Here is a 53,219-nt window from a genome sequence, read left to right as displayed (position 1 = left end):
CAAACTAGTGCAGGGTCTTGATGATCGCGCTGAAGTCGAGGTCGCCGTGCTGTTCGGCGAACGACTTGTAGATCTGCGCGGCGTGGGTGCCGAGTGGGGCACGGGAACCGGTGCTGCCGATGGCGTCGAGCGCCAGGCCGAGGTCCTTGTTCATCAGCGCCGTGGCAAAGCCCGGCTTGTAGTCGTTGTTGGCCGGTGAGGTCGGCACGGGTCCCGGCACCGGGCAATTGGTCTGCACGGCCCAGCAGTTGCCGGTGGCGCCCGTGATGACGTCGTAGAGCGCCTGATCGGACAGACCCAGCTTCTCCGCGAGCACGAAGGCCTCGCCAACGGCGATCTGCTGCACCGCCAACACCATGTTGTTGCAGACCTTCGCGGCCTGTCCGGCCCCGGCAGCACCACAGTGGATCACTTTGCCCGCCATCGGTTCCAGGGTGGGCCGCGCCGCGGCGAAGGCGTCGTCTTCGCCGCCGACCATGAAGGCCAGCGTGCCCGCGGTCGCACCTTTGACGCCTCCTGAGACCGGGGCGTCGAGCTGGGCGAAGCCGTGCTCGGCGGCCTGCTCATGGATGGCCCGGGCGTCGTCGACGGAGATGGTGGAGCTGTCGATGAACAGCGCACCGGTCTGGGTGGCGGGCAGGATCTCGGCATAGAGACTCTTCACGATGGCGCCGCTGGGCAGCATGGTGATCACCACCTGAGCTGCGGCCACAGCTTCCACGGCGGTCGGGAACGTCTCGACTCCGTTGCCCTGCGCCGTCTTCACCGCCTCGGGCACCGGATCGAAGCCGTGCACGGTGTGTCCGGCCTGTACGAGGTTGGCGGCCATCGGGCCGCCCATGTTGCCGAGCCCGAGGAAGGCGATCGTCGTCATTGTCGAATCTCCCAGTCTTGTGCGTTCACCCAGTGGTCTGCAGTTCAGTTGTCCCGATATCGGGTGGCGATCGATCGGCCGACCACCACACGCATGATCTCGTTGGTGCCTTCCAGTATCCGATGCACCCGTAGATCGCGGACGATCTTCTCGAGACCGTATTCATTGAGGTATCCGTAGCCGCCATGAAGTTGCAGCGCCTGGTCGGCCACGGTGAAACAGTTGTCGGTGACGAAGCGCTTGGCCATCGCACACTTCTCCACCTTGTCCGGCGCGTCGTTGTCGAGCGCCGAGGCGGCCTGCCACAGCATCAACCTCGACGCCTCCAGCGACGTCGCCATGTCGGCGAGGGTGAACCGGATGGTCGGTTCGTCGATCAGCGCGCCACCGAACGCCTTGCGCGAGGCCACATAGCTTGCCGCACGATCGAAGGCGGCTTGGGCCCCGCCCAACGACGACGCGGCGATGTTCAACCGTCCCCCGTTGAGTCCGTTCATGGCGATACCGAAACCGATCCCCTCCTGCCCGCCGAGCAGGTTGGCGGCCGGCACCCGCACCTCGTCGAGGATGACCTGCGCGGTGGGCTGGGCATGCCAACCCATCTTTCGCTCCTGGGCGCCGAAACTCAGTCCGGGCGTGTCTTTTTCGACGATGAACGTGGAGATGCCCCGGGGGCCGCTGTCGCCGGTGCGAGCCATCAGGACGTACACGTCGCTGGCACCGGCGCCGGAGATGAACTGTTTGACGCCGGTGAGCACGTAGTCGTCACCGGAGCGCACCGCCCGCGTCGCCAACGCGGCGGCATCCGATCCGGCGCCCGGCTCGGTGAGGCAGTAGCTCGCCACGGCCTCCATCGATGCCATGCGCGGCACCCACTGCGCCCGTTGCTCATCGGTGCCGTACTTGTCCACCATCCATGTGCACATGTTGTGGATGGACAGGAACGCCGCGACCGCGGGATCGGCGTAGGCGAGCTGCTCGAAGATGCGCACGCCGTCGAGACGGCGCAGACCGCTGCCGCCGACGTCCTCGGAACAGTAGATGGCGGCCATGCCGAGTTCGGCGGCCTCGCGGAGTTCGTCGACCGGAAAATGATGACCCTCATCCCATTCCAGGGCGAAGGGCGCCAACTTCTTGGCCGCGAACCCGGCGGCGGTCTCGACGATGACGCGCTCGTCGGCGTCGAGACCGCTGTCGGTGATGATCGTCATGCGAAGGATGCTCTCTTACGTCGCGGGTACCGAGGACTTCAGTCCATCGTCGGGATGACGAACTCGGCGCCGTCCTTGATGCCCGAGGGCCACCGGGACGTGATGGTCTTGGTCTTGGTGTAGAACTGGATCGACGCCGGGCCATGCTGGTTCAGGTCGCCGAAACCGGAGCGCTTCCAACCGCCGAAGGTGTAGTAGGCCACCGGAACCGGGATCGGGACGTTCACGCCGACCATGCCGACGTTGACCCGCGCGGTGAAGTCGCGGGCGGCGTCACCATCCTGAGTGAAGATCGCGACACCGTTGCCGTACTGGTGATCCGACGCCAGCGCGAGCGCCTCTTCGTAGTCACCGGCACGCACGATCTGCAGCACCGGTCCGAAGATCTCGTCGGTGTAGGACGTCATGTCCTTGGTGACGTGGTCGAATAGGGTCGGTCCGATGAAGAAGCCGTTCGAGATGTCCTCGTCGCCGTAGGACTGGTCGTCGCTGGTGCGTTCCCGACCGTCGATGACCAGTTCGGCGCCCTCCTCGACGCCCTTGGCGATGTAGCCCTTGACCCGCTCGAGCGCGGCGGCCGTCACGAGCGGCCCATAGTCGGCCTTCGGGTCGAGGCTGTGGCCCACCCGCAATGCGTTGACCTTGTCAACGAGCTTGGCGCGGAGTCGTTCTGCGGTCTGCTCGCCCACCGGGACCGCGACACTGATGGCCATGCAGCGCTCGCCGGCGCTGCCGTAGCCGGCGCCGATCAGCGCGTCCGCGACCTGGTCGAGGTTGGCGTCGGGCATGATGATCATGTGGTTCTTCGCACCACCGAAGCACTGCGAACGCTTACCGTTGGCAGCGGCGGTCGAATAGATGTACTGCGCGATGTCGGAGCTGCCGACGAATCCGAATGCCTGCACGTCGGGGTTGTTCAGCAAGGCGTCGACGGATTCCTTGTCACCGTGCACGACCTGGAAGACACCGTCGGGCAGTCCCGCCTGGCTGAAGTACTCGGCGAGCTTCACCGGCACCGACGGATCCCGCTCGCTGGGCTTGAGGATGAAGGCGTTGCCGCAGGCCAACGCCGGACCGGCCTTCCACAGCGGAATCATCGCCGGGAAGTTGAACGGGGTGATACCGGCGACCACGCCGAGCGGCTGCCGAACCGAGTGGACGTCGATGCCCGCGCCGGCCCCCTCGGTGAATTCACCCTTGAGCAGGTGCGGGATCCCGATGGCGAACTCGATGACCTCGATGCCGCGCTGGATGTCACCCTTGGCGTCGGCGTGGGTCTTGCCGTGTTCCATCGACAGCAGGGTGGCGAGTTCATCGGCGTTCTGGTTGACGATGTCGACGAACCGCATCAGCACTCGCGCACGACGCTGTGGGTTCCAGGCGGCCCACTCGCGCTGCGCCTGCACGGCGGTGGCGACCGCGGCGTCGACCTCGGCGGTGGTGGCCAGCGGCACCTTGGCGGCGACCTGCCCCGTACTGGGATTGAACACGTCGGCGAAGCGGCCGTCGGTGGCCGGCACCGCGGCACCGTTGAGGTAATGCGGGATGGAACGGACGGCAGCGTCTGTAGTGGACACGAGGAGATCACCTGATTCGAGAGTCGGGGCAATGCCGGCAGGACCGGCTTCCGCATTAATAGTAGGACATCCAAGTATTTTCGCAACCCCCTCCCACCTGCGGGTTGTCCATTCCCAGATGGTTAGGGTAGCCTCACCTCGATAGTCTGGCTTGTGGAGTTGTGTCTCCCGAGAGCGCGACATCGAAAGGGGTACCAGCCATGTCCGTCGTCATCCTCTACGGCACCGAGACCGGCAACTGCGAATTGGTTGCCGACGCCATCGCCGATGTGCTCGCCGCCGAGCACGATCCGTCGATCTATGACATGAGCGAGTTCGCGGTCGAGGATCTCGACCCGGCCGATTTCCTGATCGCCGTCTGTTCCACCTATGGCGAAGGCGAGCTACCCACCGGCGCCGAGCCGTTCGCCGACGAGCTCGACGAGGTGAACCCCGACCTGACCGGCCTGCGATTCGCACTGTTCGGCCTCGGTGACACCGTCTACGGCGAGACCTTCAATCGCGGCGGTGAGATCATCGCCGGCATGCTCGTCTCCCGCGGCGCCACCCAGGTCGGCGAGCATGCGCGGCACGACAACTCGTCGGCGATCAAGCCGGCGAAACTTGCCGAGGAGTGGGCGCGGGGAATCAGCGGTCTGATCGACCCGGTGTCGGTCAGCTGAGGCTCGACCCGTCCGGCCGGTGAGCGCGGTGCGCGATCTCCTCCGCGCGCACCGCGGCGAGCTTTGTCAGTTCCAGGACCGCACGCACCATCACGGCGAGCACCGCGCCGAGGAACAAGGCCGTCGGCACCGAGACCTTGAGGTTCTCGCCGAGCAGCGCCACCCCGAGTGCCATGGACACCGCCAGTTCCATCACGGTCAGAGCGGGAAACGACGTCTGCAGCTCACCGGCGCCGAATGCGCGCTGCTGCATGAAGATCGCCGCTACTCCCACCACCGCGAACAGGTAGAGCTCGGGATACAGCAGGGCGCGGTTGAGGTCGTGGATCAGACGCACCGCGACCGCCTTCACCAGCAGCGCCGAGACGCCGAACAACGTACCCGCCGCGATCCCGTAACACAGCGACTTGTAGTGCCGGTTGGATCGCTCGGCCACGATGACACAACAGAGCACGCCCACGATGACCGCGCCGACGGTCACCACCACCAACAGCTCGTCGGGCCGTCGCGCCGACGGTTCGGGGCGCGAGATGGCCAGGAACACGGTCACGCAGGCGACCAGCACCGCACCCCACGCCCACTCGATCCGCAGCGGCCACCGATGGTCGGCCCAGGCCTCCATCGGCAGCGCGAACAGGATGGCGAGCACCACCAGCGGTTGCACCAGCAGGATGGACCCGAGTCCAAGCGCGGCGGCCTGCGCCCCGAATCCGGTCACTGCCACGACCGCACCCAACCACCAGCCGCGCGCTATCGCCCCGCTGGCATAGGAGGCCCGCTGACGCATCACGGTGCCACCTGCGATCAGAACGGCCGCCGTCACCGACAGCAGCGCGGGAACCCAGGTATGCACCCGGCCCACCTTAGCGATCGCGTCCCACGGTTCAACCATCCTGGAAGTACGCTGCTCACGGTGTGGATACCGCACCTTGTCGGCTCCGCGTCGTAAGTTGGGATCATGCGGTACCAGTCCGATCTCGAACGCCTGATGACCCTCGACGGCGACACCATCACCGTGGTGTGCGCGTCGCCCGATGCCGTGGTCGGCCTGATCGACGAGGCTGTCGACGAGTACATCGAATTCGACGAGCTTGCCGACGAGCACCTGGCGTCGGGCGCCGACGACGAGGCGGCCTACTGCCGCCAGGAGGCCGCCGCGTGGCGTGCCACGGTGACGCTGCTGCGCACCATCGCCCACGATGTCGGCGCCACCCGTGACGCCGCGATGCGCCGGCCCGACAGCGGTGCCGCATGAGTCGCACGCTGGTGCTGATGCGACACGGAAAGTCCGGATATCCGGCCGGCGTCGGTGACCATGACCGACCACTGGCCGACCGCGGCCGGCGTGAGGCGGCTCTGGCCGGACGCTGGATGACCGACGAGGGCCTGCGCATCGACGCAGTGATCTGCTCGACGGCCACCCGCACCCGGCAGACCCTGGACCGTACCGGCGTCGACGCGCCGGTGGTCTACGTCGACGACGTCTACGGCGGGTCGCCCGACGAAGTACTCGAGGCCGTTCGGGTGCACGCACCCGCCGATGCGTCCACCGTGCTGGTGGTGGGCCACGAGCCGGGAATGCCGGCCACGGCACTGACCCTCGATGCCGACGGCTCCATCGAGCGCTTCCCCACCTCCGCCTACGCCGTCGTCACCGTCGGCACCGACTGGGATCGTGTCGGCCTCGACGTCGACCCCGACGCCCGACTCGTCGGCGTGCGCATCCCGCGCGAGTGACATCGCGCGGTGTCGAGTCCGCGGTGGCCACTCGATCAGCACGTCCGCCTCAGGCGCCGGTGAAGGGGGGCACCGCCACGCACGGCACCGGCGGCGCGTGGGTGGGGTCCAGGGCGCCGAGTACCAGCGCCGCGCTGCGTCGGTTCGAGGTGATCGAGGCGTGGTCGGAACGATCGATCGGGCAGCCGTCCTGCACGACGACGTTCCTGACGTCGGTGCCGGGCGGGCCGTCGAGAATCCCGTTGCTGTACGGGGTCACGATCTCGTCGTCGCGGGTCACGATGTTGGTGTAGGTGACGCCAGGCAGATAGGGAGTCGGTTGCCGCACTGCCTGATTGAACGACGTGTCCGCGGGTGGTGCGACGCACTCGGGGCATGCCGGACGCGAGGGCCGCCCGATGCCGAGCGCCCGGCGGAACGTGTCGATCGCCTCGCCGCGACTGTCGTCGGAGTCGGGATCCTGTCGCCAGTACGGCGCCAACGACACATAGTGGGCGACCTTGTCGCGCCCCCCGAGATATTTCATCCAATACGTGGGGATCTCGGTGCCCTGCGAATGACCGACGATGTCCACCTGACGAGCATCGGTCGCCGCCATCACGTGGTCGGCGAACGCCTTGACCTGCCAGGCGCTGTCGACCTTCGGCCCCAGTCCGCCGAGTGCCGAGGCCGGCCACACCGTCGACAACGACCCGTAGGTGAGTGCGAACACGCAGTAGCCGGCGTTGTGCAGCACCGGCGCCAGCGTGGCCCAGTTGGTCTGCCGCCCACCGCCCGTGCCGTGCACCAGGATCACCGGACGCGGATGGCTCCGCGACGGCCGGCAGCCGAAGTCGTTGGTGCCCGGCAGCGACCCGCCCGGGTGGGAGAGCTCGGCACCGATACCGGCGGTGAAGTCGTAGACGACCGGCAACGGGCGTGGAGTCGCTGCGGCCGGGACGTGGGACACCGCAGCGATTCCCGCGGCCGCCATGACCGCCGTGCCGACGAGGACCATCACCGGCCACAGCCATACCCGCATCAGTCGTCCTCCTCCGGCATCACCAGATCGCACCGCACGCCGAGCAGCCGCACGGGGCGCTCGAGTTCGAAGTTGCCGAGCAGTTCGCCGACGACCGGCGCGATGTCGTCGTAGCCGGTGGTGGGCGCGGCGAGCTTGCGCGACTTGGTCCGCGTGTAGAAGGTCGTGGTCCGCACCGTGACGGCCACCCGGAACACCACGCGCTCCTCGGCGACGATCTCGGTCAACAGGTCGCGGGTCAGTTCCAGAGCTGCCGAGCGCATCTCGTCACGATCGGCGAGATCGGTGGGATAGGTGCGTGACTTGGAATGCGAGCGGGCGAGCCAGGGTTCCTCGGTGATCGTGGCGTCACCGCCGCCCCGGCACAGCACGTAGAGCCAGTTGCCCTGATGGGGACCGAAGATCTCGATCAGCTGCTCGCGCGGGGTGGCGATCAGTTGCTCGACGGTCTCCACCTCGTGTGAGCCGAGCTTGGCGGCGGTTTTGGGCCCCACGCTCCACAGGTCGCGACAGGGCCGGTTGCCCATCAGGGCCAGCCAGTTCTGTTCGTCGAGCAGGTAGACCTTGTCGATGTCGAACGCTGCGAGTGCCCTTGACGCCGGTTCCGGCTTCTTCGCGAAACCGGTGGCCATCTTGGCGCGTTGCTTGTTGTCGGAGATCCCGATAGAGCACTGCAGGCCGGTGCGTTCGAACACGTCGGCCCGGATGCGCCGGGCCAGTTCGCCGATCGAGCTGCGGTCGGCCACGGCTGGTCCGTCGATCGGCTCGACACCCAGATAGGCCTCGTCCCAGCCCCACACCTCGAGCGGATGGCCCGAGGCCCGCAGCACAGCCATGACGTCGGCGGAGGCCACATCGTAGGCGGGTACGTCGAGCGGCAGGTAGACCGCGTCCGGCATCTTGCGATGCGCTGCGCGCAAAGGCATCCCCGCTCGCACGCCGACCGCGCGCGCCTCGTAGGAGGCGCATGTGACGACCTTGCGTGCCTCGGTCGGGTCCCCGTTGCCGCCCACGATCACCGGCACGCCCACGAGCTCCGGACTGCGCAGTCGCTCGACAGAGACCTGGAACTGATCGAGGTCCACATGGATCAGCCATCGATGACGTCGTGCTGCATCGACCACCCGTTCAGCCTACTGCGCCACCTGGACTGCACACCCGGTTCGGCGACTGCGTCGGGTCGGGGCGACCGGTTGCCACGGCAGCACGATCGACCCGACCCGACCCCTCGAACGACGCCCTCCCCTGCGTCGACGTGTGCTGGTCGAGATCCGTCGGACGCGGCAGCACGCCCGTCCACCGAAATCGACCGATCCGCGGTCAGCAGAGCGCTCGACACACTGCGCAGCGACGCCCCGTCGGTGCGTCCATCGCACTCTGACGGGACAAATAAAACCCTCTGACATGCGCAGATGCCATCCTCAACCCACCTACCGGAAAGTAGCTTACCGCCGCGTAACCTACGCTAGGGTAAAGCCGCCTACTTGTAAAGTGGTTCGCGGCACACTGAGTGAACATTCGTGACCCGAACCACGATCACGAGAACATCGCAGGTCAGTTCGACGCTCGGCCCGAGAGGCGCAGCGCAGAGTGCGCCAGGCCGATCGCCCGGCAGCCCTCACCCAACGCATCCGGGTTGTAATCGAGCAGCGACGACGAGCGGGCGTCAGCGCACCGTCGGTCGAATGGCGCCGACCATCGGGTGTGGTCCGGATCGGCGAAAAAGGCACTCGCCTTGCTCAGATAGATCGGCAGCAATCCCGCGCACGATCCGTCGAGCACCGGCACCGCCGCGCTCAGCACTGCACGCAGCAGCGCGCGGTCGTCGTGGAGGGGTCGCGGACGCAGATGCAGTGCACGCGAGGCGGTGTGACAGTTGGTCGGATCGGTCAACGAATACACCGCGACAAACGCAAACGCGACGCGCACGATCCCGAGCCCCTGCGGATCCGCCGCCCAACGCGACTGCCCGGCGATGAGCTCGAGCGCCCGGACCGGAAGCGAAGCGGGGATCTCCCTCAGATCTTCTGCTCGACAATTCTTCTCGTCGATCTCGTCAGCGGCCATCTGCTTCAGGACGCCGATCCGATGAGCATGCTTGCGCAGCATCGCCGACAGCGCGATCGACGCGTCAAAGCTCAGCGCGAACTCCTGCGGAGCATCGAGCAACGCATCGAGGCCGGGAATGACGATGAGCTCTTCGACCTCGACCGCCTCGAGCAACGCTGATGGCCTGCGCACCGAGCCATCGACCCGGCCGCGGATACGTGTGGAAAGTGTGTCGGGCATGATCCCCCTCATCGGACGTGCAGATGCCTGCGTCATACCCAGCCCCGACACCAGGAGCATGACGACCCGAACGGCGGTCGACGCGCATAGTGGCGTCGACGTCGAACAATCTCAAACCGCTTGCCGGAGATGACGGAACCCGTCGACCACCGCCGACCGACCCCGCTACCGACCCCCTGCACACCAAACGCTACTGGCCAGTAGGTTCGATGCGTATCGCTACCGTAGGGTACGGACGGCCGACTGTCCAGAGTCAATTTCCCCTCAGGTGTAACGCATTTGACGCCCGGAGCCCACCCCGATCAGCACACGTCCGTCCTCAGATCACGCAGATATGGATACGTCTCGCGTGACTCCTCGAGGGTCGGGCGATCGAGGTCGACGACGAGCAGCTCCGGCTCGAGTCCAGCCTGCGCCAGCACCGCACTCGTCGGGCTCACCACCGTGCTGCGGCCGCCGTAGACCAGATCGCCTTCTGCACCACAGTAATTGGCGTAGGCGAGGAAGACCTGGCTTTCCAGCGCGCGCGCCGGCAGCAACACTTCCTGCACAACGTCGTAGTCGATCATATTCGCAGTGGGCACGCAGATCAGGTCCGCTCCCCGCCGCGCGCAGGACCGGACCAACTCGGGGAACTCGACCTCGTAACAGGTCAGCAGACCCACTCGCCACCCCGCCCACTCGACGACGGGCGGGCGTGACGAGCCCGGGGCCACCATGCGGCGATCGATGTCGCCGAAGAGCTGAGTCTTGTGATGGGTGGCGATCGCGGACCCGAGCCGATCGACGAGACGGATGGCATTGAACCGCCGACCGTCGGGGGCAAGCTCCACGCAGCCGTACAGGATGGCGATGTCGTGGCTGCGCGCGATGTCGCGGACCCGTTGGGCCACTGGGCCGTCCGGGGCATCGGCGAGCCGATCGGCCGCATCGGGACCGATGGCGTAGCCGGTCACCACCATCTCCGGGGCGATCAACAGCTGCGCTCCGCGCGCCGTCGCCACAGCCGCCGTCGCATCGAGGCGGGTCAGGTTGGCTTCGACCTGAAGCGGCCGGGATTCGCACTGCCACAGCGCTATTCGTACATCGATGTCGGCCACGACGCTCACCCGCCGATGTCGATCGGCCCGAGTTCGGCGTAGCGGTCGCCCGGGCCGGGATTGTCGGGATGGCTGCGGCCACCGAAATGATTCAGCACGCCCCAGACCGCGTTGAGCGCGGTCTGCACCGCCCCCTCGACCCAGGCCGGCATGAACGAGACGTCGTCGCCGGCGATGAAGATGCCACGCTCGGCCTCGGACAGGCGTTCCTGGCCGTAGAAGTGTCCGTACATGCGGGTGTTGTAGCGGTAATGCCCGGGCAATGCACCCTTGAAAGCGCCCAGGAAATGCGGTTCGTTCTCCCAGGACACGGTGATCGGTCGCCCGACGATGTGCTCGGCGATGTCCACGTCGGGGTAGATCTTGCGCAGGGCGTCGAGCATCAACGACACCCGCTTCTCCACCGGATGTGGCAGCACTTTGAGTGCGTCGCTCATCCAGCTATAGCTCAGGCAGATCACCCCAGGACGGTCGGGGCCGTTGTCGAACAGGTAGGTACCCCGGGTCAACCGGTCGGTCAGCGTCATGCTCAGCACATCGCGGCCGGTCGCCGGGTCGCGTTCAGTCCAGAACGGTCGGTCCACCATCACGAAGGTCTTCGACGACTGCATGTAGCGCGTCCGATCCAGGGCCATCCACAGGTCCTGGCTGAACAGGCTTTCATCGCAGTCGATCTCGGTGGACAGCAACCACGCCTGACAGGTCGCCACGACGGCCGGGAACTCACGGGCGTCGCCCCAGCGGTCGACGACCTCGATCCGGCCCGGCGCGACACGGCGGATCGCGGACGCACCTGCCCGCGGCACTCCGCTGTGCAGCGACGACAGACTCGTCCCGACCGGCCAGTACCGGATGCGGGCCGGACTGTCCGACCAGAGCCGCCGGGGCACCTGCTCGACCCCGCCCACGATCAGGTGCTGCTCGGTGTCACAGTTGGTGACCACCACGCGCAGGATTTCCAGCATCGAATTGGCGAAGTCGGAATCCCATCCGCCGGTGCCGAATCCGACCTGCCCGAACAGCTCGCGATGCCGGAAGGTCAGCGACCCGAATTCGTCGGAGGTGGCCAAGAAGTCGTAGAAGCTGCGGTCATCCCAATCCACCACCAACCGGTTCCACAGGTCCTTGAGCCGACCGGTGTCGCGGTTGCGGATGGCATCCTGCAGCGCTGAGAACCCGGCAACGCGTTCGAGTGCGCTGTCCCAGGCCTTTTCGATCTCGGTGTAGATGGGCGGAAGATCGGCGAGGGTGCGGGCATAGAGCGTCTCGCCACCAAGGTCGATGACCGTGGAGCCGGCCGCCGGCGTCAACGGATTCGGGAACGGCCGCGACCGCAGACCGAAGGTGTCGACGTAGTGGAAGAACGTCGACGACGAGATCGGGAACCTCATGCCGCCGAGTTCGGCGACTTCCGGCTCACCGGGCACGAAGTGCTCGCTGCGCAGGCGACCACCGATGCGTTCGGGTTCGTAGACCACCGGGCGCAGGCCGATCTTCATCAGCTCGTAGGCGGCCACCATCCCCGCCATCCCGGCGCCGATCACGGCGACCTCCGAGCCGAGCGCGTCGGCGGGCACCGACCCGATCCCGGCCGGATGCGTGATCCAGTCGTCGTAGGCGAACGGGAAGTCCGGACCGTAGATGGTCACCGGCCGATCGGGGTGCACAACGCTCAAGGATATTGCGTGGGCGCGGCATGCGTCGGACACCGCCGAAAAGACTCGCCGAAGGGGAATCTTCTCGGCTCGCGCATCGAGGACCGAATATGTCCTCGATGCCGGTCACACTGAACTCACCCACATTCACTGACCACACACGAGAGGCATCGTCATGGACTGGACACTCGAAGTCGCGTTTCTCCCCGTCACCGACGTCGACCGCGCCAAGGACTTCTACACCCGGATCGGATTCCATCCCGACCACGACCAGTCGCCCAGCGACGACATCCGATTCGTGCAGATGACCCCGCCCGGATCCGCCTGTTCCATCGCCTTCGGCAAGGGCATCGTCGAAGACCCCGGACCCAACGTGGGCCAGTTGATGCTGTGCGTGTCCGATATCAACGCGGCACGTACCCAACTCCTGGACGCAGGGGTCGACGCCAGCGAAGTCGATGTGCAGCCGTGGGGACACTTCGTCTACTTCGACGACCCGGACGGAAACCACTGGAACGTGCAGTACCTGCCGTATCGCTACGAGAGTTGACCGCCGGCACGCGCGTCCGCCGTTTCCCGTGCGGCGGACGCGCGCGGGCACGACACTGAGAGGTATGCAATCGGGCGCACCGGGCGGCACAAAGGGTACCGATCCGACCGTTCTCCTCGGCACGATCGTCAACCCCGCAGGTCTGATCCTCGCCAAAACCGTGCCACAGGTCCGGGTGCCGGCGTTTGCCTCCCCCGGGCTCGGTGCCAGTCCGACCTGGCACGCGTTCGCCGCCGATCAGGTCGGTATCGCGTTCACCGATGCCATCGGCGTCGTCGGCGATCAGCGCATCCGTGTCGACCTCGAAGCGATGCACACTCTCGATGCGACCCTGGTGTGGGCGCCCGGCGAGTTCTTCGACCAAGCCGGCGCTCCGGTGCCGCAGTGTGCGCGCGGAACATTGCGCCGGGTCGTCGACAGCCTGGGCCGCACCGGTCTGCGCGCGATGGTGGGGCATGAACTCGAGTTCATGCTGACCGGCCCGGAAGGACAGCAACTGCCGGCACACCTGTGGGCCCAGTACGGCGCGGCCGGTGTCCTGGAACACGAACAGTTTGTCCGTGAGGTGTTGGCGGACTGTCATGCGGCGGGCGTCGGCGTCGAGCAATTTCATCCCGAGTACGGCCGCTCGCAGTTCGAACTGTCCATCGAACCCCGCGACCCGGTTGCCGCCGCCGATCAGGTGGTGTTGGCGCGGATCGTTCTCGGTCGCGTCGCCCGACGGCACGGATTGCGCGTCAGCTTCTCACCCAAGCCGTTTGCCGACGGCGTTGGATGCGGAGCACACCAACACATCTCGCTGATGCAGGACGATCAACCGCTGTTCTCCGGCGGGCCCGGGCCAACCGGGCTGAGGGCGCTGGGCGCGAACGCGATCGCCGGGCTCGTCGACGCAATGGTCGACTTGCAAGGCGTATTGAGCGGCTCGGTCGTCTCGGGGCTACGGATGCTGCCCGGACAATGGGCCGGCGCGTTCGCGTGCTGGGGCGTGGAGAACCGCGAAGCTGCGGTCCGCCTCATCCGTTCCGGTCCGGCCACCCCGCGCGGCGCGAACGTCGAGGTCAAAGCCATCGACCCCTCTGCCAACGTGTACTTCGCGACCGCAGCGATCCTCGGTGCGGCGGCTCTCGGCATCGCACTGGAGATGCCGTTGCCACCGGAGGTCACCGTGGACCCGGCCACGCTGACCGACCAGCAGCGCGCCGAAGCCGACATCGCACCGCTGTCCGCGGATCAACGCGCGATCGTCGACACCTTGGATGCTTCGACAACGGTGCGGGCGATTCTCGGCGACCCGGCGGTCGATGCCCTGGTCGCCGTGCGCGGCTATGAGGTGGACAACTTCCCCGACCACACGGCCGACACTCTGACCGAGCGGTTCCGCCTCGCCTGGAGCGTGTGACCCGATGGCGTCGCCGGGGCCGATCGCCGAACACGTCGCGACGATGCCGCTCATCGATCACCATGTGCACGGCTGCTGGATCGACAGCGTCGACCGCACCCGCTTCGAGAATGCCTTGAATGAGGCGAACACCGAGCCGGTGTCCGCCGACGATGCGCCCTTCGATACGCAGATAGGGTTCGCGCTGCGCCGCTGGTGTGCGCCGATTCTCGGCTTGCCGGTGCACGCACCGGCGGACGTCTACTGGGCTCGGCGCGCAGAGTCGGCGGAGGTCGACATCGCACATCGGTTCCTGCGTGCCGCCGGTGTGTCCGACTGGGTCGTCGACACCGGGCTGCCGGGCGTGGCAGATGTCGACCTGCTGGCCCGGTGGTCGGGGTCTGCCGCGCACGAGGTGCTCCGGCTCGAATCGATCGCCGAGGATGCGGTCACGCGCGGCGGCAGCTACGCGGATGCCTTCGACGAGATCCTCGCCGAACGAGCCCGAGATGCGGTGGGCGCCAAGTCGATCATCGCCTATCGCGGCGGGTTCGACGGGGATCTCACCGAGCCGGAGCCGGCGCAGGTCGAGGACGCCGCCCGACGCTGGCGCGAGGTCGGCGGCACCCGACTCACCGATCGCACGCTGCTGCGTTTCGGACTGCATCGCGGGCTACGGCTGGGCAAGCCACTGCAGTTGCACGTGGGACTCGGTGATCGCGATGCCGACCTGCACCGCACCAATCCCCTACTGCTTCTCGACTTTCTGCGCACCAGCGGCACCACGCCGGTCATGCTGCTGCACTGTTATCCGTTCGAACGCGAAGCCGGATATCTAGCCCAGGCGTTCAGCAACGTCTACGTCGACGTCGGGCTCGCGGTGAACCATCTCGGCGCCCGCGCCCCCGAACTGATCGCACGTTCGCTCGAGTTGGCACCCTTCCGCAAGGTGCTCTACTCGTCGGATGCGTACGGTCCGGCCGAGCTCCACTACCTGGGCGCGCAGCTGTGGCGGCATGGCCTGGCGAAGGTCCTGCAACGATTCGTCGACTCCGACGCGTGGGCACTCGACGACGCGCTACGGGTGGCCGAGCTGATCGGGTCCGGGAATGCGCGGCGGGTGTACGGGCTCACTGGCGATGTGCGATTGACCGCATCAGCCCGCTGACCGACCCCTTCGCCATACTGTCTGCTGTGCATGCAGTGAATCTGGCGGCCGTCGGCCCGATTGAATTTGCCGTGCCGGTGTGGGCAACAGCGATAGCGCTGGTCGTGGTACTGATCATCGCCTGGGCGTTCGGCGGCGTGGCCCGCTGGACCCTTCGCGATCGGGCGAAGATGAACGTGACGACCTCCATCGTCTTGTCGATCGTCGGTACCGCCATCGGACTGTTGATCGCCGGCGCGCTGGACTCGAACCTGAAGCTGTGGAGCGGGCTGACCGTGATCCTCGGGCTGGTGGGGTCCATCGCCGCCGTGTTCACCTACACCGCGGTGATCGCACGGGTTCATCCGCCGCGCGCCACTCTGACCGAACTGATGGCCGCAGGCGAGTCCGATCGGCTGGAGTTCAAATCGACCGCGCGGGTCAACATGCACACCGGCGAGAAGGACGCCCGCATGGAGCATGTGATCGTCAAGACGGTGTCCGGCTTCCTCAACTCCGGCGGGGGCACGTTGCTGATCGGTGTCGACGACGACGGCCGGCCACTGGGCCTCGACCGCGACTACGCGACGTTGAAGGTGCCCGACGCCGACCGCTTCGAGTTGTGGCTGCGAGACCTGTTCTCGACGTCGTTCGGGCAGAACGCGGCCGCGGCCATCGGGGTCACGATCGAGGACGTTGCAGCCGACGACGGTCAACGACCGGTGTGCCGGATCATCTGCTCGCCGTCGACGAGACCGGTGTATCTGCGGCCCGGCAAGAAGGCCGATCCCGAGTTCTGGGTGCGCAGCGGCAATTCCACTCGCCAACTCACCATCGACGAGGCTGCCGAATACATCATGAGTCGTTGGCCGCTGGGTGCCGGGTCGGCGATCGCGGCGCAGGTTCGGGCGGCGGTGCGGTTCTCGATCGACCGCTGAGCCTGCCCTGTTCTGTGGATTCGTAGTATGAAGCGGCACGTCGAGCCGCTTCATACTACGAAATCGGTTGCGGCTCTTCGGTGGCATGCGAATTGGTGAGAGTCAGCGCGCCGAATCCGGCGATCAGACCGACGACCACAGCCAGCACCGCGTAGGTGATCCGCTCACCGTGGAAGAACGATGTCACCAGATCGGTGCTCCACACCCCTGCGGGCAACGTCGCCGTCACCAGCACCGCGATCAAGGTGCCGACGACTGCGGTGCCGATGCTGGTCCCCACCTCCTGGGCAGTGTCGTTGAGGGCGGCGCCGATCGAGGTGCGGTTCTCCGGCATCGCATCGACCAGAGCCACCGCACAGATGGTCATCACCGTGCGCAGCCCGATGGTCAGCGTCACCATGAAGACGGCGATCGCGAGGTACCCGTGGTCGACGCCCCAGGCGAGACCGGCCAGTGAACCGCCCAGCAGCACCGCACCGACCAGACACGCGATCCGATGCCCGAACCGCTTGGCCAACCCCTCGGAGATCGGCGTCGCAGCGATCATCGTGATGATCATCGGTAGGTTCGCCAGGCCGGCCTTCATCGGGCTCCACCCGTAGGCGTACTGGAAGTGCAGGATGAGACCGAACATCACGCCGGCCATGGCGATCGAGGTGCCGATCTGAGCGATGGCAGCGCCACGCACGGTGCCCGAGGTGAACACGCCGAGATCCAGCATCGGTTGGGCCGTGCGGCGCTCGTGCCAGACAAAGGTTGCCAGGGCGAGCACCGCGCCCAGCCCACACCCGATTGTGATGAGCGAGGCCCATCCGTGTTCCACGGCGCTGGTCAGCATGTAGCAGGCGAGGCCGATGGTGGCGATGCTCAACACGGCCCCGGGCAGGTCGAGCCGGTCGTCGGTGAGGTCCTCGGGACGATCGGCCGGCACACCGAGGCGCACCCCGATCCACGCGATCAGTGCGATCGGCGCGTTCACCACCAGCAGCCACTCCCAGCTGAGGTGGACCAATGCGGTGCCGCCCAGCAGCGGCCCGAGGATGAAGCCGCTCATGCCGACGATGATCATCAGCGTCATCGCACGCATCCTCAGTCTGTCGCTCTCGAAGAGCCGGAATACCAGCGAGTTGGTGATCGGCGCCATCGCGGCCGCCGCAACACCGAGCGCAGCGCGCAGCGCGATCAGCTCACCGGCGGAATGGACGAGGACGACGCCGAGACTGATCAGGCCGAAAGCGAATAGGCCGACAAGCAGCACGCGTCGTCGGCCGAGGCGATCGGCGGCGGAGCCCGCGGTGAGCAACAGTCCGCCGAACGTCAGCGAATAGGCGGCGGTCACCCACTGCAATGCAGTGGTTCCACTGCCGAGATCACGGCCGATCGTCGGCAGGGCGATGGTGAGCAGGGTGTTGTCGACCATCTCCACGAAGAAGGCCAAGCACAGCGCCGCGAGCGGAATCCACGCGGCGCTCAGTGACCCATAGGTGCGGGTCGGGGAAGTTTGGGTAGCGGCGGTCATCGCAGCACCTCCTTTCGTCGAACGTTGTTCGGTTCTCGAACATAGTTCGATACTAGAACGGCGTTCGATCCGTGACAAGACAGCGAGGGGCAATGTGATGGGATAGACGAATGGCACCTGGAGCGCGTGGGACCCGGCGTCGCGTCACGCATTCACTCGAGGCCGTCGTCGAGACGGCGGTGGCACTGCTCGACGAGGCCGGCGAACCGGCCCTCACCTTCCGAGCGCTGGCCGCGCGTCTGGGCGGCGGGGTCGGCAGCATTTACTGGTATGTGTCCAACAAGGACGAATTGCTCGACCGCGCGACTGACCATGTGGTTGCCGGAATGCTGTCGGACACCGAGGATCTCGCCGCCGACGGGGACCCGATCGACAACACCCGGGGTATCGCGGTGGCCGTCTTCACGGCTATCGAGAAGCGGCCCTGGCTGGCCGCATACTTCATGCGCAACACGACCATTCAGTCCAACGCGCTACTGCTCTACGAACGCATCGGCGAACAGGTGATGCGATTGGGCCTTCCGCCCCGGGAGTGTTTTCACGCGGTATCGGCGATTCTCGGTTATGTCATCGGCGTGGCCGCCGACCTCGGACAGGACCCACCGCAGGAGGTCCTCGACGGCACGGTCGCCGCGGAGACCTATCTACACGGCGTCGCCGACAATTGGCGCGCACTCGACCCGGAGCGCTTCCCGTTCATGCACTACATCGTCGACGAGTTCGACGGTCACCGCGACATCGATCAGTTCCGAGCCGGACTGGAGCTGTTGCTGGAGGGGCTCCGGCTACAAGCCGAGGGGTAGGGCCGAGTTCCGGCCGCAGTCGCCGGAGGCCGTTGGCGATGAGGGTTGCGTGATCTCGATACGCCCTCGGCTAGCGCCTCGGACTACTCCTTGGATCGAGTAGCCGCGAACGTAGTGAGTGGCGTATCGAGATCGATCGGCGGGTGAACGCGAACGGCCCCCGCACTCGAAAGTGCGGGGGCCGTTTGCGATTCGGCTTACGTGATCTCGATACGTCCTCGGCTAGCGCCTCGGACTACTCGATCACCAGTGGAAGCTAGCGCCTCGGACTACTCGATCACCAGTGGAAGCGGCGCGGGGACCTCGGCGACCGGACTCGCCGGGGCAGGGCGGGCTAGCGCCTCGGACTACTCCTTGGATCGAGTAGCCGCGAACGTAGTGAGTGGCGTATCCGCTGGATCGAGCTTGTCGAGATCGAGATCGATCGGCGGGTGGAGGCTACCGGTAGTCGTTGGAGAAGCCGTAGTCGTCCAGCGGCACCGCAGCGCCGGCAGGAGCACCGAAGGTGCCGTCCGGGCTGTAGTAGGTGTCGTCGTAGGACGGCACCGCGTAGGCCGCGGCGCGTGCCTCTTCGGTCGGCTGCACCTGGATGTTGCGGTACCGGTTGATGCCGGTACCGGCCGGGATCAGCTTACCGATGATCACGTTCTCCTTGAGACCGATCAGCTTGTCGCTGCGGCTGTTGATGGCCGCATCGGTCAGGACACGCGTGGTCTCCTGGAACGACGCCGCCGACAACCACGACTCGGTCGCGAGGCTTGCCTTGGTGATACCCATCAGCACGGGACGTCCGGCGGCGGGCTCGCCACCCTCGGTCACGACGCGACGGTTCTCCGACTCGAACTCGGAACGCTCGGTGAGCGAACCGGGCAGGAACTCGGTGGCACCGGAGTCGATGATCGTCACGCGACGCAGCATCTGACGCACGATGGTCTCGATGTGCTTGTCGTGGATCGACACACCCTGGCTGCGGTAGACCTCCTGGACCTCGTTGACCAGGTGCACCTGCACCTGACGCGGCCCCATCACGCGCAGCACCTCGTGCGGGTTCGCCGAACCCTCCATGAGCTGCTGGCCCACATCGACGTGGTCGCCGTCGGCCAGCAGCCGCTCGGAACCGTCGTCGTGCTTGAACACGCGCAGACGCTGACGCTTCGAGATCTTGTCGTAGACAACCTCTTCGGAGCCATCATCGGGGATGATGGTGATCTTGTAGAAGCGGTCGTCGTCCTCGAGGCGCACCCGGCCGGAGACCTCCGCGATCGGCGCGACACCCTTGGGCACGCGCGCCTCGAAGAGCTCCTGGACGCGGGGCAGACCGCCGGTGATGTCCTCACCGACGCCACCCTGGTGGAACGTACGCATCGTCAGCTGGGTACCGGGCTCACCGATCGACTGAGCCGCGATGATGCCGACGGCCTCGCCGATGTCGACGAGCTTGCCGGTCGCCATCGAACGCCCGTAGCAGTGCGCGCACACCCCGGTGCCGGTGGCACAGGTGAGCACCGACCGCACCTTGACCTGGGTGATACCGGCCGCGAGGAGTGCCTCGATGGCCGGGTCGCCGAGGTCGTGGCCGCGTTCGACGATGACGTTGCCGTTCTCGTCGAGCGCGTCGGTCGCCAACGTGCGTGCGTAGGTGGAGGTCTCCACATGCGCATCGCGGATCAGCGTGCCGTCGGGCATCTTCTCGGCGATGGTCGTGTTGATGCCGCGCTCGGTGCCGCAGTCGGTCTCGCGAACGATGACGTCCTGGGACACGTCCACCAGGCGACGGGTCAGGTAACCCGAGTCGGCGGTACGCAACGCGGTGTCGGCCAGACCCTTACGGGCACCGTGGGTGTTGATGAAGTACTCGGCCACGGTCAGACCCTCGCGGAACGAGGACTTGATCGGACGCGGGATGAACTCACCCTTCGGGTTGGTCACCAGACCCTTCATGCCCGCCAGCGAGCGGATCTGGGTCATGTTGCCCGCCGCACCCGACTTCACGATCATCGGGATCGGGTTGTCGTCCGGGTAGTGAGCCTCCATGACCTGTCCGACCTCTTCGGTGGCCTGCTTCCAGATCTCGACGAGTGCGTCACGACGCTCTTCCGGAGTCAACGCACCGCGCTGGAACTTGCGCTCCAGACCGTCGGCCCGCTCCTCGTACTTGTCGAGGATCTCCTTCTTCTGCGGCGGCACCAGCACGTCGGCCATCGACACGGTCACACCCGAACGGGTGGCCCAGTAGAAGCCGACGTCCTTGAGCTTGTCGACGGTCTGGGCGACCACGATCATCGGATACCGCTCGGCCAGGTCGTTGATGATGACGGCCTGACGCTTCTTCGGCATCTGCTCGTTGACGAACGGGTACTCCACCGGGAGCAGCTCGTTGAACATGACGCGACCCAGCGTGGTGTCGCAGTACCAAGCCTGACCGTAGGTCCAGCCGTCCGGAAACAGCTCGGCCTCGATCTCGGCCGGCGGACGCTGATCGGTCAGCCGCACCTTGATGCGCGACTGCACGGTCAGTGCACCGAGGTCGACAGCCATGATGGCCTCGGCCGGACTCGAGTAGACGCCGCGCTCGACATCGTCGTTCGATGCCGGGCTGTACTCGCCTGCCGCGCCTTCCTTCAGCGTGGTCAGGTAGTACAGGCCGGTCACCATGTCCAGACGCGGCATGGCGAGCGGACGGCCCGATGCCGGCGACAGGATGTTGTTGCTCGACAGCATCAGGATGCGCGCCTCGGCCTGTGCCTCCGCGGACAGCGGGAGGTGCACGGCCATCTGGTCGCCGTCGAAGTCGGCGTTGAACGCCTCACAGACCAGCGGGTGCAACTGGATGGCCTTGCCTTCCACCAGCTGCGGCTCGAAGGCCTGGATGCCGAGGCGGTGCAGCGTCGGTGCGCGGTTGAGCAGCACCGGGTGCTCGCCGATGACCTCTTCGAGCACGTCCCACACGGCGGGGCGCTGACGCTCCACCATGCGCTTGGCCGACTTGATGTTCTGTGCCTGGTTCAGGTCGACCAGACGCTTCATCACGAACGGCTTGAACAGCTCGAGCGCCATCAGTTTCGGCAGACCGCACTGGTGCAGCTTGAGCTGCGGGCCGACGACGATGACCGAGCGGCCCGAGTAGTCGACGCGCTTGCCGAGCAGGTTCTGACGGAAACGACCCTGCTTGCCCTTGAGCAGATCCGAGAGCGACTTCAGCGGGCGGTTGCCCGGTCCGGTGACCGGACGGCCGCGACGACCGTTGTCGAACAGGGCGTCCACCGACTCCTGCAGCATCCGCTTCTCGTTGTTGACGATGATCTCGGGCGCACCGAGGTCGATCAGTCGCTTGAGGCGGTTGTTGCGGTTGATGACGCGGCGATACAGGTCGTTGAGGTCGGAGGTGGCGAAGCGGCCACCGTCGAGCTGCACCATCGGACGCAGCTCCGGCGGGATCACCGGCACCGCGTCGAGCACCATACCCAGCGGGCTGTTACCCGACTGCTGGAAAGCCGCGACCACCTTCAGTCGCTTGAGCGCACGCAGCTTCTTCTGGCCCTTGCCGTTGCGGATGGTGTCGCGCAGCGAGTCGGCCTCGGCGTCGATGTCGAAGTTCTCCAGGAGCTTCTTGATCGCCTCGGCACCCATCGCGCCGGTGAAGTACTCACCGAAACGCTCGTCGAGCTGACGGTAGAGCTTCTCGTCGATAATCAGCTCGCCCGGGCTCAACTTGGTGAACTTGTCCCAGATCTCCTCGAGCTCGTCGAGCTGCCGCTGGGCCTGATCACGCATGCGCCGCATCTCGCGCTCGGCACCGTCACGCACCTTGCGGCGCACATCGGCCTTGGCGCCCTCGGCCTCGAGTTCAGCCAGGTCGGCCTCGAGCTTCTGCTGACGCTCGTTCAGGTCGACGTCGCGCTGATCGGCGACGGCCTTCTTCTCGACCTCCATCTCGGCCTCACGGGTCGACAGCTCCGCGTGACGCAGCTCGTCGTCGACCGACGTGATGACATAGGCGGCGAAGTAGATGATCTTCTCGAGATCCTTCGGCGCCAGGTCGAGCAGGTAGCCCAGCCGGCTCGGCACACCCTTGAAGTACCAGATGTGGGTGACCGGGGCGGCCAGCTCGATGTGGCCCATCCGCTCACGCCGCACCTTGGCGCGGGTCACCTCGACGCCGCAGCGCTCACAGATGATGCCCTTGAAGCGGACGCGCTTGTACTTGCCGCAGTAGCACTCCCAGTCGCGGGTCGGGCCGAAGATCTTCTCGCAGAAGAGTCCGTCCTTCTCCGGCTTGAGGGTGCGGTAGTTGATGGTCTCGGGCTTCTTGACCTCACCGTACGACCAGTTGTGGATGTCATCGGCCGTGGCGAGACCGATCTTCAGTTCGTCGAAGTAATTGACGTCGAGCACTTGTTACCTTTCGAGAGCTCTTAAGTCTGGTTCGTCGGTGGGGTCAGTTGGCCAGATCGTCAACCGTCGCGGACTCGTTGCGCGACAAGTTGATTCCCAGGTTCGCCGCCGCACGCTCGAGATCCTCGTCGTCGGAGTCCTGCATGGTGATCGCGGCACCGTCGGAGGAGAGCACCTCCACGTTCAGGCACAGCGACTGCAGCTCCTTGAGGAGCACCTTGAACGACTCGGGGATCCCCGGCTCGGGGATGTTCTCGCCCTTGACGATCGCCTCGTACACCTTCACGCGGCCGACCACGTCGTCGGACTTGATGGTCAGCAGCTCCTGCAGCGTGTAGGCGGCGCCGTAGGCCTGCATGGCCCAGCACTCCATCTCACCGAAGCGCTGACCACCGAACTGCGCCTTACCGCCGAGCGGCTGCTGGGTGATCATCGAGTACGGACCGGTCGAACGCGCGTGGATCTTGTCGTCGACCAGGTGGTGCAGCTTGATGATGTACATGTAGCCAACCGAAACCGGATACGGGAACGGCTCGCCGGAACGACCGTCGAACAGCGTCGCCTTGCCGTCGCTGTTGACCATCACCTCGCCGTCGCGGTTGGGCAGCGTCGAGCCCAGCAGGCCCTGCAGCTCCTCCTCGCGCGCGCCGTCGAACACCGGGGTGGCGGTGTTGGTGTCGGGCTCGGCGGAGTACATCTCCTCGGGCAGCTTCGACGCCCAATCCGGCACACCGGAGGCCACGTTGATGTTCCAGCCGGCCTTGGCCACCCACCCGAGGTGGGTTTCCAGGATCTGGCCGATGTTCATACGACGCGGCACACCGTGGGTGTTCAGGATGATGTCGACGGGCGTGCCGTCAGGCAGGAACGGCATGTCCTCCTGCGGAAGGATCTTGCCGATGACGCCCTTGTTGCCGTGGCGGCCGGCCAACTTGTCGCCGTCCTGGATCTTGCGCTTCTGAGCCACGTACACACGCACGAGCTCATTGACGCCGGGAGCCAGATCGTCGTCGTCGTCGCGGCTGAACACGCGCACACCGATGACCTTGCCGGTCTCGCCGTGCGGCACCTTCAGCGAGGTGTCACGCACCTCGCGCGCCTTCTCACCGAAGATCGCACGCAGCAGTCGCTCCTCCGGGGTCAGCTCGGTCTCACCCTTCGGGGTGACCTTGCCGACCAGGATGTCGCCGTCACGGACCTCGGCACCGATACGCACGATGCCGCGCTCGTCGAGATCGGCGAGGACCTCGTCGGAGACGTTCGGGATGTCCCGGGTGATCTCCTCGGCGCCGAGCTTGGTGTCGCGGGCGTCGATCTCGTGCTCCTCGATGTGGATCGAGGTGAGGGTGTCCTCTTCGACGAGACGCTGGCTCAGGATGATCGCGTCCTCGTAGTTGTGGCCCTCCCACGGCATGATCGCGACGAGCAGGTTCTTGCCCAGCGCCATCTCGCCGTCTTCGGTGCACGGACCGTCGGCCAGCACCTGGCCGGTCTCGACACGCTGCCCCTCGTCCACGATCGGGCGCTGGTTGGCGCAGGTGCCGTGGTTGGAGCGGGCGAACTTGCGCATCCGGTAGGTGTCGCGGCTGCCGTCGTCGGCCATCACGGTGATGTAGTCGGCGGAGACCTCTTCGACGACACCGGTCTTGTCGGAGACGATGACGTCGCCGGCGTCGACGGCGGCGCGCAGCTCCATACCGGTACCCACCAGCGGCGACTCGTTACGCACCAGCGGCACGGCCTGACGCTGCATGTTGGCACCCATCAGGGCACGGTTGGCGTCGTCGTGCTCGAGGAACGGGATCATCGCGGTCGCGACCGACACCATCTGGCGCGGCGAGACGTCGAGGTAGTCGACCTGATCCGGGTTGACGAACTCCACCTCGGAGCCCTTCTTGCGGACCAATACACGGCCGTCGGTGATCTGCCCGTTCAGGTCGTAGTTCGTGTTCGCCTGGCCGACGAGGTAGCGGTCCTCTTCGTCGGCGGTCAGGTACTTGACGCTGTCGGTAACCACACCGTTCTCGACCTTGCGGTACGGGGTTTCGATGAAGCCGAACGGGTTCACCCGCGCGTACACCGACAGCGAACCGATCAGACCGATGTTGGGCCCCTCAGGGGTCTCGATCGGGCACATGCGGCCGTAGTGGCTCGGGTGCACGTCGCGCACCTCGAGGCCGGCACGCTCACGACTCAGACCGCCCGGGCCCAGCGCCGACAGACGACGCTTGTGGGTCAGACCCGACAGCGGGTTGTTCTGGTCCATGAACTGCGACAGCTGGCTGGTGCCGAAGAACTCCTTGATCGCCGCCACGACGGGACGGATATTGATCAGGGTCTGCGGGGTGATCGCCTCGACGTCCTGGGTGGTCATGCGCTCACGCACGACACGCTCCATGCGCGACAGACCCACACGGATCTGGTTCTGGATCAGCTCGCCGACGGTACGCAGACGACGGTTGCCGAAGTGGTCGATGTCGTCGACCTCCACCGGAACCTCCACGCCGCCGGGGACGGTCATGTAGGTGGTGGTGTGCGGGTCGGCCTCGTGCAGACGCACCAGGTACTCGACCGTGGCGATGATGTCCTCGCGGGTCAGCACGCCCTCGCCCGACATCGGGTTGTCGGTGAGGCCGAGCTTCTTGTTGATCTTGTAGCGGCCGACGCGGGCGAGGTCGTAGCGCTTCTCCTTGAAGAACAGGTTCTCCAGGAGGTTCTCCGCGGACTCCTTGGTCGGCGGCTCACCCGGACGCAGCTTGCGGTAGACCTCGAGCAGCGCCTCGTCCTGGTTGGCGGTGTTGTCCTTCTCCAGGGTGGACATCATGATCTCGGAGAAACCGAAGCGCTCGGTGATCTCCTCGGTGGTCAGGCCCAGCGCCTTGAGCAGCACGGTGACCGGCTGGCGACGCTTGCGGTCGATGCGAACGCCCACAGTGTCGCGCTTGTCGACGTCGAACTCGAGCCAAGCACCACGGCCCGGGATCACCTTGACGGTGTGCAGGTTCTTCTCGGTGGCCTTGTCGATCGAGGAGTCGAAGTAGACGCCCGGGCTGCGCACCAGCTGGCTCACCACGACACGCTCGGTGCCGTTGATGATGAAGCTGCCCTTGTCGGTCATGATCGGGAAGTCGCCCATGAACACGGTCTGCGACTTGATCTCGCCGGTGTTGTTGTTGATGAACTCCGCGGTGACGAACAGCGGCGCCGCATAGGTCATGTCCTTGTCCTTGCACTCCTCGACGGAGGCCTTGACCTCGTCGAAGTGCGGCTCGGAGAAGGACAGCGACATCGAGCCGGAGAAGTCCTCGATGGGGGACAGTTCGTGCAGGATGTCCTCGAGACCACCGGTGGGGTTGTCGTCACCACGGGCAATGGCCTTGGCACGCCACTCGGGGGTACCCACGAGCCACTCGAAGGAATCGAGCTGGAGGTCGAGGAGTCCGGGGACCTCCAGTGGCTCGTCGATCTTTGCAAAAGATGCGCGCTTGGGCGCGCCGGGGATGGTTGAGGTGGACTGGCGGTCGAGTGCCAAGATGCGTCCTTCCAACACGAAGTGTTCTACCTAGCTCGGTGCTTGGCTTGATGGGCCGTTCGCTGGTGGCACCTGCAACTTCGGCGATCACCACGAGCACACACAGCAAAGGTGGCCAGAGGAAGGATCGGTACATGGACAGGAGGCAGCCAGCGCAACGTCCAACTGTAGCAGAAAATAGACGCACTTTGTCAAGCCACGTCTGGAAGCGAGTTCGCGCGGGTGGCTGCCTGCACGTCATTCGCTGGTGACAGCGTGGCCCGACATCGCCGATACGTCAAGCGCTACGCGCATATTTGGGTCAGAAAACTGGCGCCTTACCTGCGCAGAGCCGGGGCAGGCCGGCATTCCGGGAGCGAAAAACACCTCCGACGGGCACTCGAGTAGATCCGGCAACGACACGGCGGTCGCGGCACGCTTGTAATCGGGCGCATGTCGGGGGGGCTTCTCGGGACCTGGATGCCCGGGGTCGGTCAGAACGCGTCGACCTTGTTGATCAGCCAGGCGTCACCCTGCTTGATCATGCCGAACTGGTATCGCGGCGCGGCACTCTGTCCGGCGATCCCGGCCTGCTGCTGGCTCACGATCATGTTGACGACGACCTGGGCGGTGTCGCCGTCATCGCCACCGCTCAGGTCGGCGACGCCCACCGATTCCACCCGGCAGTCGGCGACCGCCTTGGTCTGATTGAGGATGTCGCGTTGTTGAGGCAGATACTCGTCGAACTCCGTCAACGCCTGGCCGGTCAGGACCGCCCGCGCCTCGCCGGCCCATTTGTCGATGTCGACGGTGTTGACGGTCAGTGCGCAGGCCTTGCTCTGCACCTGCGAGGTCAGTTCCGTGGTGGCCGGCTGGTCGACGAAGGCCTGGTTGGGCCCGATGTCAGCGCCCGGATGCAGGCCGGCGACGAGGGCGAAGATGCCGAGGACCACCGCGAGTGCGGCCAGCACCCCGACCACGGTCCGCAGCCCGGATCGCACGGGACGTCTCCGAGACGGTGTGCTCGATGCCGCCTGCGACGGGCTCGTGGCGGCGCCGTCGCCCGGGCGGAGAGTCGACACACGTGCCACCCGGCGTTTGGCGGCCGGTTTGGGCTGGTCGGCGTCGTCGGTCGAATCAGTCGACGGACTGTCGTCGACGGAATCCGCGGTGCCGTCGGACGCAGCCGAGGCGACCTCGGCCGGATCCGGGTCGTTCTCGGGGACGTCGGAGGTGGTACTTGCCTCGGTGGGACTCGAAGTTCCGTCGGCGGGATTCTGGGTTTCGTCGGCGGGGCTCGAAGTTGCGTCGGCGACATTCGGGGTTCCGTCGGCGACATTCGGGGTTCCGTCGGCGACATTCGGGGTTCCGTCGGCGGGATTCTGGGTTCCGTCGGCGGGGTGGCCGGGCGCGGTGCGGCCGGCGACCCGGGGGGTGGACTTGCGCTTGGGTCGTTGTCCCTTGCGCGGTGGGCGTGGGTTGGTCGCCATCAGTTACCCCCTCCCCCGTTCTGGGTGGCTCCCTCGGGCGCGGACCCGTCGGCACCCTGCCCGCCGTCCTGGCCCGCGGCGGTGCCCGGGTCCTGATACTGCAGCGAGTCGAGCGGGACGATGTCGTTGGCCTTCCACGTGTCGCCGTCCTTGGTCATCGACACCGAGAAGCCCATCGTCTGGGTGACGCCGGCCTCGTTCTCCCGCTTGGATGTCGCGGCCACGTAGACCAACACCTTCGCGTTGCCGCCGTCGGCGTCCACCTCGGTCGGTGCGCTGCGCATGAGACGCGAGGTGAGCGATGCTGCCTGCGACCCGGCGTCGGTGATCATCGAGTTCAGGTTGCTGACGTCCTGATTGGTGATCTGTTCGCGCGCCTTGCCGGTCAGCGAGGCATCCACCCGACGCTTCCAGTCGGCGGTGTCGCGCGGGTCCACCGTCGTCACGTTGATGATGGCCTGCTCGGCACCGTTCACGGCGCCGTCGCGGGCCTCCTGAATCGGCTTCTGCACGAAGTACGCCTGATAGCCCTGATAGCCGAACCAGACCGCGCAGCCGGCCGCGACGATCACCGCCACGATGGCGGCAACCAACGCGACGGTCGCGCCGGTGCTGCGCGACCGTGCGCGCCCCGACGTCGGAGAGGTCGATGTGCTACTCGTCGTCATCGGCCGTCACCTAACCATCGGGACCTGAGAGGAACCCAAGCAATCACTGCGGCCGAACTCCCAGCAGTGCCGCCAGCTGTCGCGCCAACGGGTTCAGATTCAACTTGTCCGGATCCTTCTTCGGAATGTCATCCCACGGCTGCGCGAACTCCGGATTGGCATACACCGCCCGCTCGGCACTACGCACACCCGTCGGATTACCCACCGGCACCGTGCACTTGGCATTCGTGTTGAACGGAAAATCGTCATACCGGATGTCGAAGGACGGATCCTCGCGCTTGAGCCGATCCACCATCGCCTGCGTACCCTCATACCCCCGCGTACACGCCGCCGGATTATTCGTCTCCAACACCACACCGAAATGAATCTGACCATCGCCGGGGGCGGGACTGTGACTTCCGGCCGACAGTGCCGAGAGCATCGCGAAGGTGGGTGAGGTGGCAAATGCGGTGGGTTCGATGGTGCGCACAGTGCTCGCCAACTGCTTGACCACCGTCGAGATGTCGCCACCACTGTCCTGCAACAACGTCGAAATCTGCGTCGCCGACGCCGTCCCCGTCGTCAACAACCGCCGCAAATCCGGATCCGCAGCCGCCAACGTCGCCGTCACCACATCCAGATTCCGCGACCACGACAAGATCGCATCGGACTGCTGCGCCTGCGTCGCCAACACCACATCAGAATTCTGGATCAACGAAATCGTCTCATCCAACGAGTCATAACCCGCCCGCGACAACTTCGACAACGAATCGGTCAGCCGCGTCAGATCATTGGCCCGACCATCAAACGCCTTACCCAACTCGGTGATCACCGTATGCAGGTCGTCCACCGGTATCGACGACGTGAAATCGATCGCCGAGGCCACCACGTCCTCGAGCTCCGGCGGCACCGACGTGTCGGTGATCACCGAACCATCCTCCAGATACGGCCCCTGCGACGACGTCGGCTGCAAATCCACATACTGCTCACCGATCGCCGACCGATTGGCCACCACCGCCGCCGACGACGCCGGAATCTCCGGACCACCCGAATCCAACTCCAACGCCACATCCACGCCGTCATCGGTCAACGACAACTGCCCGACCCGACCCACCGGCACACCCCGATACGTCACCTCCGCATTCGTGAAAATGCCACCCGAAGACGGCATCGACGCGGTGACGGTGTACTGCCCGAAACCGGCGAGCCGGTCGAGGCGTGCATACTTGGCGCCGACGTAGACCAGTGCGACCAGCCCCACCACGACGAACACGATGAGCTGGATTCGTGCCATCTTCGACAACATCAGCGCACCCCCATCTGTGCCACGACGCGGACCGCGACGTGAGTAAGGATTCGGGACACTTCTGTCATCACCGCCCCGCTCCGATCATGTCCAGCGGCCCGTCGATGAACCGCTGACCCGGCTGCGCGGGCGGCAGCAGTGTGAAGTCCGCGTTGTCGTCGGATCCGGACCCGGCCTCGGTGCTCGACTCGTCGTCCGACGACGGCGCCCGCGTGGACCCCGACGCCGGGTTCATCGGGTATGTCCCGCCCGACGGCGGGGTGTTGGGCCCCGGCCGCCAGTTCGGTCCCGGCGGCAACAAGGTGATGGTCGGCCAGCCGTAGCGCGGGCCGTTGTCACCGACATACGGGTTGCGGGGATTGACCGGCACATCCACTCGTGCCGGCGGCGAGTACTCCGGTGTCCCCTGTCCCACGCCGAGCGCCTCGAGCTGGTTGAGCAGCCGCAAGTCCAGCGTCATGAACAGGTTGGTCGAGTCGCCGTGCACACCGGGCAACAACCAGTCCGGGAACGGATGCGTCAGCATCAGCGGGGCGGCGGTGATCAGATCGGGCGCCGCCTTCGACAACTCGGTCAGCACCGGACGCAGCGCCTTGAGGTCGGTGATCAGCGAGTCGCGGGATTTGGTGAGCACGTCGGTGCCCACCTCGCCCAAGTCGTCGAGCTTGGTGAGCAGGTCGACGAGCTGCGGCCGCTGCTCCTCGAGCACCGCCACCCCCTCCGGGATCTCGTCCAGGATGCGCTCGATCTGCACCTTCTGGTTCGCGGCCCGCGTGGACAGGCGTGCCAGACCGTCGATGGCGTTGACGATGTCGTCGCGCTGCCGGTTGAGTCCGGTGATCAACCCCTGCGTCTGCTCCAACAGACTCCGGAACACCGGGCAGGTGCGGCCCTTCGGCCCGACTTCGCACGGCTGGTCGACCGACCCTTCCAGGGCCTTGTTCAACTCCGTGACGATCGGCTGCAGCTGGTTGATGCCACCACCGTTGAGCAGCATCGACAACGCTCCGAGCACCTGCTCGATGTCGGTGGCGGTGCGGGTACGACCCAGCGGGATCGGATCGGCCGGATTCTGCCGGGGCAGCTCGGTGGCGTCCTCGGGTTCGGACAGCTCGATGAACTTCTCACCGAGCAACGAGGTCTGCTGCACGGCTGCAGTGGCCTTGTCGGACAGGTCGATCTCGTTCTGCACCTCGACCTTGACCTGCGCATACCACTGGTTGTCGGGCACCTCGACCGCTTCGACACGACCGACCGGGATGCCGTTCATCTTCACCATCGACTGCGGCACCAGGTCGAGGATGTCGTCGAACTGGATCTGATAGGTCCGCGGATTGTCGCCGGTGTCCACGCCGCCGGGCAGCGGGATCGACTGGATGCCGTTGCTGCCGCAGCCGGCCAGGACCATCACCAGCGACGCCATCGCGGCACCGATGACCGCGCGCAGCGGGGTGCGGGACAGGATGTGTCGCATCAGTTCTCACCCGCCTCGGGACGTGCGGTCGACGGTCGGCTGACCGCCGGGCCGGTCGGCGGCGCCGACTCCGCACCGGATTCCAGGTTCGGATCCGGGTTGCCCGGGCCGGTGCCGGGCGCCGGGTACCGCTGCAGCTTGTTGTTGCTCATGATGCCGAACGGCAGGACCGGCAGCAGTGGCTCGAGGACACCACTGGTGATCTGCTTGCCGATGTCCTCGCACTGGCTGATCAGCGGGGCGAGGGTGGTGCTGAACTGTTCGGCGGCGGGGTCTCCGTCGAGCAGCTTGCCGAGGTCGAGCAGACGGCACTGCGCGCCGATCAGGTCCTGCAGATCCGGGATGGTCAGCCGCATGGCCAATGTGCCGGACTCGGCGTCGTAGGCGTTGATCAGGTTGTTGATGGTGACGGGCAGGACGGTCAGGACCTCCTTGAGATGGTCCTTGGTGTCCAGCAACGCCTGGGTGGTGGGCTGCAGGTCCTTGACCGTCTCGCCGAGCAGTTCCCGGTTGTCCTGGACAAACGTCGCGACATCACCGAGGGCCACCGACAGCTTGTTCAGCGCCGCCGAGAGCTGGTTGCGTTCGCCGGCCAGGAATTGGTTGAACGACGCCATCTGGGTGTTGAACTGGCGCACCTGCGCGTCGTTCTCCCGTAGCGCCCCGACGAAGACGTCGAGGTTCTTGACGGTGTCGACGATGTTGCCGCGCGAGTTGCTCAGCGTGGTCGTGGCCTTGGACAGTTCCTCGATGGCCGAGCCGAGCTTCTCGCCGTTGCCCTCGAGGTTGTCGGCGCCGGTGGCGACGAGGTCACTGACCGCGCCGTCCTTGTTGGCGCCTTCGGGACCGAGTGCCTCCGACAGCTTCTGCACGCTGTCATAGATCTGATCCACTTCGACCGGGACCATCGTCTGATCGAGCGACAGCGTGATGTCCTTGGGTGCCTTCTCCCCACCGCTGTAGGCGGGAGTCAGCTGCACATATCGGTCGGCCACCACCGACGGGATGATCTGCACGGCACGCACATCGGCGGGCAGGTCGATGCCGCGGTCGACGGTCATCGTCACCTTGACGGTGTCGCCCTGCGGGGTCACGTCGTCGACCTTGCCGACGGCGACGCCGAGGACCCGGACATCGGAACCCGAGTAGATGCCGACGCTGCGGGCGAAGGTCGCGGTGATCTTGGTGGTGCCGATCATGGAGAACGCCCACCAGAGCACACCGGCGACGATCAGCGCCACGATCAGCCCGAGGACACCCACGACGATGTGGCGTGGAGTGAACCAGCGGCCCGGACCGGCGGTGCCGGTGAGGTCGGGTGCGGTGCTCATCAGCCGGCCTCCGTTCCGCCGTTGTTCTGCAGTACCTGTTTGTTGGGCGGTCGGGTGGTGTTCTGCTGCGGCAACGCCGGCGGCAGCAGGTTGGTGACCACCGACTCGAACCAGCGACCGTTGCCCAGCACGTTCGCGTAAAGGCGGTAGAACGGCGCCATGTAGGTGATGGTGTCGCGCAGATTCTGGTTCTGCGCGATCAGCAGCTGATTGACCTGTTGCAACGACTCCAGAGCCGGCCCGATCTGCTCCTGGTTGTCGGCCACGATCCCCGACAACGAATCCGACAGCACCGTCGTCGTGGACAGCAGCTTGGAGATCGCCTGCTGCCGGTTGTTGAGTTCGTCGAGCAGCTGCCCGGCGCCGGCGATCAGGCGGACGAACTCCTCGTTGCGGTCGGCGAGGATCTGCGACGTCGACTTGGTCGCTTCGAGCAGCCGCTGCACCTCCTGGTCACGGCTGGCGATGGTCTGCGACAACCGCGTCAGACCGTCCAGCGACGGTCCGATGTCGCCTGCGGTTCCGGAGAACGCGTCGCTCAGCGATTCCATCGACTCGGCGAGCTGGTCGGTGTCGAGCTCCTCGATCTGGTCCGCGGCATCCGAGAACGCCTCGACGACGTCGTAGGGCGACACCGTGTCGGTCAGCGCGACATCGGGATCGGCGGGCTCGGTGCCCTGCGGATTCAATGCCAGGTACTTCTGGCCCAGGATCGTCTTGATCTGAATCGACGCCTGCGTCTGGTTGCCGATCCAGGTGTTGGTGACCCGGAACTTCACGTCCACGTGGTCACCGGCGAGCGCGACGCCGTCGACCTCGCCGACCTTGACGCCGGCCACCCGCACCTCGGCGCCCGGCTTGAGCCCGGCCGCCTCGGAGAACTGGGCTGTGTAGCGTGCCGCCGCACCGATCAGCGGCAGCGAGTTCAGGAAGAACGCCGACACCGCGGTCATCAACAGGATGAGGATGCCGATGGCGCCGATGCTGACCGGGGTGCGGCGACCACCGAATCGACGATGCGGGTGCGCATTCTGTTGCGGCTCGGCCTGCTCGGATTGGTTACCGGCGCGGGCGGCAGCGCGAACGTCCTCGGTCGAGAACCGTTCGGTCTGCGCGTCGTCGCCATCCGGCTGCGGCCGGTTCTGCTGATCGTCAGCCACAGGTCAGCCCCCCGGCCTTTCGTCCTTCCAGCAGCGGGTGGCCGCGCTGGTGTAGAGCACGTGGTTGATGTCGGGCAGCGGGATCAGTGGCTGCGTCAGCAGCGTCGACTTCCCGTTGCCGGCCACCACGTCGATGCCGCACAGATAGAACTGGAACCACGAGCCGAAGGTGGCGGCGCGGCCGATCTTCTGCAGTTTCACCGGAAGATTCGTCAACGTCTGCGCGACGTCCTCGTCGCGGGCATTGATCTGGTCGGCCAGCGATTTCAATCCCGCGATGTCACCCTGGATCGCCGGACGGGTGGGCTGCAGGATCGACGCGGTCACCGCGGTCAGGTTCGACACGGAGGTGATCGCCGAGCCCACCGAACCGCGTTGCGCCGCCAGACCGGTCACCAGCTGCTCGGTGTTGTCGAGCAGTGCGGTGAACTGGTCGTCGTTGCGGTTCACGGTGTCGAGCACGGTGGTGAGATTGGTGATCAGTTCGCCGATCACCTTGTCCTTGTCGGCCACCGCATTGGTCAGCTCCGACGTGCTGCTGATCAGTTGAGAGATGGTGCCGCTCTCGCCTTGGAACACCTTGATGATCTGCTCGGACAGCGTGTTGACGTCCTCGGCCGATAGTTCGCGGAACAGCGGTTTGAACCCGTTGAACAGCTCGGTCAGATTCACCGCCGGATGGGTGTTGTCCGCGCCGTCGACACCGAAGGTGTAGCCGGTGTCGACCGTCTTGTTCGGGTCGCCGGCGCCCTTCTCCAGGGCCAGATACCGCAGGCCGGTGAGGTTGCGGTAGCGGATGTAGAGCTGGGTGCCGTCGGGCAGTTGGTCGCGGTCCACGTTGAACTCGACCATCGCCTTGTTGCGCTCGTACACGTCGACCGAGGTGACCTGGCCGACGCGTACACCGGCGATGCGCACGTCGTCGCCTGGGTTGAGCATCGCGGCGTCGGAGAACACCGCCTTGTAGTCGCTGTCGCCGTCGCCGCCGGCGTTGGCGATGGTCAGCGCCAGCAGGCTGGTGGCGATGACCGTGACCACGCCGAAGGTGATCAGCTTGATCAGCGGTCCGGTGATGGATTTCATCGGATGGTGACCTGCGCTCCCTGAAGCGACGTTCCGCCGATCGTGGTGACCCAGGTGGGTACCTTCTCGGGATCGGTGCCGTTGGCGCCGCCGTAGATGACCTTCAACTGCTTCACGTAATCCGGGTCGTCGAACGGGTTGGCGATGTTGCCCGCCGGTGTCGCCGAGAACTGTGGCTGCGGCAGCGTCTGTACGTTGCGCGGACCGGCGTTACGGGACGGCGGCTGATACGAACCGTCGGCCAAACCACCGCCGGGATACTGCGGGAACGGGCGGCCGTCCTTCGCCGGTTCGTAGCAGACGGCGGGCGGATCGGTGTCGAGCAGCCGCGGCTCGTCCTGGTTGGGCAGGTACCGGCCACGCGGATTGACGAACTGCAGGTTCACCCGCACGCCCGGGTTGTCGGTGCCCTGACCGACGATCTTGCGGGACTCCGGGATCAGGCCGGCGAAGTTGCGGAAGGTGCACACGAAGGTCGGCGACTGCTTGGCCAGACCCACCAGGAACGGTTCCGAGTCGACGGCGAGGTCGATCAGGTCGGTGCGGTTCTGCCGCAGGAACGCCGTGGTGTCGGTCGCGGCGACACCGACGGTGGCGATCAGTGTCCGTAGATCGCCTTGGCGTTCGACGATGGTCTTGTTCGTGGTGCGAAAGTTGTCGAGGGCGTCGATCACGTCGGGCAGCGCCTCGGAGTAGGTCTGCGAGAAGCTCGACAGGCCCCGCAGGGTGCCCTGCAGCTCCGGCATGTTGTCGTTGAAGCGCCGGAAGATGGTGTCGAGTTCGTCGAAGGTGACACCGAGCTGCTCACCGCGACCGGCCAACGCCTGCGACAGCGAGGTCAGCGTGACGTTGAGATCCTGCGGCGGGATCGCATCGAGCACCGGCAGCAGGTCGTCGAACAGCTCCTGCAGTTCCTTCGCGTTGCCGCTCTCATCGGTGTAGATGGTGGAGCCGGAAGACAGGGTGGCCGCCGACGCGTCGTCGATGGGCACCTGCAGGTCCACATAGCGTTCGCCGAACAGCGTCTTCGGCAGGATGCGCGCGGTGGTGTTCTCCGGCAGCTGCGCCGCCATGTCCGGGTCGAGGCCCAACGTCACCGACACCGCGTCGTCGTCGGTGGGTTCCACGTCGCGGACCTCGCCGACGATGACGCCGCGCGCCTTGACGTCGGCGTTGGCGGGCAACGCGTTGCCGGTCGAATCGGTTTTGAGGGTGACGTTGGTGAAGGTGGTGAACCCGTCGTTGAACTTGGTGATGGTGACCACGAAGAACAACGCGACCACGATGAAGAACACCAGCCCGAGCAGCCGGCGACGCAGCGTCGACATCGATCAGCCTCCCACTCGCACCGTCGTGGTGGTGCCCCAGATCGCCAGGCCCAGGAAGAAGTCGAGGATCGCGATGAGCACCAACGCGGCCCGCACCGCGTGACCGACGGCCACACCGACGCCGGCCGGGCCACCGGTCGCGTAGTAGCCGTAGTAGCAGTGCACCAGGATGATCACGAACGCGAACACCAGGACCTTGCCGAACGACCAGAGCACGTCGGCCGGCGGCAGGAACAGATTGAAGTAGTGGTCGTAGGAACCACCGGATTGACCGTTGAACACGGTGGTGATGACACGGGAGGCCAGGTACGCCGACAACAAGCCCAGCACGTAGAGCGGGATGACCGCGATGAACCCGGCGATGACGCGCGTGGAGACCAGGAACGGGATCGACGGGACGGCCATCGACTCGAGCGCGTCGATCTCCTCGGAGATACGCATGGCACCGAGCTGGGCGGTGAAACCGCAGCCCACCGTCGCCGACAAGGCGAGTCCCGCCACCAGCGGCGCCACCTCACGGGTGTTGACATACGCCGACAAGAATCCGGTCAGCGCCTGCGAACCCAACTGATCCAGCGCCGCGTATCCCTGCAGACCGACGACCACGCCGGTGAAGCCCGACATCAGCACCATCACGCCGACGGTGCCGCCGATCACGGCGAGACCACCGGAACCGAAGGCCACCTCGGCGAGCAACCGCAGTACCTCGCGCGTGTAGTGCACCAGCGTCTTCGGAATCCAGGCGAGGGTGCGTCCGTAGAACGACATCTGCTCGCCGGCGCCGTCGAGCACCTTGAGGGGCTTGCCGAGCTGTTTTCGGGCCTCGTACATGTAGTACTCGGGCCGCGACTTCGCGATTGTCACGCCGCCACCATCACCGGCCATCGCCTAGCCTCCCTTCGGCGGAACGATCTGCAGGTAGACCGCAGTGATGATCAGGTTGGCGAGGAACAGCAGCAGGAACGTGATGACCACACTCTGGTTCACCGCGTCACCGACTCCCTTCGGTCCCCCCTTGGGGTTGAGGCCCTTGTAGGCGGCCACGACGCCGGCGAGCACACCGAAGATCGCGGCCTTGAGGGTGGAGATGTAGAGGTCGGGCAACTGCGCGAGCGCTCCGAAAGACGCCAGGTAGGCGCCGGGCGTACCACCTTGCACGACGACGTTGAAGAAGTAGCCACCACCGATGCCGACCACGGCGACCAGTCCGTTGAGCAGCATCGCCACCAACACCATCGCGAGCACCCGCGGCACCACGAGACGCTGGATCGGGTTGATGCCCAGCACTTCCATCGCGTCGATCTCCTCGCGGATGGTGCGCGAGCCGAGGTCGGCGGCCACCGCCGAACCGGCGGCACCAGCGATCAGCAGCGAGGTCACCAGCGGTGATCCCTGCTGGATCACCACCAGCACGCTGGCCGCACCGGTGTACGACTCGGCACCGAGCTGCTTGATCAACGAGCCGGTCTGCAGCGAGACGATCGCGCCGAACGGAATGGCGATCAGCGCGGTCGGCAAGATCGTGACACTCGCGATGAACCAGGCCTGCTGGATGAACTCCCGCCACTGGAACGGGCGCACGAAGGACTGACGCGCGACATCGACGAAGAGCTGCACGATGTTGCCGGTCTGGGCGAGCGCGCCCGTTCCGGCCTGAGCTATCCGATCAACGCCACGCGTGGTGGCACTGGCCATTCTTATTGACTCCGACCGTCGTAGGGCTGCTGGTGGCGGCCGGTCTCGATGGGCTGGGTCACCGTGGAGTCCGCGGCCGGCGGAGTCGCCCAGCTCTGGGTCGGTGCGTCACTGCCCGGGTAGTCGTCACCACCTGCAGAGGTCCACTCCCCCGACCCCTGTCCCGCACCGACGGCAACGGTCTGCTGCTCGTCGGCGTGCGTGGCCATCTCCTCGCGCATGCGGTCTTCTTCTTCCATGCTGCGGCGGATGGCCTCCTGCGCGTTCGGTGGCAGGGTGTGCAGCAGCTCGTGTACCCGCTCGCGGTGGCGTGCGATCGCCTTGCGCTCGGGCATCCCGGGATTGGGCTGCACCTGCGGGATGATCTCGGAGAAGTCGTCCTTGGTGCCGCCACCACCGATGCCGGCGGCCTGCATCGCCTCTTCCTGCTTCTGCACGGCCTCGTCCTTCTCCTCGGACATGCCGATCGGGCCGAAGCGGTCGCCGGAGAGGAACTGCTTGACCACCGGCTGCTCGGAAGTCAGCAACTGCTCGCGCGGACCGAACATCACCAGCTCTTTGCGGAAGAGCATGCCGATGTTGTCCGGGATGGTGCGGGCGATGTTGATGTTGTGCGTCACGATCAGGATCGTCGCGTCGATCTGCGCGTTGATGTCGATCAGCAGCTGGGAGATGTAGGCGGTACGCACGGGATCCAGGCCCGAGTCGGGCTCGTCGCACAAGATGATCTGCGGATCGAGCACCAGAGCGCGGGCCAGACCGGCGCGCTTGCGCATACCACCGGAGATCTCGCCGGGCAGTTTGTCCTCGGCACCGGCCAGACCAACCAGGTCGATCTTCTCCATCACGATGTCGCGGACTTCGTCTTCCTTCTTCTTGGTGTGCTCACGCAAGGGGAAGGCGATGTTGTCGTAGAGGCTCATCGAACCGAACAGCGCGCCGTCCTGGAAGAGGACGCCGAACAGTTTGCGGATCTCGTAGAGTTCCTTGGCCGAGCACTGGGTGATGTCGGTACCGTCGATGACCACCGACCCCTGCTCGGGGTGGAGTAGACCGATCAGCGTCTTCAGGAACACCGACTTGCCGGTACCCGACGGGCCCAGCAATGCCGACACCTCCCCCTTGGGCAGCGTCAGCGTGACATCACGCCAGATGTTCTGCGATCCGAACGATTTGGTGAGCCCCTCGACACTGACCTCTACACCCACGGCATCCTCCCAGACATTCGCTGCCCCCTCGCTGCGATCGGTGTGACCACACACGTACCGGCGACATTTGTGGTTGGGGTCACTGTAGCGGACGCTGTTGCAGCTCACACCCACGTGCGACACCAACTGGGACGTCCGACCGAAATCCCCCGAAGACGATCGAAGCCCCTTACCCGCCGGTAACTTGGCTCGATCGATGAGCGTAGTCGATACCACCCCGATCGCGAAAGTGCGCCCCCAGTCACACCCGGACACGACAGCGGCCCGTGGGACAAAATGTCCCACGGGCCGCTGTATCCTCTCGATCTGTAGTACCAACCGGCGATTTTTGCGCGGTTGGTACTACGAGATCGGGCAGGGAGGTCTTACTTGACCGAAACCGAAGCGCCGGCCTCTTCGAGCTTGGCCTTGGCAGCGTCGGCGGCTTCCTTGTCGACCTTCTCCAGGAGAGCCTTCGGAGCGCCCTCGACGAGGTCCTTGGCTTCCTTCAGGCCCAGGCCGGAAACGATCTCACGGACCACCTTGATGACCTGGATCTTCTTGTCGCCCGCGCCCTCGAGCACAACGTCGAACTCGTCCTGCTCGGCGGCAGCCTCAGCGGCACCACCGGCAGCCGGGGCACCGGCAGCGGCGACGGCGACCGGAGCCGCAGCGGTGACCTCGAAGACCTCTTCGAACTTCTTCACGAAATCGCTGAGCTCCAGCAGGGTCAGTTCCTTGAACTGATCGATGAGCTCGTCAGCGGTGAGCTTCGCCATGGTGGCGTCCTTCCTGTCAGTCCCCGTACGGGGGTTGGTTCATCCCCGTACGGATCGGGGATTGCTTGTGTGCACCGGGGCCGAACTATTCGGTCTCGCCGGCTTCGTTCTTCTTCTCCTGCAGGGCAGCGGCAAGACGCGCCACCTGCGAGGCCGGCTGGTTGAACAGTCCGGCGGCCTTTGCCAAGTTGCCCTTCATGGCACCGGCGAGCTTGGCCAACAGCACCTCTCGGGTCTCCAGGTCGGCGATCTGTTCGATCTCGCCGATGGACAGCGCACGGCCGTCCATGTACCCGCCCTTGACCACGAGTGCTTTGTTGTCCTTGGCGAAGTTCTTGATCGCCTTTGCGGCCGTCACCGGCTCGCCTTCGATGAAGGCGATGGCGGTCGGACCGCTGAACAGCTCGTCGAGTCCCTCCACGCCCGCTTCGGCAGCGGCACGCTTCACGAGGGTGTTCTTGGCGACGGAGTAGGTTGCGCCCTCACCGAGCGAACGTCGCAGTTCGGTGATCTGACTGACGGACAGACCACGGTATTCCGTGACCACCGCTGCCGATGAGCCCTTGAACTGCTCGGCGATCTCCGCAACAGCGGCGACCTTTTCGGACTTGGCCATACTTCGCCTCCTCTCTCATCACTAGAGTTGGGTTCAGACCCAACCGGAGCCGAAGAGGCGGGAAAGATTGTCGTGCAGATACGACAAACGCCCCGGCACGCAGAGGTCCGGGGCGTGAATCGGCGCACGTTGGCACCGTCATTCCTCGTTCTCCCTGCGTGGGCCGCCGACCCTGTCGCCACCACGGTGACGTGAGCCGGACCTTCGATCGGGAGTACCCGATGACCGACGGTCTCTGGTTGAACCGATACGGCACACGGTTGTGTGCCACACCAAGCGAGTAGGTTACCCGACTGTGGTCGATGCATCCAAATCCAACGGCGCAGGCAGGCCCCACGAGCCGACCGAGGCCACCGCGAATGGCCGGGCGGGCACCGCCGCCGAGGCAATCGGAGCCCGCCACCTGAAACGATTCGCGTGTCTTCCCGGCACCCGGCTGGCTGCGATCGCCTGGCCGTCGTCGATGTTCCCAGGTGCGCTGGGGCGATGGCATTACTGGTGGCAGGCGCACCTCGTCGACCTGCTCGTCGATGCGGCCATCCACCGCCCCACGGCCCTCGCCGACGACGCGCAACGCCTGCTGCGCGGCATCGTCGCGCGAAACTTCGGTCGATGGACCAACAACTACTTCGACGACATGGCCTGGCTCGGCCTCGCACTCGAGCGCGCGGATCGTCATCTGGGAGTGTCTCGCGACGCGGCCCTCGGCACCCTGACGTCGCGCGTGTACGACGCGTGGGTGCCACACCTCGGTGGCGGCATCCCGTGGCGCACGATGGACCTGTTCTTCAATGCCCCGGCCAACGGGCCGGCCGCCATCCTGCTGGCCCGTACGGGACATGTCGACCGGGCCGTCGAGATGGCCGACTGGATGGATGTCAACCTCGTCGACGACACCACCGGGCTGATCCTCGACGGCGTTCACCCCGCACTGGCCGACAGCCCCCGCCGTCTGGTGCCCGACGTCTACACCTATTGCCAGGGCGTGGTGCTGGGTAGCGAACTGGAGCTGCTGCGCCGCACCGGCGACGCGGTGCATCGCGAGCGGCTCGACCGTCTGCTGCATGCCGTCGAGACCCACGTGTGCGACGACGGAGTCATCCCCGGCGCCGGCGGCGGGGACGGCGGACTGTTCGCCGGCATCCTCGCCCGCAATCTCGCGTTGATCGCCACCGATCTGCCGGATTCCGCCGACGGCGGCGCAATCCGCTCACGGGCCGCGGCGATCGTGACCACCAGCGCCGCGGCCGCCTGGACGCACCGCCACGACACCGATCAGGGTCCGGTATTCGGCCCCGACTGGCGTCATCAGGCCCACCCGCCACGCGATGAGGGACGAAAATCGCAGTTCAGCGCCGGATCGGTACGGTCGTCGCAGATTCCGGAACGTGACCTGTCGGTGCAGCTGTCGGGCTGGATGGTCCTCGAGGCGGCGGCAGCGGTGACACTCAACGCATCCGAGCATGATGAAACCGACGCACCCTAGTTAGCGATCCGATATCAGCGCTGAGCTATTCTCGTCCGGCGAGGTGACGAACGCCACACCAGTGGTGTGGGTCTCACCTCGTCGGTCGGCACACAGCAGGTGTCGACGACGAGCAGGCGATGATGCCCGCGGGACATCGGTGGTGCATCACGCCAGAGGCAGGGTGATGCACCATGACGTACCGGTTGGACCAGCCAGAACAGACCGTACAACCGGCGCGGCGCCGGACCGGGCGGCTCGGGGCACCGCATTTCGGTTCCCTTCCGCTCGGCGATCCCACGGGTGGCGCCGACGCCATCCGGTGGCGTGAGCAGGTCGACGGCAAGTCTCTCTATCCGCGGGTGTCCATCCAGCGCGACATCGTGCTCACCATGTCCGACGGGGTCCGGCTGCGGGCAACCGTCGTGCGTCCGGCCAACCGCTTCGGTCAGACCGTGCTGACCCCGTATCCGGCCGTCATCAACATCAACCCCTACAACCGGCTGGCCGTCGACGCCCTCGACCACACGCTGCACGCCCCGCTACTCGGCAAGGCGCTACGCACCGCGTCGGCCTCCATCGATGCCGGTGGCACCGGCCTCGAAGGGCTCACCACCCTCACAAAGACGCTGTCCGGCGGCGTCTTCGACGTCTTCGGCATCAACCGCAACCTGGTGCGTAGCGGCTACGTCCAGGTCATCGTCGACGTCCGTGGCACCGGCGCCAGCCAGGGCAAGTGGCAGATCCTGGGTGAGCGCGAACAACAGGATTCGGTGGAGATCATCGACTGGACATCTGAGCAGGACTGGTGCGACGGCACCGTCGGCCTCGCCGGATGGTCGTACTCGGCGATCAACTCGTTGCAGGCCGCCGACAAACGCCCCGCCGCGTTGAAGGCCGTCTTCGCCGTGGAGGGCTGCGACGACATCGTCCGCGACATCTACATCACCGGCGGCATGCCGTCGGCGTTCATCCCGACCTGGTTGTCGGCGGTGAACCTGCTCAAATGGGTGCCCAATCCATCGAGTCCCATCCGCGACCTCCTGCGCGGCGACACCGCGCGATGGGCGCGCGACCGCATCAAGTCACCGGCCACCGAGATCGGATCGCTGCTGTGGGGATTCCTCACCGCCCGCGACGACCGCATCTTCGACGATCCCTACTTCGACGAACGCGATCCGCAGGTCGACCGCATCGAGGTACCCACCTTCACCGTCGGCGCCTGGCACGACCTGTTCGGACGCAGCGCAACCGGGATCTATGAACGGCTACAGATGGAGCCGGGCCGCAAGCAGATGCTGGTCGGCGACGGCTACCACCTCGACGTCGGATCGGGCTATGGCGGCAAGAGCTCGCCACCACGGCTCGACGTCCTCGAACGCGCCTGGTTCGACCGGTGGCTGAAGGGACACCGCAACGGGGTCGAGTACTACGGCCCGGTGACCATGCTGCAGCAGGGCGGTTCGTGGACCTCCGGGCACAGTTTCCCGCGGGCCGGGGTGCGCACGCAGCGTCTCTACCTGCACAACAGTCCGTCGGGCTCGGCCGAGCATGCAGTGCACGACGGCACGCTGAGCCACGAACCCGTCGACCATCTCACGTCGCTGCACGTGCGCGCCGACATCCGTGGCGCGATGTCGCGGGACATGACCCAGGTGACCGCGGGCGCGGCGATGGCGTTGGGACCGACGTTCACCGTCGATGCCCGGTATCAGGAACGCGGCGGGCTCTCGTTCAGCACCGAGCCGGTCGCCGAACCCACCACTATCAGCGGACCGATGAACCTGCGGCTCAACGTGGCCACCACCGCCCACGAGGCGATCTGGGCGGTGACGGTGAACGACGTCGCCCCCGACGGGACATCGACGGTGCTGACCAACGGCGCGTTGTCGGCGTCGAATCGGGCGCTCGACGAATCGAAGTCGACCTACGCCGCCGACGGTAGCCTGCTGTCGGCGCATCACTACCTGTCGTACAAGCGCAAGCTGCCGGTTCCTGCCGACGAACCGGTGCGCATCGATGTCGACCTGGTGCCGACCGACGCCATCCTCGACACCGGCCACCGGCTGCGGGTCGATGTGTACGCGGCCAGCTTCCCCCGGTATCTCACCGTGGTGCCCGACCTGATCAAGGCCCGTGGCCGCCGCCAGCGCCTCGTCCTCGATCCGCGCCACCCGAGCTACCTGACGTTCTGCGCGGGCGGGCAGTTGTAACAACCCGGGTTCACCGACGTCCCGGCGGGCGGCGTGTCACGGATGTGGCACGTCGCGCCGTCGGAAACCGATCACCCCAGCGGCCAGCAGAGCCACGGTGAGCACCGTGAGCACCACGACGGCGGTACCCGACGCATCGGCGGCCGGTACCGCCCCCACCGCGTAGAGCGGCGAGATCCGCAGGAGCCACTCCGGCCAGTCGAGACTGCCGCCGAGAAACCCGATGAAGGTGGCGTACCCGAGCAGCCCCCACACGGCCGGTTGCGCCCGTGGCAGCCAGCCGAACAGTGCCACCGACACCGCGGCGAAGACGGCCACCGCCGGCAGATAGGCGAGCCCGGCCAGCAGGTTGTTGCCGATCTCGCCCGCATCGTCGACCTGCACCGCGACCGCCGCACCGAGCCCCACGCTCGGCACCAGCAGCACCAGCACCAGCCCGACCAGGATCACCGCCAGCTGTGTGCCGATCCACTGCACCCGCGACACCGCCTGGGCCAGCACGACTTCCAACAGCCCGGTGCGCTCGTCGCCGCGCAGGCGACCGATCGCGGTGATCACGTATCCGGCGGCCATCAGCGCGAGGATGAGCATCGTCAACGAGAGGTAGGTGTCGATGCCGTGCGAGTCGTCGTCGGCACCGAAGGCCTGTGCGATCTGCGGATTGCCGGCCACCGCGTCGGCGACTTGCTGGGCCAGACTGCCGAAGATCACCGCCACGGCCAGACCCCCGATGGTCCAGCCGATGATCGCTCCGCGGTGCTCTCCGATCGCCCGCAACGGGATCGACCGCTTGTGCTCGGTGGCTCGCACCGGACCGGGACGCGCGGCCACCAGACCGGAACCGAGGTCCCGGGTGGCCGAACTCCGCACGCCGAACGCGATCAGCACTGCGGCGACCGCCGCGGCCAGCAGCAACGGCCACCATCGCATGTCGTCGGCGAAGGGCCGGGTCTCCTGCTGCCAGGCCAGCGGCGACAACCACTTCCACGCGTTGTCGCCGACGTCGCCGATGGCACGGGCCGCATATGCCAGTCCCAACAGGATCAGACTGACGGTGTAGACACGACGCGCGCGGCGTAACCATTGCGCCGCACACAGTGCGAGCCCGGTCCAGACTGCGCCGAGCCCGAACAGTGACAGCACGTAGAGCAGCCCGCGTTCGGCGGGCACCCCTTCGGCGAGCAGGGTGACGAACATACCGGCCGCCACCAACCCGAAAGCGACGATCGACCCGATGACGGCCGCCACATGCGGTGCCCACGAGGCGACCGATCGGGACCGCATCAGTTCGAGCAGGCCGGACTCCTCCGGGGCGCGGGTGAACCGCACCACGAGGTGCGTCGCCATCAACGGGAAGGCGATCGCGGCGATGAACGCGAACTCGTTGGCGGCCACACCGCCTAGCGTGTCGGCGCCGTACGGGGTCCCGTTGATGGCTGCGATGGCGGCATCATCACCGACCGCGGCACCGTAGGTGGCCAGCAGTTCGGGGGTGCCGTAGAGCCCGTCGATCGCGACGATCGTGGCAGCATATCCCGCGATCAGGCCGGCGACCCACGCGAGATACACCTTCCATCCGGTGCGCGCCTGCAGCCGCAGCATCGCCCCGACGCCGCCGCCCGGGACTCGTGGGGTGGGGGCGTGCGGGCGCGTGTCGAGTGTGGCGGTCATGACGGTGCGTCTGCGGTGTCGCCGGTGGCGCTGTAAGAGCTCAGGAACAGTTCGTCGAGGCTGGGTGGGCGCACCGTGATCGAGGTGACGCCCGCAGCCAGCACCGCATCGAGCGCGGACTCCAGCGAGGCGCTGCCGACGTCGAAGCGAACGTCGATGCCGGCGTCCGCTTGATGACCGCCGGACTCGGTGACCTGCAAGTGCACCACGTCGTCGAGGGTGCCCAGGCCGTCGGGGCGACGCCGCGTCCGCGCCTGCACGTGCGTGCGCGATCCGCGCCGCAGTTCGTCGAGACCCCCCGAGCGCACCGTCTTTCCGTCGCGGATGATGGTGACCTCGTCGCTCAGGGCCTCCACCTCGGCGAGGATGTGGCTCGACAGCAGCACCGTCGCGCCCGCGGTGACCCGCTCACGAACGGCCTCCTGGAACACCTCTTCCATCAGCGGATCCAGACCCGAGGTCGGTTCATCGAAGATGAGGAACTCCGCATCCGACGCGAGCGCGGCGATGAGCGCGACCTTCTGCCGGTTGCCCTTGGAGTATTCGTCGACCTTCTTGCTCTGGTCGAGAGAGAAGCGCTCGACGAAGTCCGCTCGACGGCGTTCGTCCAGACCCGCGCCGCCGGCGGCCAGGATGTCGATGCATTCGCCACCGGTCAGATCCGGCCACAGCGCGACGTCACCGGGGACATAGGCCATCCGGCGGTGCAGCCGCACCGCATCCGACCACGGGTCGGCACCGAACAGCCGCACCCGGCCCGTGTCGGCGCGGATCAGCCCGAGCACGGTCCGGATGGTGGTCGACTTGCCGGCCCCGTTGGGACCGAGAAAGCCGTGCACACGGCCCGGCTGCACGGCCAGATCCAGGCCATCGAGCGCACGCGCGCGCCCGAACGACTTGGTCAACCCCTCGACATCGACGACCAGATCCATCTCCGACCTCCAATTGGCAGTGCCCGCCACTTGGCAGTGACTGTACGGTAGGTGGCAGACAGAAGGAACCCGATGGACCGATCCCCTCAGCACGATCTGCGCTCCCGCAACCGCGTCCGCGCCATGGCGCACATCCAGCGAGTCGCGCTGGACCTGTTCGACGAACGTGGCTACGGCTCGGTCACGATGACCGAGATCGCGCAGGCGGCCGAGGTCGGCGAACGGTCGGTCTACCGGTACTTCGGTAGCAAACAGGGCGTGGTGCTCTACGACGAGATGGATGAGGTGGCGATCGCCGCCTTCGGCGAGCTCGTGCGGTCCCGGCCGGTGCTCGACGCGATCCGGTTGGCGCTGCGCGAGGCCGACGTCGCGGTCGACGACGCGGCGATGCACCTGGCGGTCCGCAAGCTACGCATCATCGACTCCGACCGCGAGCTACGCGCCGCGCTGGCCGAGCTGGTCGCCTCGATCGGCACCGCCCTAGGGGATGCGATCGCGGCCGCCGGCACCGCACCGCTGACCGCCCGCATCCAGGGGCGTTGCGTGGCCGACGCGCTCACCGTCGGCATCGAGCAGTGGTTCCGCGAGGGTGCCGACGGCTCGCTGTGGACCCAGCTCGAGCGCGCCGTCGACGTGCTCGACGCCGGCTTCGGCGAGCGTCACAGCACGTCGCTGTCGGAGAGCACAACGCGATAGACGAGCCCGGCCTCGGGCCCCAGCACGAGTCCGACGAGATCGGTCAGCGTGATCGCGAAACTCCGGCCGTGTGCCGGGGTGGCCGGGTCGTCGAGGTGATGGGCGATCTCGTGCAGGACGACGAGTTCGCGCAACGCCCAGCGTCCCCCGGTCGCCGACGGGATCGCGATCTGGGGCACCTGCCCCGACATCGACTCGTAGTGCGCGGAGCGGTGCCCGCGCCGTTCGCGGACCGTGACCGGTTGGCTCGCCCGATCGAACCGCTCCCGCACCCCGGGCAGGTCGAGGACCCGGATCACGTGGTCGCGCACCGACTCCACCGAGGCGAATCGGGCCTCGGCCGGCAGGGTGAGTTCAGTGCCCGCCAGCTGCACGGTGCGGTTCGATCCCGCCCGGTCGAACATGCCGAGCACGAGCCGCTCCGCGGCGTAGAAACGCGCCCGACCGACGTCGCGGGGGGTGTGCCCCGACTGGCCGGTCACCGCGTCTCCGGTCGGCCCACCGGTCGCCAGCGGCCCCGACGAACTACCATCTGACCGGCGGACCCGATGTCACCCGGCCGCGCGGAACGGAGGTGTGGGCGGTGAGCTCTCCATCGCTGGGCACCCGGGTCCGGGCGCGCACGGCCACCGTCACCGAACGCGCACTCGCCGTCCCCGGCGCAGGCCTGGTGCTGCGGGTTCTGCGCGACCTCGCAGTCAACGACATCACCGACCGCGCGATGACGCTGGCCGCGCAGGCCTTCACCGCGGTGTTGCCGATGGTGATCCTGCTGGCGGCCTTCCCTGACAACGATCTCGTCACCGACGCCCTCGGCGACCTGGGCATCAACACCGATCAGGTCGATGTCGCCGATACGACGGCACCCGACTCGGTGACCGCCTTCGGTTTGCTGGGTGCGTTGATGGTGATCGGTGGCGCGACATCGCTGTCGCGGGCCATGGGCCGGATGTACACGTCGATCTGGCAGGTCACCAAACTGCCGTTGTCCGGCTGGTGGCGCTGGGTGGTAGTGATCCTCCTGCTTCCCGTCGGGGTTGTCGCCCAGGGCTTTTCGGCGAACCTGCACGGCATCAACTTCACCGGGATCACGTTCGGGGCCTACGGTGTCGTCGGCGTGATCCTCGAGGTGGCCGCCACGTTCGTGATCTGGTCGCTCATGTTCACCTTGCTGCCCCGGCTGTTGGTGTCCGGTCAGGTGCCCATGCGTCTGCTCGCCCTCAACGGAGTGGTGACCGGCGCATTCATCACCGTCTTCCTGGTGGGCACCCGCATCGCGCTGCCGACCATCATGAGCGAGACCACCCAGCATTTCGGCACCCTCGGACTGGTGTTCGCCGCGATCAGCTGGCTGTTCTTCTTCGCCGGCATCGTGGTGGTCTGCACCATCGTGACGCACTCGCTGACCTGCGACCAGGGCCCCGTCGGCGCGTGGATTCGTCGCCACTTCGGCGCGCCCCGACCGTACCCACCGCGCCCGGAGGCCCTCGACGACCTGATCGAGGCACAGCCCGGCCCGGCGTCGGACGACTGAGCCACTCACTCCAACGCGCCCCGCGTTCCACCGAATTCGCGGTCGGCGCCGATCCTGGCCCGCCGACCCGCCCGATCTCCCGCTCGACGCGCGGCCTCCGAATAGCCCGCCGAGGCGCTCGACGGTTGCCACGTGCCGCGCGCCTTGGACTCGCTGCGATAGAAATCGGAGACCTCGATCTCCTTGTCCCGCAAAGCCACCGCGGTCGACGACGGCCGGGTCGCCTCGTCGGGATCGGCACTCAGCGCGTCGGCGCGCGCCTGCTCCCGGGCCTCGTTGAGCCGCTCGCCGATCCGTTCGGCGAAAGCGGACTGGAAGTTCAGACGCGCGGTGATCGGTGACAGTGGCTTGGTTTCGATCACCTTGCGACTACGCCACCCGCTGCCCCGGGTGACCACCCGGGAGAACTCCTCCCCCTTGTAAGCACCCGACCGAAGATAGGCGTCGCTGGCCGCCACCATCTGCACCACCAGGGAGGTGTAGAGGGTTTCACAGGTGTCGATGTCGTCAGCGAAACCATAGGCGAGCACGAACGTCGAATTGCCGGCGACGTCGACAGTGACGTCGTTGGCCCGCGCGATGGCCACGAACAGCTGGACATAGGTCCGCAGCCCACGCTTGCCCTTCTCCCCGATCGCGATCTGTCTGGAGACCGGAACGGTGGACTTCCGCCCCGCCGGATCGTGCGACCGGGCCACGGCGAGATCGATCGACGCCGCGGTCGCCAACCGTTGCGCCGCCTGCATGAAGGTCTCGGCCTCATGCGGGTTGTCGGTGCCCTCGGCCTGCCGGAGCAGGGCCGCGATCTTGGTGAGCAGCTTGTCGTCGCGCATATATATGAGACTATCCAGCGCCTCATTCGGTTCCACTTTCTTGTTCGTCCCCCCGAAATCCGCAGTTCCCACGGAAACTTGCGCAGAGTGGCGGAATCAGCTGCCCGGCCTGCTGGACCGTCACGGCGCCCAGCGGGCGATGTCCTCGTCGGTGATGGGTCGCTCCTGCGCAGGAGGCTGCGTCATCCGGAGCTGGTTTCCGAACGGGTCGCGGAACGCGCAGTCGATGCCGTAAGGCTGGTCCATGGGTTCCTGGGTGAACTCGACGCCCTTGGCCGCGAGGTCGGCGTAGGTACCGCGGCAGTCGTCGGTGGACAGGATGGTCACCGGCATCGCACCCAGCGCCACCAGTTCGCGCACCCTGGCCGCGGCCTGTTCCGACAACGCGGGCGGACTCGGCTTCTCCAGTAGGATCAACCGGTCCGGCTGTGCGGGCAGGGCGACGGTCAGCCATCGCATGAAACCCATGTCGACGTCGGTGTCGACGGTGAATCCCAGCGTGCCGACGTAGAAGTCGAGGGCGGCGTCCTGATCGAGGACATAGACGGAATGGATGCTGATGCCGTTGATCATGGCGGTGACACTACGGACGAGGTCGGCGCCGACGCTTCTCCGAAACTGCTCAACGCAGCCGGTCTCGTCCAGGCGCGCACAAAGCAGGCCGGCACCTGCGCCGACGTCACGCCCGCAACTCCGGACCACGCCGACCGGTAGACGCTCGGGCTGCGCCCGATGATCGAGGCGAAGGTCCGACTGAAGGTGCCGAGACTGTCGTAACCGACCGCCAACCCGACGTCGGTGACCGACAGCGATCCCTCCCGAAGGAGGGCACACGCCCGCTCGATCCGACGGCGCTGCAGATACCGGTGCGGCGTCTCGCCGAACACAGTTCGGAACCGTCGGCTGAAATGTGCCGGCGACATCACCGCGATCCGGGCCAGCGTCGGCACGTCGAGCGGCTCGGCGTAGTGACGGTCGATGGCGTCACGGGCCCGCAGCAGTCGACGATTCTCGTCTTCGCGCGGGGTGAACACCGCTCAATTCTGCACGCGAGTCAGTGTTGCTCGCAGGCGATGCCGTCCTTGTCGCGATCGCGCCCGGACTTGTTCGCGTCGTATACCGCTTGATCAATGGCGAAGTCGGTGACCGGCGTACCCGACGTGTGATCGACCGCGCCCGGCTGGCCGACACCGTGCGGATAGTCGACGTTGAGTTCGTCGCAATTGCTGTAGACGGTGACCGCCTGTGCGGGCGCCGCAACCGCCAGCGGCGCGACCGCCATCGCCGCAGCACCGAGCATCCCCGCCACCGTTCTCCGCGAACACCGCATGACCAGACCTCATCTCACCGTCGTCGTCGAACGGCTCGAGGATAGTCACCGCGGTGACCTGATCTCGGCCAATCCGTGCGCGGTTACTCCGAACGGCGTACAGGCGATCGCCGTCAGAGGCCGAACTTCGCCTGCATCCCCCGCAAGGTCTCGGCCGATGCCATCAGCCCCGCACGTTCCTCGTCGGACAGCGGCATCTCGAGGCGTGTCTGCGCCCCGCCGCGATCGACGATGGTCGGTAGCGACAGACACACATCGTCGAGCCCTTCATAACCTTGCGCCACCGTCGACACCGGCAACACCCGGTGCTCGTTGTTCAGCACTGCCTCGACGATGCGGGTCGCCGCGAGTCCGATGGCGTAGTTGGTGGCGCCCTTGCCCTCGATGATCTTGTAGGCGGCGTGCACCACCTCGTGCTGGATGCGCTCGCGGGCCGCCGCGTCGATCGGTTCCCCGCCCGGTAGCGGCTTCCAATGCGTCAGCGGCACACCGCCGATGGTGGCCGAACTCCACAGCGGGATCTCGGTGTCCCCGTGCTCGCCGACGATGTAGGCGTGCACATTCTGCACGGCGACGTCGCAGTGCTGCGCGATGAGGAAGCGCAATCGCGACGAGTCGAGCACCGTGCCGGACCCGAACACCTGGTTGTTCGGTAGGCCGCTGAACTTCAACGCCGCATAGGTGACGATGTCGACCGGGTTGGTGACCATGATGTAGACCGCATTCGGCGCCACCTCGAGCACCCCGGGCATGATCTTCTTGGTCAGCCCGATGGTCGCCTCGGCCAGTTCGAGCCGCGACTGCCCAGGCTTCTGCTTCGCGCCCGCGGTGAAGACGACGACGTCGGCGTCGGCGCACACCGACACGTCGTCGTCGCCGATGATGTCTGCGCGCGGGATGAACTCGAGGCCGTGTGACATGTCGAGCACCTCGGCGGTCACCTTGGAGGTGTTGATGTCCATAAGCGCCACCGTCCGCGCGACGCCGCGGATCAATGACGCATAGGCGACAGCGGTACCGACCGCCCCCGCTCCGATGATCGCCAGCTTTGTCGGTCGTACGTCCATCAAGTCACCGCCTGGTCTCGTGGGTCGTCCTCCCCGCGATTATTCACGCCCCGCCCCCGATCTGCACCGGAGACGACCCAGACAGCACGAAACCCCCGACGAACAGTCGGGGGTTTTGTGGTGACGTCGTGGCGTCGTGGCGTCAGGCCTGCGGCGCCTCGGTGAAGTTACGCGTCACCGCCGGGTCGACCGGGATGCCCGGGCCGGTGTTGGTGGAGACGGTGATCTTCTTGATGTAGCGGCCCTTCGCAGCCGACGGCTTCGCGCGCATGATCTCGTCGAACGCTGCGCCGTAGTTCTCCGCCAGCTTCTCGGTGTCGAACGACGCCTTGCCGATGACGAAGTGCAGGTTCGACGCCTTGTCGACGCGGAAGGTGATCTTGCCGCCCTTGATGTCGTTGACGGCCTTCGTGACGTCAGTGGTCACGGTGCCCGTCTTCGGGTTCGGCATGAGGCCACGCGGTCCGAGGACACGTGCGATGCGGCCGACCTTGGCCATCTGGTCCGGGGTGGCGATCGCGGCGTCGAACTCCAGCCAGCCGCCCTGGATCTTCTCGATCAGGTCCTCGGCGCCCACCTCGTCGGCGCCCGCGGCGGTGGCCTCGGCGGCCTTGTCGCCGGCGGCGAACACGATCACGCGGGCGGTCTTACCGGTGCCGTTGGGCAGGTTGACGGTGCCGCGGACCATCTGGTCGGCCTTGCGCGGGTCGACGCCCAGGCGCATGGCGACCTCGACGGTCGCATCGGTGTTCTTCGACGACGTGTCCTTGGCAAGCTGTGCAGCTTCCAGCGGGCTGTACAGCTTGTCGCGATCGACCTGTTCCGCGGCGGCGCGGTAGGCCTTGCTCTTCTGTGCCATTGCTCTGTTCTTTCTCCGTGAATTGATTCGGGTTGGTGGTTAGTGGGCCGAGCCGGCCCTCCCACGCGGTGTTCTTCTCTGCTGATCGAGTAGAGCGAATCCCTGCCGACCGAGTCGCAAAAATCCCTGCTGATCGAGTAGCTGCGAGCCGCT

At 66.4% G+C, this 53,219-nt stretch carries 46 protein-coding genes; 12 read left to right on the top strand and 34 right to left on the bottom strand.

What is annotated here, in order from left to right; all coding sequences use genetic code 11:
* Positions 1-4: 4 nt before the first annotated feature.
* From mmsB to VX037_RS15290, 3 genes are read right to left on the bottom strand one after another with little or no spacing between them, the layout of a single operon-like run.
* A complete protein-coding gene (gene mmsB / locus VX037_RS15300) occupies positions 5-874 on the bottom strand; it encodes a 3-hydroxyisobutyrate dehydrogenase (protein ID WP_235723490.1) in 870 nt (289 codons plus the stop codon).
* A gap of 44 nt (positions 875-918) precedes the next feature.
* Positions 919-2,085, bottom strand: coding sequence for an acyl-CoA dehydrogenase family protein (locus VX037_RS15295; RefSeq protein WP_235723489.1), 1,167 nt, complete (start codon positions 2,083-2,085; stop codon positions 919-921).
* A 38-nt stretch (positions 2,086-2,123) separates the two neighbouring features.
* Positions 2,124-3,662, bottom strand: coding sequence for a CoA-acylating methylmalonate-semialdehyde dehydrogenase (locus VX037_RS15290; protein WP_266061661.1), 1,539 nt, complete (start codon positions 3,660-3,662; stop codon positions 2,124-2,126).
* 200 nt (positions 3,663-3,862) lie between these two features.
* Between VX037_RS15290 and VX037_RS15285 the strand changes: the two genes are divergently transcribed.
* Positions 3,863-4,324 (top strand): flavodoxin family protein, encoded by a 462-nt coding sequence (locus VX037_RS15285; protein ID WP_287015289.1) that lies wholly within the window; start codon positions 3,863-3,865, stop codon positions 4,322-4,324.
* Here VX037_RS15285 and VX037_RS15280 read toward each other — a convergent pair.
* The gene (locus VX037_RS15280) at positions 4,317-5,216 is read right to left on the bottom strand and encodes a DMT family transporter (RefSeq protein WP_268900181.1); all 900 of its coding nucleotides are present in this window, start codon (positions 5,214-5,216) and stop codon (positions 4,317-4,319) included. The genes VX037_RS15285 and VX037_RS15280 overlap by 8 nt on opposite strands.
* Before the next feature lie 66 nt (positions 5,217-5,282).
* Between VX037_RS15280 and VX037_RS15275 the strand changes: the two genes are divergently transcribed.
* The gene (locus VX037_RS15275) at positions 5,283-5,579 is read left to right on the top strand and encodes a hypothetical protein (protein WP_235723486.1); all 297 of its coding nucleotides are present in this window, start codon (positions 5,283-5,285) and stop codon (positions 5,577-5,579) included.
* Positions 5,576-6,061 carry a SixA phosphatase family protein gene (locus tag VX037_RS15270; RefSeq protein WP_266061663.1) on the top strand — a complete coding sequence of 162 codons (486 nt, stop codon included), beginning with the start codon at positions 5,576-5,578 and terminating at the stop codon, positions 6,059-6,061. The genes VX037_RS15275 and VX037_RS15270 overlap by 4 nt, the downstream gene beginning before the upstream one ends.
* A gap of 49 nt (positions 6,062-6,110) precedes the next feature.
* On the opposite strand, the gene VX037_RS15265 is transcribed toward VX037_RS15270, so the two are convergent.
* The 5 genes from VX037_RS15265 to VX037_RS15245 all read right to left on the bottom strand — a co-directional run bounded on the left by VX037_RS15265 (position 6,111) and on the right by VX037_RS15245 (position 12,138).
* Positions 6,111-7,034: an esterase/lipase family protein gene (locus VX037_RS15265; protein WP_328714851.1), complete on the bottom strand. Its 924-nt coding sequence runs from the start codon at positions 7,032-7,034 to the stop codon at positions 6,111-6,113.
* 47 nt (positions 7,035-7,081) lie between these two features.
* Positions 7,082-8,206, bottom strand: coding sequence for a DNA polymerase IV (locus VX037_RS15260; RefSeq protein ID WP_287015287.1), 1,125 nt, complete (start codon positions 8,204-8,206; stop codon positions 7,082-7,084).
* Positions 8,207-8,636: 430 nt separating this feature from the next.
* A complete protein-coding gene (locus VX037_RS15255; protein WP_328714823.1) occupies positions 8,637-9,371 on the bottom strand; it encodes a hypothetical protein in 735 nt (244 codons plus the stop codon).
* 302 nt (positions 9,372-9,673) lie between these two features.
* Entirely contained in the window at positions 9,674-10,471 is a 798-nt protein-coding gene (locus tag VX037_RS15250; RefSeq protein ID WP_235723482.1) for a carbon-nitrogen hydrolase family protein, read from the bottom strand.
* A 5-nt stretch (positions 10,472-10,476) separates the two neighbouring features.
* Entirely contained in the window at positions 10,477-12,138 is a 1,662-nt protein-coding gene (locus VX037_RS15245) for a flavin monoamine oxidase family protein (RefSeq protein ID WP_328714850.1), read from the bottom strand.
* Positions 12,139-12,301: 163 nt separating this feature from the next.
* On the opposite strand from VX037_RS15245, the gene VX037_RS15240 reads away from it, so the two are divergent.
* From VX037_RS15240 to VX037_RS15225, 4 genes are all read left to right on the top strand, one after another.
* Positions 12,302-12,676 carry a VOC family protein gene (locus VX037_RS15240; RefSeq protein ID WP_235723481.1) on the top strand — a complete coding sequence of 125 codons (375 nt, stop codon included), beginning with the start codon at positions 12,302-12,304 and terminating at the stop codon, positions 12,674-12,676.
* A gap of 64 nt (positions 12,677-12,740) precedes the next feature.
* Positions 12,741-14,078 carry a glutamine synthetase family protein gene (locus tag VX037_RS15235; protein ID WP_266061668.1) on the top strand — a complete coding sequence of 446 codons (1,338 nt, stop codon included), beginning with the start codon at positions 12,741-12,743 and terminating at the stop codon, positions 14,076-14,078.
* A gap of 4 nt (positions 14,079-14,082) precedes the next feature.
* Complete coding sequence (locus VX037_RS15230; protein ID WP_328714822.1) at positions 14,083-15,225, top strand: amidohydrolase family protein; 1,143 nt, start codon at positions 14,083-14,085, stop codon at positions 15,223-15,225.
* 26 nt (positions 15,226-15,251) lie between these two features.
* Positions 15,252-16,142, top strand: a complete 891-nt coding sequence (locus VX037_RS15225; protein ID WP_328714821.1) for an ATP-binding protein — start codon at positions 15,252-15,254, stop codon at positions 16,140-16,142.
* A 55-nt stretch (positions 16,143-16,197) separates the two neighbouring features.
* Here VX037_RS15225 and VX037_RS15220 read toward each other — a convergent pair whose 3' ends face one another.
* The gene (locus VX037_RS15220) at positions 16,198-17,661 is read right to left on the bottom strand and encodes an MFS transporter (protein ID WP_328714819.1); all 1,464 of its coding nucleotides are present in this window, start codon (positions 17,659-17,661) and stop codon (positions 16,198-16,200) included.
* A gap of 110 nt (positions 17,662-17,771) precedes the next feature.
* On the opposite strand from VX037_RS15220, the gene VX037_RS15215 reads away from it, so the two are divergent.
* A complete protein-coding gene (locus VX037_RS15215) occupies positions 17,772-18,464 on the top strand; it encodes a TetR/AcrR family transcriptional regulator (RefSeq protein WP_235723476.1) in 693 nt (230 codons plus the stop codon).
* Between the two features lie 438 nt (positions 18,465-18,902).
* Here the strand turns inward: VX037_RS15215 and VX037_RS15210 are convergent, their stop codons facing one another.
* The 15 genes from VX037_RS15210 to rplJ all read right to left on the bottom strand — a co-directional run bounded on the left by VX037_RS15210 (position 18,903) and on the right by rplJ (position 40,466).
* The gene (locus VX037_RS15210) at positions 18,903-22,859 is read right to left on the bottom strand and encodes a DNA-directed RNA polymerase subunit beta' (protein ID WP_287015280.1); all 3,957 of its coding nucleotides are present in this window, start codon (positions 22,857-22,859) and stop codon (positions 18,903-18,905) included.
* A 43-nt stretch (positions 22,860-22,902) separates the two neighbouring features.
* Positions 22,903-26,391, bottom strand: a complete 3,489-nt coding sequence (gene rpoB / locus VX037_RS15205; RefSeq protein WP_235723474.1) for a DNA-directed RNA polymerase subunit beta — start codon at positions 26,389-26,391, stop codon at positions 22,903-22,905.
* Positions 26,392-26,864: 473 nt separating this feature from the next.
* Positions 26,865-27,860 carry a hypothetical protein gene (locus tag VX037_RS15200; protein WP_328714818.1) on the bottom strand — a complete coding sequence of 332 codons (996 nt, stop codon included), beginning with the start codon at positions 27,858-27,860 and terminating at the stop codon, positions 26,865-26,867.
* Entirely contained in the window at positions 27,860-28,528 is a 669-nt protein-coding gene (locus VX037_RS15195; RefSeq protein ID WP_235723472.1) for a conjugal transfer protein, read from the bottom strand. The genes VX037_RS15200 and VX037_RS15195 overlap by 1 nt, the downstream gene beginning before the upstream one ends.
* A gap of 43 nt (positions 28,529-28,571) precedes the next feature.
* Positions 28,572-29,813, bottom strand: a complete 1,242-nt coding sequence (locus VX037_RS15190) for an MlaD family protein (protein WP_328714817.1) — start codon at positions 29,811-29,813, stop codon at positions 28,572-28,574.
* Positions 29,814-29,880: 67 nt separating this feature from the next.
* Positions 29,881-31,236 (bottom strand): MCE family protein, encoded by a 1,356-nt coding sequence (locus VX037_RS15185; RefSeq protein WP_372474994.1) that lies wholly within the window; start codon positions 31,234-31,236, stop codon positions 29,881-29,883.
* A 50-nt stretch (positions 31,237-31,286) separates the two neighbouring features.
* Positions 31,287-32,618: an MCE family protein gene (locus tag VX037_RS15180; RefSeq protein ID WP_235723469.1), complete on the bottom strand. Its 1,332-nt coding sequence runs from the start codon at positions 32,616-32,618 to the stop codon at positions 31,287-31,289.
* Positions 32,618-33,778 carry an MCE family protein gene (locus VX037_RS15175; RefSeq protein WP_235723468.1) on the bottom strand — a complete coding sequence of 387 codons (1,161 nt, stop codon included), beginning with the start codon at positions 33,776-33,778 and terminating at the stop codon, positions 32,618-32,620. Before VX037_RS15175 ends, VX037_RS15180 begins: the two co-directional genes overlap by 1 nt.
* A 3-nt stretch (positions 33,779-33,781) precedes the next feature.
* Complete coding sequence (locus tag VX037_RS15170; RefSeq protein ID WP_328714815.1) at positions 33,782-34,861, bottom strand: MlaD family protein; 1,080 nt, start codon at positions 34,859-34,861, stop codon at positions 33,782-33,784.
* The gene (locus VX037_RS15165; protein ID WP_328714814.1) at positions 34,858-36,189 is read right to left on the bottom strand and encodes an MCE family protein; all 1,332 of its coding nucleotides are present in this window, start codon (positions 36,187-36,189) and stop codon (positions 34,858-34,860) included. The genes VX037_RS15170 and VX037_RS15165 overlap by 4 nt, the downstream gene beginning before the upstream one ends.
* Before the next feature lie 3 nt (positions 36,190-36,192).
* Complete coding sequence (locus tag VX037_RS15160) at positions 36,193-37,074, bottom strand: MlaE family ABC transporter permease (RefSeq protein ID WP_235723465.1); 882 nt, start codon at positions 37,072-37,074, stop codon at positions 36,193-36,195.
* Positions 37,075-37,077: 3 nt separating this feature from the next.
* Positions 37,078-37,884: an MlaE family ABC transporter permease gene (locus tag VX037_RS15155; RefSeq protein ID WP_235723464.1), complete on the bottom strand. Its 807-nt coding sequence runs from the start codon at positions 37,882-37,884 to the stop codon at positions 37,078-37,080.
* Positions 37,885-37,886: 2 nt separating this feature from the next.
* Positions 37,887-39,092 (bottom strand): ABC transporter ATP-binding protein, encoded by a 1,206-nt coding sequence (locus VX037_RS15150; protein WP_328714812.1) that lies wholly within the window; start codon positions 39,090-39,092, stop codon positions 37,887-37,889.
* A 365-nt stretch (positions 39,093-39,457) separates the two neighbouring features.
* Complete coding sequence (gene rplL / locus VX037_RS15145) at positions 39,458-39,850, bottom strand: 50S ribosomal protein L7/L12 (RefSeq protein ID WP_235723462.1); 393 nt, start codon at positions 39,848-39,850, stop codon at positions 39,458-39,460.
* Positions 39,851-39,935: 85 nt separating this feature from the next.
* The gene (gene rplJ, locus VX037_RS15140) at positions 39,936-40,466 is read right to left on the bottom strand and encodes a 50S ribosomal protein L10 (RefSeq protein ID WP_235723461.1); all 531 of its coding nucleotides are present in this window, start codon (positions 40,464-40,466) and stop codon (positions 39,936-39,938) included.
* A gap of 295 nt (positions 40,467-40,761) precedes the next feature.
* Here rplJ and VX037_RS15135 point away from each other — a divergent pair, with 295 nt between their 5' ends.
* Both VX037_RS15135 and VX037_RS15130 read left to right on the top strand, forming a co-directional pair.
* A complete protein-coding gene (locus VX037_RS15135; RefSeq protein ID WP_372474993.1) occupies positions 40,762-41,952 on the top strand; it encodes a glycoside hydrolase family 76 protein in 1,191 nt (396 codons plus the stop codon).
* A gap of 173 nt (positions 41,953-42,125) precedes the next feature.
* Positions 42,126-44,144: a CocE/NonD family hydrolase gene (locus VX037_RS15130; protein ID WP_328714810.1), complete on the top strand. Its 2,019-nt coding sequence runs from the start codon at positions 42,126-42,128 to the stop codon at positions 44,142-44,144.
* A 36-nt stretch (positions 44,145-44,180) separates the two neighbouring features.
* Here the strand turns inward: VX037_RS15130 and VX037_RS15125 are convergent, their stop codons facing one another.
* Complete coding sequence (locus VX037_RS15125; protein ID WP_235723459.1) at positions 44,181-45,815, bottom strand: ABC transporter permease; 1,635 nt, start codon at positions 45,813-45,815, stop codon at positions 44,181-44,183.
* Positions 45,812-46,747 (bottom strand): ABC transporter ATP-binding protein, encoded by a 936-nt coding sequence (locus VX037_RS15120; protein ID WP_235723458.1) that lies wholly within the window; start codon positions 46,745-46,747, stop codon positions 45,812-45,814. Before VX037_RS15120 ends, VX037_RS15125 begins: the two co-directional genes overlap by 4 nt.
* A 72-nt stretch (positions 46,748-46,819) precedes the next feature.
* On the opposite strand from VX037_RS15120, the gene VX037_RS15115 reads away from it, so the two are divergent.
* Complete coding sequence (locus VX037_RS15115) at positions 46,820-47,443, top strand: TetR/AcrR family transcriptional regulator (RefSeq protein WP_235723457.1); 624 nt, start codon at positions 46,820-46,822, stop codon at positions 47,441-47,443.
* Here the strand turns inward: VX037_RS15115 and VX037_RS15110 are convergent.
* A complete protein-coding gene (locus tag VX037_RS15110; RefSeq protein ID WP_235723589.1) occupies positions 47,407-47,847 on the bottom strand; it encodes a TIGR04338 family metallohydrolase in 441 nt (146 codons plus the stop codon). The two genes, VX037_RS15115 and VX037_RS15110, sit on opposite strands and share 37 nt — an antisense overlap.
* Positions 47,848-48,026: 179 nt before the next feature.
* Here VX037_RS15110 and VX037_RS15105 point away from each other — a divergent pair, with 179 nt between their 5' ends.
* Positions 48,027-48,977: a hypothetical protein gene (locus tag VX037_RS15105; protein ID WP_235723456.1), complete on the top strand. Its 951-nt coding sequence runs from the start codon at positions 48,027-48,029 to the stop codon at positions 48,975-48,977.
* A 5-nt stretch (positions 48,978-48,982) separates the two neighbouring features.
* On the opposite strand, the gene VX037_RS15100 is transcribed toward VX037_RS15105, so the two are convergent.
* The 6 genes from VX037_RS15100 to rplA form a co-directional block, all read right to left on the bottom strand.
* The gene (locus VX037_RS15100) at positions 48,983-49,810 is read right to left on the bottom strand and encodes a DUF2786 domain-containing protein (RefSeq protein WP_235723455.1); all 828 of its coding nucleotides are present in this window, start codon (positions 49,808-49,810) and stop codon (positions 48,983-48,985) included.
* A 120-nt stretch (positions 49,811-49,930) separates the two neighbouring features.
* Positions 49,931-50,383, bottom strand: a complete 453-nt coding sequence (locus VX037_RS15095) for a VOC family protein (protein ID WP_235723454.1) — start codon at positions 50,381-50,383, stop codon at positions 49,931-49,933.
* Positions 50,380-50,844, bottom strand: a complete 465-nt coding sequence (locus VX037_RS15090) for a helix-turn-helix domain-containing protein (RefSeq protein ID WP_235723453.1) — start codon at positions 50,842-50,844, stop codon at positions 50,380-50,382. Before VX037_RS15090 ends, VX037_RS15095 begins: the two co-directional genes overlap by 4 nt.
* Positions 50,845-50,864: 20 nt before the next feature.
* Positions 50,865-51,140 (bottom strand): excalibur calcium-binding domain-containing protein, encoded by a 276-nt coding sequence (locus VX037_RS15085; RefSeq protein WP_235723452.1) that lies wholly within the window; start codon positions 51,138-51,140, stop codon positions 50,865-50,867.
* A gap of 113 nt (positions 51,141-51,253) precedes the next feature.
* Positions 51,254-52,207 (bottom strand): L-lactate dehydrogenase, encoded by a 954-nt coding sequence (locus VX037_RS15080; RefSeq protein WP_235723451.1) that lies wholly within the window; start codon positions 52,205-52,207, stop codon positions 51,254-51,256.
* A 142-nt stretch (positions 52,208-52,349) separates the two neighbouring features.
* Positions 52,350-53,066 carry a 50S ribosomal protein L1 gene (gene rplA / locus VX037_RS15075; RefSeq protein WP_235723450.1) on the bottom strand — a complete coding sequence of 239 codons (717 nt, stop codon included), beginning with the start codon at positions 53,064-53,066 and terminating at the stop codon, positions 52,350-52,352.
* Between the last annotated feature and the right edge of the window lie 153 nt (positions 53,067-53,219).

The sequence above is a fragment of the Gordonia sp. Z-3 genome, from assembly GCF_036233855.1.
GTDB classification, from domain to species: domain Bacteria; phylum Actinomycetota; class Actinomycetes; order Mycobacteriales; family Mycobacteriaceae; genus Gordonia; species Gordonia tangerina.
Note: the sequence above shows the minus strand (reverse complement) of the source record. Positions and strands in the feature narration are given on the sequence as shown.

Excerpts from the sequence above, each read along its gene's own strand:
- mmsB (WP_235723490.1), bottom strand. The coding sequence starts at position 874 with ATGACGACGATCGCCTTCCTCGGGCTCGGCAACATGGGCGGCCCGATG.
- VX037_RS15295 (WP_235723489.1), bottom strand. The coding sequence starts at position 2,085 with ATGACGATCATCACCGACAGCGGTCTCGACGCCGACGAGCGCGTCATC.
- VX037_RS15285 (WP_287015289.1), top strand. The coding sequence starts at position 3,863 with ATGTCCGTCGTCATCCTCTACGGCACCGAGACCGGCAACTGCGAATTG.
- VX037_RS15280 (WP_268900181.1), bottom strand. The coding sequence starts at position 5,216 with ATGGTTGAACCGTGGGACGCGATCGCTAAGGTGGGCCGGGTGCATACC.
- VX037_RS15275 (WP_235723486.1), top strand. The coding sequence starts at position 5,283 with ATGCGGTACCAGTCCGATCTCGAACGCCTGATGACCCTCGACGGCGAC.
- VX037_RS15270 (WP_266061663.1), top strand. The coding sequence starts at position 5,576 with ATGAGTCGCACGCTGGTGCTGATGCGACACGGAAAGTCCGGATATCCG.
- VX037_RS15265 (WP_328714851.1), bottom strand. The coding sequence starts at position 7,034 with ATGGCGGCCGCGGGAATCGCTGCGGTGTCCCACGTCCCGGCCGCAGCG.
- VX037_RS15255 (WP_328714823.1), bottom strand. The coding sequence starts at position 9,371 with ATGCCCGACACACTTTCCACACGTATCCGCGGCCGGGTCGATGGCTCG.
- VX037_RS15240 (WP_235723481.1), top strand. The coding sequence starts at position 12,302 with ATGGACTGGACACTCGAAGTCGCGTTTCTCCCCGTCACCGACGTCGAC.
- VX037_RS15235 (WP_266061668.1), top strand. The coding sequence starts at position 12,741 with ATGCAATCGGGCGCACCGGGCGGCACAAAGGGTACCGATCCGACCGTT.
- VX037_RS15230 (WP_328714822.1), top strand. The coding sequence starts at position 14,083 with ATGGCGTCGCCGGGGCCGATCGCCGAACACGTCGCGACGATGCCGCTC.
- VX037_RS15220 (WP_328714819.1), bottom strand. The coding sequence starts at position 17,661 with ATGACCGCCGCTACCCAAACTTCCCCGACCCGCACCTATGGGTCACTG.
- VX037_RS15215 (WP_235723476.1), top strand. The coding sequence starts at position 17,772 with ATGGCACCTGGAGCGCGTGGGACCCGGCGTCGCGTCACGCATTCACTC.
- VX037_RS15200 (WP_328714818.1), bottom strand. The coding sequence starts at position 27,860 with ATGGCGACCAACCCACGCCCACCGCGCAAGGGACAACGACCCAAGCGC.
- VX037_RS15195 (WP_235723472.1), bottom strand. The coding sequence starts at position 28,528 with ATGACGACGAGTAGCACATCGACCTCTCCGACGTCGGGGCGCGCACGG.
- VX037_RS15190 (WP_328714817.1), bottom strand. The coding sequence starts at position 29,813 with ATGTTGTCGAAGATGGCACGAATCCAGCTCATCGTGTTCGTCGTGGTG.
- VX037_RS15185 (WP_372474994.1), bottom strand. The coding sequence starts at position 31,236 with ATGGCGTCGCTGGTGATGGTCCTGGCCGGCTGCGGCAGCAACGGCATC.
- VX037_RS15180 (WP_235723469.1), bottom strand. The coding sequence starts at position 32,618 with ATGAGCACCGCACCCGACCTCACCGGCACCGCCGGTCCGGGCCGCTGG.
- VX037_RS15170 (WP_328714815.1), bottom strand. The coding sequence starts at position 34,861 with ATGAAATCCATCACCGGACCGCTGATCAAGCTGATCACCTTCGGCGTG.
- VX037_RS15165 (WP_328714814.1), bottom strand. The coding sequence starts at position 36,189 with ATGTCGACGCTGCGTCGCCGGCTGCTCGGGCTGGTGTTCTTCATCGTG.
- VX037_RS15160 (WP_235723465.1), bottom strand. The coding sequence starts at position 37,074 with ATGGCCGGTGATGGTGGCGGCGTGACAATCGCGAAGTCGCGGCCCGAG.
- VX037_RS15155 (WP_235723464.1), bottom strand. The coding sequence starts at position 37,884 with ATGGCCAGTGCCACCACGCGTGGCGTTGATCGGATAGCTCAGGCCGGA.
- rplL (WP_235723462.1), bottom strand. The coding sequence starts at position 39,850 with ATGGCGAAGCTCACCGCTGACGAGCTCATCGATCAGTTCAAGGAACTG.
- rplJ (WP_235723461.1), bottom strand. The coding sequence starts at position 40,466 with ATGGCCAAGTCCGAAAAGGTCGCCGCTGTTGCGGAGATCGCCGAGCAG.
- VX037_RS15130 (WP_328714810.1), top strand. The coding sequence starts at position 42,126 with ATGACGTACCGGTTGGACCAGCCAGAACAGACCGTACAACCGGCGCGG.
- VX037_RS15125 (WP_235723459.1), bottom strand. The coding sequence starts at position 45,815 with ATGACCGCCACACTCGACACGCGCCCGCACGCCCCCACCCCACGAGTC.
- VX037_RS15120 (WP_235723458.1), bottom strand. The coding sequence starts at position 46,747 with ATGGATCTGGTCGTCGATGTCGAGGGGTTGACCAAGTCGTTCGGGCGC.
- VX037_RS15115 (WP_235723457.1), top strand. The coding sequence starts at position 46,820 with ATGGACCGATCCCCTCAGCACGATCTGCGCTCCCGCAACCGCGTCCGC.
- VX037_RS15110 (WP_235723589.1), bottom strand. The coding sequence starts at position 47,847 with ATGTTCGACCGGGCGGGATCGAACCGCACCGTGCAGCTGGCGGGCACT.
- VX037_RS15100 (WP_235723455.1), bottom strand. The coding sequence starts at position 49,810 with ATGCGCGACGACAAGCTGCTCACCAAGATCGCGGCCCTGCTCCGGCAG.
- VX037_RS15095 (WP_235723454.1), bottom strand. The coding sequence starts at position 50,383 with ATGATCAACGGCATCAGCATCCATTCCGTCTATGTCCTCGATCAGGAC.
- VX037_RS15085 (WP_235723452.1), bottom strand. The coding sequence starts at position 51,140 with ATGCGGTGTTCGCGGAGAACGGTGGCGGGGATGCTCGGTGCTGCGGCG.
- VX037_RS15080 (WP_235723451.1), bottom strand. The coding sequence starts at position 52,207 with ATGGACGTACGACCGACAAAGCTGGCGATCATCGGAGCGGGGGCGGTC.
- rplA (WP_235723450.1), bottom strand. The coding sequence starts at position 53,066 with ATGGCACAGAAGAGCAAGGCCTACCGCGCCGCCGCGGAACAGGTCGAT.